Raw genomic sequence first — 55,551 nt, 5'->3', positions numbered from 1 at the left:
TCCCCCCGTGCGGCGGCGGTGCGCTCGAGTCCGTCGAGCGCCGCCGTGACGGCGACGACCTGCGCCTGGGTCGCCGCGGCGTCGCCCCGTGCGGCCTCGACGTCGGCCCAGCTGGGGGCGTCGGCCGCCGACGCGGGGCCCGCCCCGGCCAGGGTCGACAGCACGAGGGCGAGGGAGGCGGTGGTCGCGACCACGAGGCTCGCCCGGCGGGCGGCGCGGCCGGGTCGGCGGGAGGGAGCGGTCGGGGTCACGCGTCGACCTTAGCCGCGGAGCCCGCCCGCCTCCCGGCCCGCGGAGGCCCCGGTGCTAGGATCGCGCACGGAGCAGGCCGGTCTCGGCTGCTGGTCACCGGTGGTGACAGGCGGATCCCGCCCCGGTCCCGGCGCTCGTCAGCGTCGGTCGGGCAGGGGGCTCCGACCGTTCCCACTGTTGGCCAGACGAGCGACCGGCGCACCGCGCCGTCGTCCGTGCACGTCCTTCGTGCCCGCCGCCCCGTCCGCTCCGGATGCACATCGATGCCCACACGGGGCGTCGATGCAAAACAAAGAGGAGTAGCCCCCACATGGAGGGTCCAGAGATCAAGTTCGGCGAAGCCGTCCTCGACAACGGCAAGTTCGGCAAGCGCACCATCCGATTCGAGACCGGTCGTCTCGCCCAGCAGGCCCAGGGAGCCGTCGCCGCCTACCTCGACGACGACACCATGCTGCTGTCCGCCACGAGCGCCAGCAAGAAGCCGAAGGACAACTTCGACTTCTTCCCCCTCACCATCGACGTCGAGGAGCGCTCGTACGCCGCGGGCAAGATCCCCGGCTCGTTCTTCCGTCGCGAGGGCCGCCCCTCCACCGAGGCCATCCTCGTCTGCCGTCTCATCGACCGGCCCCTGCGCCCCTCCTTCGTCGAGGGCCTGCGCAACGAGGTCCAGGTCGTCATCACCGTCCTGAGCATCGCGCCCGACGAGTTCTACGACGCCCTGGCCATCAACGCGGCCAGCGCCTCCACCCAGATCTCGGGCCTGCCCTTCTCCGGCCCGATCGCCGGTGTCCGCCTCGCCCTCATCGGCGACCAGTGGGTGGCCTTCCCCAAGGCCTCGCAGCTGGCCGAGGCCGTCTTCGACCTGACCGTCGCGGGCCGCGTCGTCACCGACGCCGCCGGCAACGAGGACGTCGCGATCATGATGGTCGAGGCCGAGGCCACCGAGCACGCCTGGGGCCTCATCCAGGGCGGCGCCACCAAGCCCGACGAGGCCGTCGTGGCCCAGGGCCTCGAGGCCGCCAAGCCCTTCCTGAAGCAGCTGGTCGACGCGCAGTCCGCGATGGCCGCGCAGGCCTTCAAGGAGATCGCCGACTACCCGGTCTTCCTGCCCTACACCGACGAGGTCCTCGCCGCGGTCACCGAGGCCGCCGGCTCCGAGCTCTCCGAGGTCTACAAGATCGCCGGCAAGATCGAGCGCCAGGACGCCGACGACGTGCTCAAGGGCAAGGTCAAGGACGCCGTCGCGGCGAAGGTCGAGTCGGGCGCGCTGCCCGAGTCCGCCCTCGGCCAGGTCTCCGCCGCCTACAAGACGGCCACCAAGAAGGTCGTCCGCGACCGCATCCTCACCGAGCAGGTCCGCATGGACGGCCGCGGCCTGGCCGACATCCGTCCGCTCGACGCCGAGGTCCAGGTCATCCCGCGCGTGCACGGCTCCGCCATCTTCCAGCGCGGCGAGACCCAGATCCTGGGCGTCACCACGCTGAACATGCTCAAGATGGAGCAGCAGATCGACTCGCTGAGCCCGGTCACGAAGAAGCGCTACCTGCACCACTACAACTTCCCGCCCTACTCGACCGGTGAGACCGGCCGCGTCGGGTCGCCGAAGCGTCGCGAGATCGGGCACGGCTTCCTCGCCGAGCGCGCCCTCGTGCCGGTGCTGCCCAGCCGCGAGGAGTTCCCCTACGCGATCCGTCAGGTGTCCGAGGCCCTCGGCTCCAACGGCTCGACGTCGATGGGCTCCGTCTGCGCCTCGACCCTGTCGCTCCTCAACGCCGGCGTCCCGCTGCGCGCGCCCGTCGCGGGCATCGCCATGGGCCTCGTCTCCGACGAGGTCGACGGCCAGACCCGCTACGCGGCTCTCACCGACATCCTCGGTGCGGAGGACGCCCTCGGTGACATGGACTTCAAGGTCGCCGGCACGAGCGAGTTCGTCACGGCCATCCAGCTCGACACGAAGCTCGACGGTCTGCCGACCGCCGTGCTGGACGCCGCGCTGAAGCAGGCCAAGGAGGCGCGCACCGCCATCCTCAGCGTGCTCACCTCGGCCATCGACGCGCCCGACGAGATGGCCCCGACCGCGCCCCGCGTGATCTCGGTCCAGATCCCGCAGGACAAGATCGGCGAGCTGATCGGCCCGAAGGGCAAGACGATCAACGCGATCCAGGACGAGACCGGCGCCGACATCTCCATCGAGGAGGACGGCACCGTCTACATCGGCGCCGTCGACGGCCCCTCGGCCGAGGCCGCTCGCGCCCAGGTCAACGCCATCGCGAACCCGACCAACCCCGAGGTGGGCGAGCAGTTCCTCGGCACGGTCGTCAAGATCGCGTCGTTCGGCGCCTTCGTCTCGCTCCTCCCCGGCAAGGACGGCCTGCTGCACATCAGCGAGGTCCGCAAGCTGGCCGGCGGCAAGCGCGTCGAGAACGTCGAGGACGTGCTCGGGGTCGGCCAGAAGATCCTCGTCGAGATCACGAAGATCGACGACCGCGGCAAGCTGTCGCTCGCCCCGGTCGTGGCCGACGAGGCCGACACCGACTCGAGCGGCGCCGCCGGCGAGAGCGACGACGCGTCGGTCGACCTCGGCTAGTCGCTGACCGTCAGACACGGCCCGCCCCCGACCTCGGTCGGGGGCGGGCTTCGTCCTCTCCGAGGGCGTCGGGACGGCCCCCGGGAGGTGTGACGGACGGTACTGCCGTGCCTCCTGAGGCCCTGAGGAGGCGCCCTCCGAGAATCTGAGGGATGTTCTCGTAACGATCGGGTGCGGCGGCGTGCCGAGCACCGCTCGGGCCCGTAGTCTCGACGTGAGGGCCCGATCCAGCTCGCCGTGACCGATGGTCGCCACGGTCGGCGGGGTCCTGTCGTCGGTGCCCGACGAGAGCCGCCAGACCAGCCTCGGAGGGGTGACGCGAGTGAGCGAGACCACGGCGCGCGCCACCGGTGCCGAGGCTCCCCGTGCCGCCCCCGTCCGCCCGCCGCGGCGCTCGTCCGTCACGGACGCGACCGTCCCCGTCGACCTCGGCGTCATCCAGCCGCGACGTCGCCTCGGCACGTCCGACCTGCGCGTCTTCCCGATGGCGATCGGCGGCAACGTCTTCGGCTGGACGGCCGACCAGACCGAGACCGAGGCCGTGCTCGACGCGTACTACGACCTGGGCGGCAACTTCGTCGACACGGCGGACTCGTACGCGGGCGGGCGCAGCGAGATCATGATCGGCTCGTGGATGAAGCGCCGCCGCTCCCGCGACGACGTCGTGCTGTCGACGAAGATCGGCAAGAGCGCCGACCACCCCGGGCTCACCCCGCGGGCGGTCGAGCGGGCCGTCGAGGCGTCGCTCGAACGGCTCGGCACCGACCACGTCGACCTCCTCTACCTGCACGTCGACGACACCGAGGTGGCGTTCGAGCGCACGCTGCTCGCCGTCGACCACCTCATCCGGGCCGGCAAGGTCCGGTGGTTCGGCGGTGCCCACCACTCGGGCAACCGTCTGTACGAGGCGCGCATCGCCGCGGGCATGCTCGGGGTGGCCCCGATGGTGGCGCTGCAGAACCAGTACAACCTCATGAACCGCACGGAGTACGAGGGCGGCCTCTCGAAGGTCGCCGCCCAGCTCGGGCTGGCCGTCATGCCGCGCTTCGCGCTGGCGAGCGGGTTCCTGACCGGCAAGTACCGCACGCGGGCCGACGTCTCGCGCACCCGCCGCGGCAAGGACGTCTCGCGCCACCTGACGAAGAAGGGCCTGCGGGTCCTCGCCGAGCTCGACCGGGTCGCAGCGGTGCACGACGTGTCGCCGGCCGCGATCTCCCTGGCGTGGTTGCTCGCGAAGCCGAACGTGGTGGCGCCCGTGGCGAGCGCCACGAGCGCGGCTCAGGTCGCCGAGCTCGCCCAGGCGGCTCAGGTCCGGCTCACGCGCACGCAGGTGCTGGAGCTCGACCGAGCCTCGGCCTGAGGCTTCAGGCCGGCAGGCCGGCAGGCCGGCAGCCGGGAGGCAGGGGTCAGGCGCTGAGGAGGCGCTCGACGGTGCGGCGCAGGGAGGCCGCGGCCGCGATGGCGTCGCCGGCGTAGGCACCGATCTGCGCGCCGTCCCAGGCGAGCAGGAGGTCGTCCGCGGCGTCGCCGGGCATCGGGTGAGCGGCGTCCTTGAAGAGGTCGACGAGGGCGTCCGTCTGCCACTCGCGGTGCTCGGCGATGCTGGCGCGGACGGCGTGGGTCGGGTCGCTGAACTCGGACGCGGCGTTGGCCCAGGGGGAGCCCCGGTAGCCGGGGGCCTGCAGCTGCGCGACCACCGACTCCAGCAGGGCCCGGATGCGCTCGACGCCGTCGGGGTGCTCCTCGACGAGGGCGGCAAGGGCCTCGACGTCGCGGTCGTGGCGGCCGGCGAGGTACTCGAGCACGAGGGTGTCCTTCGCGCCGAAGTGCTTGTAGAACGTGGCCTTGGTGACGCTCGACTCGGCGATCAGGCGATCGACGCCCACGACGCGGATCCCCTCGTCGGAGAAGAGGCGGTCGGCCGTCGTCAGCACGCGGGCGCGGGCGCCGGGCGTGGTCTGGTCGGCGCGGGGACGCCCAGGGAGACGCTGGACGGCCGGTTGGGGGGAATCGACCGTCACAGCGTGGCTCCTTGGGACTCGGTGGCTCGAGCCGCGTCGGGGGAACGCGTGCTCGGGACCTCCAGGACGTCCACAGCCGCCGACGACGACTGATCAGGGGGGTGGTGCCGCCGTCGGTGAGATCACTGTAGCACCGATGAGGACAGACGGACTCGTCTGTTTGTCCACACCCACGTCCCCCAGTTCGGGTGACGACGCCGGAGGGCATCCCGTAGGCTCGCTCTGATGACCGGTCCTGTCTCCCTGCCCCTCGACGCGGTCGAGCTCTCCTTCGTCGCGACGGGCGACGCCCTCGTCCGCCGCAGCGTCCTGCCGACGGGGGTGCGCATCCTCAGCGAGCGCATGCCGGGCGCGCGCAGCGCCACGGTGGGCTTCTGGGTCGCGGTGGGCTCGCGCGACGAGCAGGAGGGCGAGCGGGGCTCGACCCACTTCCTCGAGCACCTGCTCTTCAAGGGCACGACGACGAGGTCCGCCCTCGACATCGCGGTGGCCTTCGAGTCGGTCGGCGGCGAGCACAACGCCGCGACCGCCAAGGAGTACACCTGCTACTACGCCCGCGTGCGCGACGTCGACCTCGACGACGCCGTCGACGTGCTGGCCGACATGCTGACGTCGGCCTCGCTCGACCCCGTCGAGTTCGAGACCGAGCGCGGGGTCATCCTCGAGGAGCTGGCGATGGCCGACGACGACCCGGCCGACGTCGCGGGCGAGCGCCTCTTCGAGTCGGTCTTCGGCGACCACCCCCTGGGCCGCCCCATCGGCGGCACCCCCGAGAGCATCCGCGCCGCGTCGCGCGACGACGTGCACCGCCACTGGCGCGAGAACTACCGGCCCCGCGACCTCGTCGTCACCGTCGCCGGCGCCGTCGAGCACGACCACCTCGTCGAGCGCCTCACGGCCGCCCTCGACCGGTCCGACTGGTCGACGGAGGCCGCGTCGCCCGTCGCCCGGCGGTCGACGGCCGCGGTCGTGCCCACGCCGGCCGAGCCCGTCACGATCGTGCGGCGCCCGCTCGAGCAGGCCACCGTCCTGCTCGGCCTGCCCGGCATCTCCGCGGCCGACGAGCGTCGCTCCTCGCTGGCCGTCCTCAACTCCGTGCTGGGCGGGGGCATGTCGTCGCGCCTCTTCCAGGAGGTCCGTGAGCGTCGCGGCCTCGCGTACTCGGTCTACTCGTTCGCGTCGAGCTACTCCGACGCCGGCGTGTTCGGCCTCTACGCCGGCTGCACGCCGTCGAACGCCGGTCGGGTGTCGCGCCTGATGCTCGACGAGCTCGACCGCCTCGCCGACGACGGCATCACCGACGACGAGCACCGCCGTGCGCTCGGCCAGCTGGGCGGCGCCGCCGCCCTCGCGCTGGAGGACAGCGACACGCGCATGAACCGGCTCGGCCGGGCAGAGCTCTCGCTCGGCGAGTTCGTCGACCTCGACGCCTCGCTCGACCGCATCGCCCGCGTCACCACCGACGACGTCCGCGAGCTCGCCGGGGCCCTGCGCGGCGGAGCCCTCTCGACGGTCGTCGTCGGCGACCTCGACGCCGCCGACCTCGCCGTGCCGAGCGCGCCCGACGTGCCCGGCCCGGCAGCCACCACCCCATGAACCAGGAGACGACGGTGTCCCACTACCTCTACCTCGTCCGGCACGGCGAACAGCAGGACGCCGAGCACGGGCTGCCCGACGGCCCGCTCTCCGAGCGGGGCAAGCGCCAGGCGCGCCTCATCGCCGAGCGCCTCGGCGGCGTCCCGTTCGACGCCGCGTGGCACTCCCCGCTCGAGCGGGCCGCCGAGACCGCCCGCATCATGACCGAGCGGCTGCCGGCCCTCGAGTCGCAGCCCTCGACGCTGCTCTTCGACTGCGTGCCGTCCGGCCCGACGCCCGACATGCCCGCGGCCTACAAGCCGTTCTTCGGCGGGGTGACCGACGAGGAGGTCGAGGCGGGGCAGGCGCAGATGGCCGACGCCGTCTCCGAGTGGCTGACCCCGGCCCGCGAGGACCGCCACGACCTCCTCATCACGCACAACTTCGTGATCGGGTGGTTCGTCCGCGAGGTCTTCGGGGCTCCGGACTGGCGCTGGATGGGCGTCAACCAGGCCAACGCCGGCCTGACGATCATCCGCGTCCGCTCGGCGAAGCCGCCGGAGCTCGTCACCCACAACGACCTCGGGCACCTGCCGGTCGAGCTCCGCACCGGCCTCCCGGTGGAGCAGCCGATCTAGCTCGGGGGAGCCGTGCGGCCCAGTGCCTTCCGGTACCAGGCCGTCGCGTTCGGGTTGGCGTTGTAGGGCTCGATCCGCTCGTAGCCCGACGAGCGGTAGAGGCTGTCGGCGGCCGCGAGGCTGTCGTTCGTGTCGAGCACGAGCTCGTCCGCACCGAGGTCGCGCGCCCGGCGCTCCAGCTCGTCGAGGAGCGCCCGACCGAGCCCCCGGCCCCGCCCGGCGGGGGAGACGAAGAGGTGCTTGACCTCGAATCGCACCTCGCCGCCGGGCCCCGGAGCCACGGCGCGGACGCCGCCGCAGCCGAGCGACGCAGACTCGTCGGGGCCCGGCGCCGCGCCGGCGTCCTCCTCGGCGACGACGAAGACGCCGGCGGGCGGCGTGAACGCGGCCGGGTCGGGGAGCGTGGTCACGTAGGCAGCCGGCCCGCCGGGGAAGGTGCGGGCCCGCTCGGCGAAGTAGGCGGTCAGCAGCTCGGCGGCGACGGGCGCCGTGACGTCGACGGGGCGGAACCTGCTCATGGGCACCATGCTAGGTCGCCCCGGGAGCCCCGGCCGGTAGGTTGGTCCCCATGACTTCCCGCATCGCCGTGGTCGGGGCCACGGGCACGCTCGGCTCGTTCATCGTCGACCTCGTCGAGCGCACCGACGGCCTCGAGCTGCACGCCGGCCTGTCGTCGCGCGACGACCTCGACGGCGTCCTCGGCGCCGACCTCGTGGTCGACGTGACGCACCCCGCCGTGAGCCCCGGCATCGTCGAGCACGTCGTGCGGGCCGGCCTCCCCGTGCTCGTCGGCACCTCGGGCTGGAGCGCCGAGCGCATCGCGAAGCTGTCGACGATCGTCGCCGACGTCGCGGGCCCCGGCGTCCTCGTCGTGCCGAACTTCAGCCTGGGGTCGGTGCTGGCCACGCGGTTCGCGACCATGGCGGCCCGGTTCTACGACTCGATCGAGATCGTCGAGTCGCACCACGACGGCAAGGTCGACTCGCCCTCCGGCACGGCCGTCCGCACCGCGGAGCTCATCGCGGAGGCGCGGCGAGACCTCGGGCCCGTGGCCGCCCCGTTCTCCGACCAGCGCGCCCGCGGCCAGCAGGTCGCCAGCGTGCCGGTGCACAGCCTGCGGATGCGCGGCGTGGTCGCCCAGCAGTCGGTGATCCTGGGAGGCGCGGGCGAGACCCTGACGCTGACCCACGACACGCTGTCGCAGGGCGCGTACGAGAAGGGCCTCCTGGTCGCGATCGAGGCGGCTCCCACCGTCAGCGGCGTCGTGGTCGGCCTCGACCGCGTGCTGCCCCTCGACTGATGAAGGGCCGCGTCGCCGCGCTCGTCATGGCGCTGCTGCTGCTGCTCTACGTCGTGCTCGTCGCGCAGCGCGCGTACCTCTTCCTCCGGACGGGCGAGCCGATCGCGGTCGTCCTCGGCGCCGCCCTCGTGGTGCTGCCGCTGCTCGGCGCCTGGGCGCTCGTCGTCGAGCTCCGCTTCGGCGCCCGGACCCAGCAGATGGTCCGTGAACTGGCCGCCTCGGGAGAGCTCCCCGTCGACGACGTGCCGCGCCGCGCCTCCGGCCGGTACGACCGCGAGGCCGCCGACGCCGCCTTCCCGCGGTGGGCGGCGGAGGCGGCGGAGTCGCCCGACGACTGGCGCTCCTGGTTCCGGCTCGGGCTGGCCTACGACGCGTGCGGCGACCGCCGGCGGGCCCGGAAGGCCCTGCGCTGGTCGATCAAGCTCCGAGGGGAGGCGGCGGCCGCCTCGCGCTGACCGCCCGCCCCCTCAGAGGGTCGAGACCAGGGCGTCGACGGCCTCGTCGACGGTGCGGTGACGGAAGGCGAAGCCGTCGGCGAGGAGCTTCGCGGGCACGACCTGCTGGCTCGGCAGCAGCATCTCGCGCCCCGCCTCCTGCATGGCGCCGGAGATGACGAACTCGGGCACGGTGAGGGCGTAGGGCTTCCCGAGGTCACCGGCCAGCCGGCGGGTCAGCTCGTCGCTCGTGGCCGGCGTCGGGCCGGCGAGGTTCACGGGCCCCTCGAGGGTCGAGGTGAGCAGGTGCACGATCGCGGCGGCCTCGTCGTGCAGGCTGATCCAGGGCCAGAACTGGTCGCCGGTGCCGAGGCGCGAGCCGAGTCCGAGGCGGGTCAGGGGGAGGAGGGGCTTCAGGGCGCCACCGGGGCCCACGACCACGCCGGTGCGCAGGTGGGCGACGCGCGTGCCCGAGGGCGCCTCGGCGGTCGAGGCCTCCCACTCGGCGACGACGTCGCTGAGGAAGCCGGTGCCGCGGGGGCTCTCCTCGGTCAGGCGCTCCCCGGGGCGGTCGCCGTAGATCCCGACGGCCGATCCGCTCAGGAAGACCGTCGGCGGCGTCTCGGCCCGGGCCATGCCCCGCGCGAGGGTCTGGGTCGCCGACACGCGCGACGCCACGATCTCCTTCTTGTAGCCCGGGGTCCAGGGCAGGCGGCCGAGGTTCGCGCCGCTCAGGTTCACGACGGCGTCGGCCCGGTCGAGCACGGTGTAGTCGACGATGCCGGCGGCGGGGACCCAGGTGACCTGGTCGTCGTCACGGGCCTCGCCGCGGACGAGCGCGACCACGCGGTGGCCGGCCTCCCGCAGCTGCCGGGTGAGCTCGGTGCCGACCAGGCCGGAGGCGCCGGAGACGAGGACGGTGAGGGGTGCGTCGGTCATGGGGCCCTGGCTTTCACGGTGCGGGGGAGCGGGGAGGGAGGTGCTCCCCGAGAGCGTAGGCGTGCCTCCTGGTGGTCGTCCCGAGGCGCACGGGCGAGGCGGCCGGGAGGGCGCCCGGGGAGACGCTCTGCGGGAGGGGCTGCGGAGGTAGAGTCGTCGCCGTGTCTGATGCCGCTGCCGTTGACCCCGTGATCCAGTCCGCCGAGAACCACCCCGTCGAGCACGACGTCGAGTTCCGCTCCGACGTGACCGTCGAGCTCGTCCGCTCCAGCGCCCACGACAGCGACGTGCTGTTCGCCGCGCGCGTGTCGACGATGGGCGAGCTCACCCTCGAGGGCGCGCAGGCCTCCGCCGAGGGCGAGCAGGCGACCAAGGGCGCCGGCCTCATCAACTACCTGATGCGCGACCGCCACGGCTCGCCGTTCGAGCACAACTCGATGACCTTCTACGTCCAGGCGCCGATCTTCGTCTTCCGCGAGTTCATGCGGCACCGCATGGCGAGCTACAACGAGGAGAGCGGTCGCTACCGCGAGCTCAACCCGGTCTTCTACGTGCCCGCCGAGACGCGCAACCTGCAGCAGGTCGGCAAGCCCGGCGCCTACGACTTCCTGCCCGGCACGCCCGAGCAGTCGGCCCTCGTGCGGTCGGAGACCGAGCGCACCTCGCGGGAGGCCTACGCCGCCTACAAGCGCATGCTCGACGAGGGCATCGCCCGCGAGGTCGCCCGCATCGTCCTGCCGCTCAACATCTACTCGTCGATGTACGTCACGGTGAACGCCCGCTCGCTGATGAACTTCCTCAGCCTGCGCACCAAGCGCGAGGGCACGCACTTCCCGTCGTTCCCGCAGCGGGAGATCGAGATGTGCGCGGAGAAGATGGAGGACCTCTGGGCCGAGCTGATGCCCCTCACCTACGCGGCGTTCGGCAAGAACGGTCGCGTCGCGCCGTAGGGCCGGCCGCCCCGGGGAGGCGCGGCGACGTCGTCGACGCCGGTCGCGCCTCCTGCACGCCCGCCCCGACGGAGCGAGCCAGTACGCTGGTCGACGTGTCTGACATCAGCAACCCCTTCGGGCAGGTCCTCGTCGCTCTCGTCACCCCGTTCACCGCTGACGGCGAGGTCGACTGGGCCGCGACCGAGAAGCACATCGACGACTGCATCACCGCGGGTGCCGACGGCATCGTCGTCACCGGCACCACCGGCGAGACGAGCACGCTGACCGACCCGGAGAAGCTCCGGCTCGTCGAGGTCGGCAAGTCGGTGTCGGCCGGCCGGGCGAAGATCATCACGGGCGGCGGCTCGAACGAGACCGCCCACGCCATCCAGCTCTACAAGGCGAGCGAGGCGGCGGGCGCCGACGGCGTCATGATCGTCACGCCGTACTACAACAAGCCCACGCAGGCGGGCGTCCTCACGCACTTCCGCATGATCGCCGACGCGACCGACCTGCCGGTCATCCTGTACGACATCCCCGGCCGCACGGGCATCCCGATCAAGTACGAGACGCTGCTGCGGGCCGCGAAGCACCCGAACATCGTCGCCGTGAAGGACGCCAAGGGCGACTTCGCCGAGGTGAGCCGGGTCATCAACCAGACCGACCTCCTGTACTTCTCGGGCGACGACGCCAACGTCCTGCCGCACCTCTCGATCGGCGCCTCCGGCCTGATCGGGGTGACGGCGAACATCGCCGCCGCGCCGTACCGCACGATCGTCGACGCCGTGAACGCGGGCGACCTGCACACCGCCACCGCGGCGCACCAGATGCTCGAGCCGCTCGTGCGCGCCGTCATGACGCACGTGCCCGGCACGGTCGCGGCGAAGTACATCCTGCACGGCCTCGGCCGCATCTCCAGCCCGCGCGTGCGCCTGCCGCTCGTCGGCCCGGAGGACAGCGAGGCCGCGCTGATCGAGGACGAGCTGTCGCACGTCGGCGAGATCCCCGGCCTCGACCTCAGCCGCTTCCGCCCCGACCGCAACGCGGCGGCCGGCGGCGCCCTGCCCAAGGTGCACGGCACCACGCGATGACCACGACGATCCAGGACCCTCCCGCGCTCGAGCCCGGCACGCTGCGCGTCGTGCCGGTGGGCGGCCTCGGTGAGATCGGCCGCAACATGACGATCTACGAGATCGACGGCAAGCTGCTCGTGGTCGACTGCGGCGTGCTCTTCCCGGAGGAGCACCAGCCCGGCGTCGACCTGATCCTGCCCGACTTCTCGCCGCTGCGGGACCGCCTCGACGACGTCCTCGCCATCGTGCTGACGCACGGCCACGAGGACCACATCGGCGCCGTGCCGTACCTGCTCCGCCTCCGCGCCGACATCCCGCTGATCGGGTCGCAGCTGACCCTTGCGCTGATCGAGGCGAAGCTCAAGGAGCACCGGATCACGCCGTACTCGCTGACCGTCCGCGAGGGGGGCCGCGAGACCCTCGGGCCGTTCGAGCTCGAGTTCGTCGCGGTGAACCACTCCATCCCCGACGCCCTCGCCGTGGCCATCCGCACCTCGGCGGGCCTCGTGCTCCACACGGGCGACTTCAAGATGGACCAGCTGCCGCTCGACGACCGCATCACCGACCTCCGGGCGTTCGCCCGGCTGGGCGAGGAGGGCGTCGACCTCTTCCTGCCCGACTCGACCAACGCCGACGTCCCCGGGTTCACGGCGCTCGAGCGCGACATCGGCCCCGTCCTCGACGACGTCATCCGCCGCGCGCCGCGCCGGGTCGTCGTCGCGAGCTTCTCGAGCCACGTCCACCGCGTCCAGCAGGTGCTCGACGCCGCGCACGCGAACGGCCGCCGCGTCGCCTTCATGGGGCGCTCGATGGTCCGCAACATGGGCATCGCCGCCGACCTCGGCTACCTGAGGGTGCCCGACGGCGTGCTGATCGACGCGAAGAAGGCGAAGGACCTCCCCGACGACCGCATCGTCTACATGAGCACGGGCTCGCAGGGCGAACCCATGGCCGTCCTGGCGCGCATGGCGAACAGGGAGCACCAGATCGAGATCGGCCGCGACGACACGGTCATCCTCGCCTCGAGCCTGATCCCCGGCAACGAGAACGCCGTCTACCGGGTGATCGACGGGCTCACGAAGCTCGGGGCGAAGGTCGTGCACAAGGGCAACGCGAAGGTCCACGTCTCCGGCCACGCCTCGGCCGGCGAGCTCCTGTACTGCTACAACGTGCTCCGGCCCCGCAACGTCATGCCGGTCCACGGCGAGCACCGGCACCTGTACGCCAACGCCGCCCTGGCGGTCCGCACCGGCGTCCCCGAGCAGAACACCGTGCTCGGCGAGGACGGCGTCGTCGTCGACCTGAAGGACGGCGTGGCCACCGTCGTCGGCCAGCTCGACCTCGGCTACGTCTACGTCGACGGCTCGACCGTCGGCGAGATCACCGACGCCGACCTGAAGGACCGGCGGATCCTCAGCGAGGAGGGCTTCATCTCGATCTTCGTCGCCCTCGACGCGCAGACCGGCCGTGTCGTCGTCGGGCCCGAGATCCAGTCGCGCGGCTTCGCGGAGGACGACTCGGTGTTCGACGCAGTGCTGCCGAAGATCATCGCGGCCCTGGCCGAGGCCGCCGAGGGCGGCACGCGAGACACGCACCAGTTCAGCCAGGTCGTCCGCCGCACGGTCGGTCGCTGGGTCAACACGCAGCACCGCCGGCGCCCGATGATCGTGCCGGTCGTCATCAGCGCNCCTCCGTCGTCCCCCCGCTCCTAGGGTGAGCACGTTCCGTCCGTTGCTCCGAAGGGGGAGTCGCCCGTGCGCGTGGCCAAGACCTGGATCTTCCCGATCCTCCGCATCCTGATCTTCACCGCGATCGCCGTCGCCCTCGTCAAGCTCGCGTTCTTCGCCGCGCCGGACGCCGCGTCCGGCTCGGTCGCCGTCCCGACCGGCGAGGCGGTCGAGCCCCAGGTCGCCGTGGCGGTCGGCACCGTCACGAACGACGTCACCGTCGACGCCACGGTCGAGGCCGACGCCGCGTCCGTCGCTCCGGCCACCCTCGCCGGCACCGTCGTGACGGTCGTCGTCGAGAAGGGCCAGGTCGTCGCGGCGGGCGACAAGATCGCCACGCTCCGCTCGGAGACCCCGCAGGAGGCGCTCGTCGCGGCGGACGGGACGGTCACCGAGCGTGCCCCCGTCGTCAAGACCGCCGTGGTGGCGGCCCCGGTGGCCGGCACCGTCACGGAGCTCCCCGTGATCAAGGACCAGATCGTGGCCGTGGGCGACCCGGTGGCGAAGGTGGCGCCTCCCACCTTCCACGTCACGGGCTCGCTGGCCGCCGACCAGCTGTACCGCCTGGTCAGCCGCCCCACGGAGGGCACGGCGTCGATCCCGGGAGGGCCGGCGCCGTTCGCGTGCACGGCGCTCGTCGTGGGCGGCGTCGGCGCCGCGGCGCCGTCGACGTCGGGCGACGGCGGCGACCCCGCCGCGACCGGCACCTCCGGTCAGTCGGTGAGCTGCGCCGTGCCGGCCGACGTCACGGTGTTCGCCGGGCTCGCGACGACGTTGACCATCCCCGCCGGCGTGGCGACCGACGTGCTGACCGTCCCGCTCACCGCCGTCGAGGGCGCGGCCGGCAAGGGCGTCGTGACCGTGGTCGGCGCCGACGGCACGCAGGAGGAGCGCGAGATCACGCTCGGCATCAACGACGGCACGGCCGTCGAGGTGACGGGCGGCCTCGTCGAGGGCGACACGGTGCTCGAGTTCGTGCCGGGCGCCGTCGCCCCGCAGGAGGGCTGCGTCGACCCGATGACCGGAGAGGTCCTCTGCTGATGCCGCTGATCCGGCTCGAGGGCGTGACCAAGACGGTGCCCCTGGCCGACGGGGCGGCCCTCGACATCCTCCGCGGCGTCGACCTCGTCGTCGCCGCCGGGGAGCACGTGAGCATCGTGGGCCGCTCCGGCTCGGGCAAGTCGACCCTGCTCAACATCCTCGGCCTCATCGACGCGCCGACCACGGGCACGCACTCGTTCGACGACGTCGACGTGAGCGGGCTCCGGTCGGGGGCGCGCGACCGCCTGCGGGGCGAGCAGGTCGGCTTCATCTTCCAGCAGTTCAACCTGCTCCAGGGGCGGACGGCGCTCGAGAACGTCATGACGCCGCTGCTCTACGCGCGCGGCCGGCGGTTCTGGCGGCGACGGTCGATCGCCGCGGAGATGCTCGAGAAGGTCGGGCTCGGCGACCGGGTCGACTCGATGCCGCACCGTCTCTCCGGGGGCGAGCAGCAGCGCGTCGCCATCGCTCGCTCGCTGGTGCGCGACCCCCGCGTCATCCTCGCCGACGAGCCGACGGGGGCGCTCGACATCGAGACGGGCGCGACGGTCATGCGCCTCCTCGACGACATCTCGTCCGACACCGGCGCGGCCCTCGTCACCATCACGCACGACCTCGCGGTCGCGGGCCTCGCGGCCCGGCACTACGCGCTCGACGCCGGCGTGCTGTCGGCGGCACGGCTGGGCGGCGAGCTCGCCGGCCCGTCGGCGCTCGTGCCCGCGACCCCGGGGGCCGCGGCGTGAGCGGGCTGCTGTCGGGCGTCGTGGGGGCGTTCGTCGAGGCCTGGTCGGAGCTGCGGGTCAACAAGCTGCGCGTGCTGCTCAGCCTCGTCGGGGTCGCGGTCGCCGTGGCGGCGCTGACGGCCGTGGTCGGCCTCGGCAGCCTGGCCGAGCAGTCGACGCGGGAGTCGTCGGAGAAGTCCGGGGGCCGGCCGGCCACGTACACGGTCTCGGCCTACACGACGGGCGCCGGCGTGCTCGACCCCGCCCTCGTCGACCGGGAGTTCCGCTCGACGATGTCGCGGTACGACGTCACCTGGGCGTCGGAGGCCCTCTACACGACGCGCTCCGTGCAGCTGCCGGGCGGGCTCACCGACGTGTCGGCGCAGATCGTCGACCCCGAGTACGGCGAGATGCACCGCGTCGCCCTGGCCGAGGGGTCGTGGTTCGTCGACGGCGACGAGCGTCGCATGGCGCCCGCGGTCGTTGTGAACGAGGCCCTGTGGGAGCAGCTCGGCCGTCCGCCCGTCTCGTCGCACCCCACCCTGCAGCTCCGCGGCGCCGACTCGGCGACGGGGGTGGTCGTCGGCGTGACCGCCGCGCTCTACGAGGGGGAGGGGCCCGCGATCTTCCTCCTCCCCTCCGACGAGCTCGACCTCGTGCCGGTCTCGCAGGGGGGCTACCCGGAGTCACCGCAGTACGAGATGTGGCTGCCGCCGGGGTCGGGCGACGAGCTCAGCGCGATGGTGCAGGGCAACCTGGCCGCCGCCCTCGGCGACGACGTCCAGGTCGACGTGAGCCGGACGGACTACGCCGCATACGCCGGTGACACCGATCCCTTCCTGCCGATCAAGCTGACGATCACCGGGGTCGGGGTGCTCGTGCTGCTGCTCGGCGGTCTCGGGCTCGTCAACATCGCCCTGGTGACGGTCCGCCAGCGCATCCGCGAGATCGGGGTGCGGAGGTCGTTCGGGGCGACGGCTCCGCGGGTCTTCTTCTCGGTGATGCTGGAGAGCGTCGCGGGCACCGTCGTGGCCGGCGTGGTGGGCGTCATGGTGGCCGTCCTGGTCGTGCAGAACGGCACCGTGCAGGGGTTCATCGCGCAGGGGGCGGTCGACGACCTTCCCCCCTTCCCGATCACGGCGGCCCTCGTGGGCCTCGGCTCCGCGACGCTCATCGGCGCGGTCGCCGGGCTCCTGCCGGCCCTCGTCGCGGTGCGCGTCAAGGTCATCGACGCCATCCGCTACTGACCCCGCCCGCCGCTGACGCGCCGCCCGCCTCCGACCCGCGTCGGGGGCGGGCGGTACCCTCGAGCCCATGGCCACGCCCACCAAGCAGACCCCGCGATCGCGCTCCGGCTCCCGCGCGTCCGGCGCCCGCGGCGCGACGGCTGCCACCAAGAAGCTCCCGACGCCCCCGCCCGCGGCGGTCGACCCGGGCCCCGGCGTCGTCTCCCGGGCATGGATGGGCCTCGCGCACGCCACCGGCGGCGCCTTCCGCCTGCTCGGCCGCGAGGCGCTCGACGCCAGCGAACGCCGCGACGGGGTGCCGTTCCTGCTCGTCCTGCTCGCCGTCGCGGGCGCCGCGGTCGAGTGGCTGAACCCGACGAGCCCCGTCGCGCAGGCGCTCGACGCCTACACGTTCGGGGCGCTGGTCGGCCGGGTCGCCTACGCCCTGCCGGTGATCATGGTCCTCTTCGCGGGCTGGCTCTTCCGGCACCCGGCCTCCGTGCACGACAACACGCGGATGGGCATCGGCCTCGGCCTGATGATCGTGTCGATCAGCGCGCTCTGCCACATCTTCGGCGGGCAGCCCCAGGCCGCGGAGGGCCTGCCCGCCCTCGCCGGCGGCGGCGGCGTGCTCGGCTGGCTCGTCGCCTCCTGGATGGTCGCCCTGGCCACCGAGTGGGTGGCCGTCCCGGTGGTCGTCGTGCTCCTCGTCTTCTCCGTCCTCATCACGACCAAGACCCCGCCGAACCACATCGGTCGACGCCTCGGCGAGCTCTACGCCTGGCTGTTCGGCGCGACCGCCGCCGAGCCAGGCACCGCCGAGGCCGCCGACGGGTCGACCGACGACGCCGAGAGCCTCCCGTGGTGGCGACGCACCAAGAGCGGTCGGGAGGACGACCCCGCCTACGACACCCCCGTCCTCGCCGAGGCGCCGCCGGAGCGCCCCGCCCGCCCGTCCCGGCGCGACCGCCGGGCCTCGGGGCCGGCGGCGGTCGAGGCCGCGCCGACGACCCCCCGCTTCGTCGACGAGGGCGCCACCGACGTCTTCGACATCAGCCTCCTCGAGGAGCTCGACCGGGCCGAGGAGGCCGTCCGTGCCCGGGGCGTCGAGGTGCCCCCTGCCCCGACCCCGGCGCCGGCCCCGGCGGCGGTCCGTGACGACTCCGCGGCCGCGGCGACGACCGTGCTGCCGAGCGTCCCCGCGTCGCTGCCGCCCGCCGACCTCGCCGAGAGCGACGTCGCCGCGGCGGTCCTCGCGCCCGACGACGACGAGCTGCCGCCCGCGTCGCTCGACGTCGACGACGACTCGCCGCAGGCTCCCTACCGGCTGCCCGCCGCCTCCACCCTGGCCGTGGGCCCGCCCGCCAAGGCCCGCAGCGAGGCGAACGACGAGATCGTGCGCTCGATCACGGAGGTGCTCCGGCAGTTCTCGGTCGACGCCAAGGTCGTCGGCTTCAGCCGTGGCCCGACGGTCACCCGCTACGAGATCGAGCTCGGCCCGGGCGTGAAGGTCGAGAAGGTCACCGCGCTCAGCAAGAACCTCTCGTACGCGGTCGCGTCGAACGAGGTGCGGATCCTCTCGCCCATCCCCGGCAAGAGCGCGATCGGCGTCGAGATCCCCAACACCGACCGCGAGACGGTGTCGCTGGGCGACGTGCTGCGCTCCGGAGCCGCCGCGAAGAGCGTGCACCCGATGACGATCGGCGTCGGCAAGGACGTCGAGGGCGGCTACGTCGTCGCCAACCTCGCCAAGATGCCGCACCTGCTCGTGGCCGGCGCCACGGGCTCGGGCAAGTCGAGCTTCGTCAACTCGATGATCACGTCGCTGCTGATGCGGGCCAAGCCGACCGACGTGCGGATGGTCCTGATCGACCCGAAGCGCGTCGAGCTCTCGATCTACGCGGGCGTGCCGCACCTCATCACCCCCATCATCACGAACCCCAAGAAGGCCGCCGAGGCGCTCCAGTGGGTCGTGAAGGAGATGGACATGAGGTACGACGACCTCGCCAGCTTCGGCTTCCGGCACATCGACGACTTCAACCGCGCCGTCGTGGCGGGCGAGCTCGTCCTGCCCGCGGGCAGCGCGCGCACGCTCAAGCCCTACCCGTACCTGCTCGTGGTCGTCGACGAGCTCGCCGACCTCATGATGGTGGCCCCCCGCGACGTGGAGGACAGCATCGTGCGCATCACGCAGCTGGCCCGCGCCTCCGGCATCCACCTCGTGCTCGCCACGCAGCGCCCCTCGGTCGACGTCGTGACCGGCCTCATCAAGGCCAACGTGCCGTCCCGCTTCGCCTTCGCGGTGTCGAGCGTCACCGACTCGCGCGTCATCCTCGACCAGCCGGGCGCCGACAAGCTGATCGGCCAGGGCGACGGGCTCTTCCTGCCGATGGGCGCCTCCAAGGCGATGCGCGTGCAGGGCGCCTGGGTGCAGGAGGACGAGATCGCCCAGGTCGTGGCGCACGTCACGCGTCAGGCGCGCCCCGACTACCGGCCCGACGTGGCCGCGGTGGTCGAGAAGAAGGAGATCGACGGCGACATCGGCGACGACCTCGAGCTCCTGCTCGCGGCCGCCGAGCTCGTCGTCAGCACGCAGTTCGGCTCGACGTCGATGCTGCAGCGCAAGCTCCGGGTCGGCTTCGCCAAGGCGGGTCGCCTGATGGACCTGATGGAGTCGCGCGACATCGTCGGTCCCTCCGAGGGCTCGAAGGCGCGTGACGTGCTCGTTACTCCCGAGCAGCTCCCGGGGGTGCTGGCGAAGCTGCGCGGCGGCGACGACGAGCACGGGGCGGGCGCGCCCGCCGGCCTGTCCTCCGGGTCGAGCCCGCGACCGGGCTACGACGACGACCCCGTCGCCGAGATGACGCGGGGCTACGACGAGGTCGACGGCGACGAGGGGTCGGAAGACGCCTGGGGCCTGACCGGGAGGGACTGACCCATGACCGACGACCGCAGCGGAGGCGCGTCCCCCGCACCGGCGACGTTCCCCTTCCGAGGGCGCTTCGCGAGCAAGGGCCCGGGGCCCGCGAGCACGGCCAACATCGCGAACGTCGTGACGGTGGTGCGGATCCTCATGGCCCCGCTGTTCATCGCGTGGCTGCTCGTCGACGACGGTGCCGACGGGCCGCTGCGCATCGCGGCGGCGGTGCTCTTCGTCGTGGCGATCCTCACCGACAGCCTCGACGGCGCCCTCGCTCGCGGGCTGGAGCTCGTCACCGACTTCGGCAAGATCGTTGATCCGATCGCCGACAAGGTCCTCATCGGCGGAGCGCTCGTCTCCCTGACGATCCTCGGCGAGCTGCCGTGGTGGGTGACGGCCCTCATCCTGCTCCGCGAGGTCGGGATCACCGTCTACCGGTTCATCGTCATCCGGGACCGCGTCGTGCCGGCGTCCCGCGGGGGCAAGCTCAAGACGGTCCTCCAGGCCGTGGCCGTCACGCTCGCCCTCTTCCCGCTCTGGAACGTGTTCGGCGAGGGGATGCACTGGGTGAACGGCGTCCTCATGACGGCCGCCCTCGTGGCGACCCTCGTCTCCGGAGCCGACTACCTGCGCGTCGCCGCGAAGCACGGGCGCGGAGCGTGATCGCCGACGCGTCGTCGGTCGTCTCCGAGCTGGCGCGTCGCGGCCAGACCGTCGCCGTCGCGGAGTCGCTGACCGGCGGCCTCGTCGTGGCGGAGCTGGTCTCGGTGCCCGGGGCGTCCGCCGTCGTGCACGGGGGAGTGGTGGCCTACGCGACCGAGCTCAAGCACACCGTCCTCGGCGTCGACGCTGCACGGCTCGCCGCGACGGGGCCCGTGGACCCCGACGTCGCGGCGGCCATGGCCGCCGGCGTGCGCGAGCGCCTCGCCGTCGCCGGGGCGCCGGCCACCCTCGGCCTCGCGACGACCGGCGTGGCCGGGCCGGGCCCCCAGGGAGACCTGCCCGCGGGCACGGTCTACATCGCGCTGGCCACCGCCGACGACAGCCGGGTACGGCGTCTCGACCTCCGGGGCGACCGCGGAGCCATCCGATCGGGCACCGTCTCCGAACTCCTGTCACTGCTGGCTGAGTGGCTCGACGACACGCGGGAATGATCCGCGTTTCGGTCTCGTTACAACTGCCGGGTTCACAAGCGTCGTACAGATCGTGGTGGTTACAGTGACAACGATCGTCGCGCAGATACACCCGCCCACCACTGACGTCCGTCTGGTGGGTCGTCCATCCGGAGGAGGGTCCCATGGTTCTGGTTCGTCAAGAAATCGGTGACGTCCTTCGCGACTTCCGCCTGCAGAAGGGCCGGACGCTCCGACAGGTCGCCAGCAAGGCGAGCGTCGCGCTCGGGTACCTCAGCGAGGTCGAGCGTGGTCAGAAAGAGGCCAGCTCCGAGATCCTCGCGTCGGTGGCTGACGCGCTCGAGACGCCCATCTCGGTGATCATGCGCGAGGTTGGTGACCGCATGGCGGTCATCGAGGGCCTCAACCCGATCCCCGACACGCTGCCCGACGACCTCGTCGCCGAGTTCGACACCGACCTCGCGGTGCGCTGAGCTCCCGCTCACCACGTCGCCCGAACGCCCCCGGCCCAGGCCGGGGGCGTTCGTCGTGTGCGGGGCGAGGGGCGTCGCGGGTACCCTCGAGCGATGCGCAAGAGCGAGTTCAGTCGTGCCGTCGCCGACGAGTTCGGGGAGGCCTACGGCCGCGTCGTGACCCGCGACCTGGTCATCGCCGAGCTCGGCGACCGCACCGCCGACGAGGCCGTGGCCCAGGGCGTGCCCCCGCGCGACGTCTGGCTGGCGCTCTGCGCCGCCGAGGGCGTCCCCGTCGCCCGGAGGCACGGCGTCGGGCTGCCCGAGCCCCGACGCTGAGTCGCGCTGCCGGTCGTCGGAGCGTTCGACACGCCGCGTGCCCCTGTCGAACATCCGTTCGGATCGGTGTAGCGTCCTCCCCAGGGCGTCGAGGCCTCGTGTTCTCCACCGGCCACCATGCCGGCACCACCGGTGTCGGTGGTGGCTCGTAGCGTTCACTGCATCGACGTTCCACCGGTCCCGACCCTCGTCGGGGCCACCAGCCTTGTCGTCACGCTGAGCTCCTTGCCCCACCGGTGCCCAGCGACGCGACAGCCTACAGGCGCACGGACATCACCCCGAAGGAGAACAGCATGCCCTCAGCAGAGAACCGCGAGAAGGCCCTCGAGACCGCTCTCGCGCAGATCGACCGTCAGTTCGGCAAGGGTGCTGTCATGCGCCTCGGCAGCGACGAGCGCGCTCCCGTCGCCGTCATCCCCACCGGCTCGATCGCGCTGGACGTCGCGCTCGGCATCGGGGGCATCCCCCGTGGCCGCATCGTCGAGATCTACGGCCCCGAGTCGTCCGGCAAGACGACGCTGACCCTGCACGCGATCGCCAACGCCCAGCGCAACGGCGGCATCGCGGCCTTCATCGACGCCGAGCACGCGCTCGACCCGGAGTACGCCAAGAAGCTCGGCGTCGACATCGACGCCCTCCTCGTGTCGCAGCCCGACACCGGTGAGCAGGCCCTCGAGATCGCCGACATGCTCGTGCGGTCGGGCTCCATCGACCTCATCGTCATCGACTCCGTCGCCGCTCTCGTGCCCCGTGCCGAGATCGAGGGCGAGATGGGCGACTCTCACGTCGGCCTCCAGGCCCGCCTGATGTCGCAGGCCCTCCGCAAGCTGACCGGTGGCCTGAGCCAGACCGGCACGACGATGATCTTCATCAACCAGCTGCGCGAGAAGATCGGCGTGTTCTTCGGCAGCCCCGAGACGACCGCCGGCGGCAAGGCGCTCAAGTTCTACGCGTCGGTCCGTCTCGACATCCGTCGCATCGAGACCCTGAAAGACGGCACCGACGCGGTCGGCAACCGGACGCGGGTCAAGGTCGTCAAGAACAAGATGGCGCCGCCCTTCAAGCAGGCCGAGTTCGACATCCTCTACGGCGTCGGCATCTCGCGCGAGGGCAGCCTGATCGACTTCGGCGTCGAGCACGGAATCGTCCGCAAGTCCGGTGCCTGGTACACCTACGAGGGCGACCAGCTCGGTCAGGGCAAGGAGAACTCGCGCAACTTCCTGATCAAGAACGCGCCCGTCGCCGACGAGATCGAGCAGAAGATCCTCGCGAAGCTCGGCGTCGGCGCTGCTGCGGCCCCGGCGGCCCCGGTCGAGTCGATCGAGGCGAAGATCGCCGCTCGCAAGGGCGCATGACGCACGACGACGGGCAGGGCGACGGCTCGGCCCTCGCCCCCGTGACACCGCTCTTCGGTGTCCGGGGTGCGGGGCCGGGCCGTCGGCCCGTGTCCAGCGACGCGCCTCCCGCGCCGCTCGCCGACGACACCACGGCCCCGCGACGTCGTCTCGACGTCGTGCCCTCCGTCGAGCCGGTCACCACGGAGTCCCTCGACGCTGACGACGGCGACGCGGCCCTCGACCCCGACGGCGACGTGCAGCTCGACCCCGTGACGGGCTGGGCGGTCTCCGGCCCGCTGGGCTCGGGGTCCGGCCGACCCGACGCTGTCGACGGCGCTCCCGCCGTCGGCGAGGCGAGCCTCGGGGAGGGCGACACGGCGTCGACTCCCGGTGATCCCGTCGCCGAGACCGCCGAACGGCTGGCTGCGATCAGCGCCCACTGGTCGGCCCCGACGTCGCCGGAGCCGACCGCGGAGGAGCCGCCGGCGTCCAGCTCGCCCCGCAGCCGGTCACGGCTCCGCGCCGTCGAGCCCACGATCGTTCCCGACGCGGACGCGACCGAGCAGGAGCCGGAGCCCGAGCCCGAGGACCTCGACGCCCAGCGGCGACGTGCCGAGAACGTCAGCCTCCACGCCCTGTCGCGCCGCGGCGTGTCCTCCGCCGAGATGACGACGCTGCTCCGCAGCCGTGACCTCGACGAGGAGGTCGTGCTGGGCGAGGTGGCTCGCCTGGAGGGCGTCGGGCTGCTCAACGACCGCGAGCTCGCCGAGAACCTCGTCCGCTCCAAGCAGGAGCGCAAGGGGCTCGGTCGGGGAGCCGTGACGTCGGAGCTCCGGCAGCGCGGGCTCGACGCCTCGGTCGTCGAGGAGGCCCTGGCCGACATCGACGACGACGACGAGCAGTCCCGGGCCGACGAGTGGGCCCGCAAGCGCGTCGGGTCCCTCCGCGGGCTCGACCACGCCACCGCCGAGCGACGCCTGAACGGGTACCTGATGAGGCGCGGCTACCGCTCCGACGTCGTGCGGCGTGCGATCGAGAAGGTGCTGCCGCGCGGTGGCAGCCCTCGGGGCGGCGGCGTCCGCTTCGAGTGACCGAGGGGGCGGGGGCGCCGATCTACACTGGGTCACCATGACGACGGTCACCTCCGCCCCGCTCCCGGCCGCTCCGGCGGAGGTCCGTCCGCGCACCTACGAGGTGCGCACCTACGGCTGCCAGATGAACGTCCACGACTCTGAGCGGCTGAGCGGCTCGCTCGAGGCGTCCGGCCTCGTCGCCGCCCCGGAGGGGGCGGAGGCCGACGTCGTCGTCATCAACACCTGTGCGGTTCGCGAGAACGCCGAGAAGAAGCTCTACGGCACGCTCGGGCAGCTGGCCGGGGTCAAGCGGAAGCACGCCGGCATGCAGATCGCCGTCGGCGGCTGCCTCGCCCAGAAGGACCGCGCGGCCGTCCTCGAGGCCGCGCCCTGGGTCGACGTGGTCTTCGGGACCCACAACACGGGCTCCCTCCCGGCCTTGCTCGAGCGCGCGCGGCACAGGGACGAGGCGCAGGTCGAGATCCTGGAGTCCCTCGAGGTCTTCCCGTCGACCCTGCCGACCAAGCGCGAGTCCACGCACAGCGGCTGGGTGAGCATCTCGGTCGGCTGCAACAACACCTGCACCTTCTGCATCGTCCCGTCCCTGCGGGGCAAGGAGCGTGACCGGCGGCCCGGCGACGTCCTCGCCGAGGTCCGGTCGCTCGTCGACGACGGCGTGATCGAGGTGACCCTCCTCGGCCAGAACGTCAACAGCTACGGCGTCGAGTTCGGTGACCGGCTCGCCTTCTCGAAGCTGCTGCGGGCGGTGGGCCAGGTCGAGGGCCTCGAGCGAGTGAGGTTCACGAGCCCGCACCCGGCGTCGTTCACCGACGACGTCATCGAGGCGATGGCCGAGACGCCCACCGTCATGCCGCAGCTCCACATGCCCCTCCAGTCCGGCTCCGACCGGGTGCTGCGCGCCATGCGACGGAGCTACCGCAGCGAGAAGTTCCTGGGCATCCTCGACCGCGTCCGTGCCGCGATGCCGCACGCGGCGATCAGCACCGACATCATCGTGGGCTTCCCCGGCGAGACCGAGGCCGACTTCGCCGAGACCCTCCGGGTCGTCGAGGAGGCGCGGTTCGCGTCCGCCTTCACCTTCCAGTACTCGGTGCGGCCCGGCACCCCGGCCGGCGAGATGCCCGACCAGCTGCCGAAGGCCGTCGTGCAGGAGCGCTACGAGCGTCTCGTCGCCCTCCAGGACTCCATCTCCGCCGCGGAGAACCGTGCCCAGGTCGGGCGGCTCGTCCAGGTCATGGTCGCCGCCGGCGAGGGCCGGAAGGACGCGGCGACGCACCGGCTCTCCGGCCGCGCCGAAGACAGCCGCCTCGTGCACGTCGAGGTGCCGCGAGGCGCCGAGGTCCCGCGTCCCGGCGACGTCGTCTCGGTGCAGGTCACCGACGCCGCGCCGTTCTACCTGATCGCCGACGCGGGCCCCGGCCGCCCCTGGAGCCTCCGCCGCACGCGGGCGGGCGACGCGTGGGACCGCGCCCAGGCGGCGTCCTGCGGTGTCCCCGCGACCGTGGGGGGCGCCTCCGGCACGACCGCCGCGCCGCGCGTGTCGCTGGGCCTCCCGACGCTCCGGGTCGCGACGACGCCGATCTACAGCGCGACCGACGACCTCCGCTGACGTGCTGGTCGCGATCGTCGGCTCGACCGGCACGGGCAAGTCCGCGTTCTCCCTCGACCTCGCCGAGGCCCTCGCCGCCCGCGGGGCGGCGGCGGAGGTCGTCAACGCCGACGCGATGCAGCTGTACCGCGGCATGGACGTCGGCACGGCGAAGCTGCCCCCGGCCGAGCGCCGGGGAGTGCCGCACCACCTCCTCGACGTCCTCGACGTGACGGACGAGGCGAGCGTCGAGTGGTACCAGAAGGAGGCGCGCGCGGCCGTCGACGCCGTCCTGGCCCGCGGCGCCGTGCCCCTCCTGGTGGGCGGCTCCGGGCTGTACGTCTCGAGCGTGCTCTACGACTACCGCTTCCCCGGCACCGACCCGGTCGTGCGGGCGCGCTTCGAGGCGCTGGGCGAGAGCGGGGGGCCGCGGGCGCTCCACGCGCTGCTCCGCGAGACCGACCCCCGCGCGGCCGAGTCCATCGGCCCGCACAACGCCCGACGGCTCGTGCGGGCGCTCGAGGTGGGGGAGATCACGGGGGAGCCGTTCTCCGCCTCCCTGCCCGACGAGGCGCCCCGGTGGCGCGACTCCCACGTGGTCGGCCTCCGCGAGGAGCGCTCCGTCCTCGTGCAGCGGCTCGACGAGCGCGTCGACGCCATGTGGGCGGGCGGGCTCCTCGACGAGGTCGCGCACCTCACGACGCTCGGCCTCGACCGGGGCGTCACCGCCCGCCGGGCGATCGGCTACGCGCAGGCTGCGGCGCAGCTGCGGGGCGAGGTCGACCAGCAGGAGGCGGTGGAGACCACGCAGGCCCTCACGCGTCGCTACGCCCGCCGCCAGGTCAGCTGGTTCCGCCGCCTGCCCGACGTCGACTGGTCGGAGACGGGGGAGGCCCGGGCCGTCGAGCGGGCCGTCGCTAGACTCCTCGGGTGACCACCACCCTGCAGTTCACCAAGGGCCAGGGCACCGGCAACGACTTCGTGTTGTTCACCGATGCCGACGCCGAGGTCGACCTCGACCCCGTGACGATCCGGGCGCTGACCGACCGCCACTTCGGCGTGGGCGGCGACGGCGTCATCCGGGCCGTGAAGACGGCGTCGCTGCCCGGCGGCGCCGCGGCCTTCGTCGACGACGGCGCCGGTTCCCCCGAGTGGTTCATGGACTACCACAACGCCGACGGCAGCGTCGCCGAGATGTGCGGCAACGGCATCCGCGTCTACGTGCGCTACCTGCTCGAGCGCGGCCTCGTCGAGCTCGCCGAGGGCGAGCGCCTCGCGATCGGCACCCGCGCCGGGGTCCGCTGGGTCGAGCGGTCCGTCGACGGCTTCCGCGTCGACCTCGGGGCCTGGCGCCTCGACGACGCCGAGCCGACCGTGCGCGCCCGCGAGCTGCACGCCGCGCGCCCCGGCCTCTCGCTCTCCGTGGGTAACCCCCACGTCGTCGTCGCGCTGGCCGGCGACGCCGAGCTCGACGCGGTCGACCTCGGCTACGCGCCGATGCTCGACCCCGTGCCGAGCGACGGCGCCAACGTCGAGTTCGTCGTCCCCTCCGACCCCCTGGTCGTCGACGGCGTCGGCCGCATCCGCATGCGCGTCCACGAGCGCGGCAGCGGCGAGACGCTCTCCTGCGGCACCGGCGCGGCGGCCGCGGCCCTCGCGACCCGCCACTGGGCGGGCACGGGCGCCCCGGCGTCCTGGCTCGTCACGGTGCCGGGCGGCGTGGTCGGCGTCCGCGTCACGGAGCACCCCGACGGCGAGCACGTCTCGCTGAGCGGGCCGGCCGAGCTGGTCTACAGCGGCGCCCTGACCCTCTGAGGCGCGGCGCTCCCTCGCGGTGGCCGACCCGCGCCTCCCCGGGGTCAGCTGCGGGTGGCGCGGAGGATGCGGTACCCCTTGCTGGTGGAGGCGCGGTGCACGTCGACGACGTCGCCCATGGTCTCGCCGATCCAGCGCTGCAGGGAGTCCGCGCCGAGGTTCTTCTGCACGACGAGCCAGGCGTCGGCCCCCTCCTCGAGCCGGGGGAGCCAGCGCTCGAGGATGCCGTGCAGGTCGGCCTTGCCGACGCGGATGGGCGGGTTCGACCAGATGGTCGCGAAGCGGACGTCGTCGGGAACATCGTCCGGGGTGACGGCGTTGACGTTGTGGAGGCCGGCGGCCCGGGCGTTCTCGCGCACGAGCTGCAGGACCCTCTCGTTCACGTCGACGGCCCACACCGTCGCGTCGGGTGACATCAGCGCGAGGCTCAGGGTGACGGGCCCCCATCCGCACCCGACGTCGAGGAGGTCGCCCGCCGGGGGCGGCGCCGGGGTGCCGGCCAGCAGCACCGACGTGCCGGGGTCGACCCGGCCGGGGCTGAAGACGCCCGCGGCCGTCGTGATCGAGAGCTCACGGCCCGCGAGGGTCGCCGTGATCGTGCGACGACGCAGCTCGCTCTCGGGGTTCGGGGAGAAGTAGTGCTCGCTCGACATGACCCACAACCTACCGAAGATGCAGGGCCCGCCCGTCCGGGCGCCCTGCGACCTGCCTGACGAAAGGGCTACGATCACACCGATGACAGACACTCCCTCCACCCCGCTCGACGCCGAGCAGGGCGACCAGCTGCCCGACGACGTCGTCGCCCGGGTGCTGGAGCGCGCGGCGGCCCGCTCCTCCGCGTACACCGTCTTCTCGCCCGCGCAGGCGATCCAGACCCGCTCCCTGGCCGACGCCGGCTCCGACGGCGAGCAGCTCGACCGTGACGACCGCGCCGCGCTCCGGCGCGTGGGCGGCCTGTCGACCGAGCTCGAGGACGTCACCGAGGTCGAGTACCGCCAACTGCGGCTCGAGAACGTCGTGCTGATCGGCGTCTGGTCGCAGGGGTCGCTCGGCGACGCCGAGAACTCCCTGCGCGAGCTCGCCGCCCTGGCCGAGACCGCCGGCGCGGTCGTGCTTGACGGCCTCCTGCAGCGGCGTCCGAACCCCGACCCCAGCACGTACCTCGGCAAGGGCAAGGCGGAGGAGCTCCGGCAGACCGTCGCCGCCCTCGGCGCCGACACGGTCATCGCCGACACCGAGCTCGCGCCCAGCCAGCGACGCGCCCTCGAGGACGTCGTTAAGGTCAAGGTCATCGACCGAACCGCGGTGATCCTCGACATCTTCAGCCAGCACGCCAAGAGCCGTGAGGGCAAGGCGCAGGTCGAGCTCGCGCAGCTCGAGTACCTGCTGCCCCGCCTCCGTGGCTGGGGCGAGTCGATGTCGCGCCAGGCCGGTGGCCAGGTCGGCGGCGCCGGTGCCGGCATGGGCAGCCGTGGCCCCGGTGAGACGAAGATCGAGCTCGACCGGCGCCGCATCCACACCCGCATGGCGCGCCTCCGTCGCCAGATCAAGGAGATGAAGCCGGCGCGCGACGCCAAGCGCGCGAACCGCGACCGCAACGAGGTGCCCTCCGTCGCGATCGCGGGCTACACGAACGCCGGCAAGAGCAGCCTGCTGAACCGCCTGACGAGCGCGGGCGTCCTGGTCGAGAACGCCCTGTTCGCGACCCTCGACGCGACCGTGCGCAAGAGCACGACGCCCGACGGCCGCCCGTTCACGTACGTCGACACGGTCGGCTTCGTGCGCAACCTGCCGCACCAGCTCGTCGAGGCGTTCCGGTCGACCCTCGAGGAGGTCGCCGCGAGCGACGTCATCGTGCACGTGGTCGACGGCTCGCACCCCGACCCGGCCGCGCAGCTGGCGACCGTGCGCCAGGTGATCTCCGAGGTCGACGGCCACGACATCGCCGAGGTCGTCGTCTTCAACAAGGCCGACCTCGTCGACGCCGACCAGCGGCTCGTGCTGCAGGGCCTCGAGCCCTCGGCGGTCTTCGTCTCCGCTCGGACGGGCGAGGGCGTCGACGAGCTGCTCGACCGCGTCGCCGGCCTCCTGCCGGAGCCCGAGGTCGAGGTCGACCTGCTCGTGCCGTACGACCGCGGAGAGGTCGTGGCGCACCTGCACGACGCGGGCCGCGTCGTCTCGACCGACTACGAGGAGGCCGGCACGCGCCTCCACGCCCGGGTGTACCCGAGCGACGTGGCCGCCCTGGCACCGTTCGTGCAGCCGGCGGTCGCCCGGCGCTGAGCGCCGGCCCTCCGCCACAGCACGAAGGCCCCCTGCCGTCTCGGCGGGGGGCCTTCGTCGTCACGATCGACGGTGGTGCAGGAGTCGCGGGTCGTGCCGTCGAGGCCGCCGCGACCCAGCCCGCTACACCGAGCGCAGCACCGCCACGACCTTGCCGACGATCTGGGCGTGGTCGCCCAGGATCGGCTCGAAGGCGCTGTTGCGGGGGAGCAGCCAGGTGTGGCCGTCGCGCTGGCGGAAGACCTTGACGGTCGCCTCGTCGTCGAGCATCGCGGCGACGATGTCGCCGTTCTCCGCGCTCTGCTGCTGGCGGACGACGACCCAGTCGCCGTCGCAGATGGCGGCGTCGACCATGGAGTCGCCGACGACGCGCAGCATGAAGAGGTCGCCCTTGCCCACGAGCTGGCGGGGCAGGGGCATGACGTCCTCCACCTGCTGCTCGGCGGTGATGGGCACGCCGGCGGCGATCCGGCCGACCATGGGCACGTGGGCGGTGTCGCCGTCGTCGCTGCTGGTGAGGATGGTGGTGACGGGAGCGGAGGGGGCCGACTCGTCGGCGAGCACCTCGAGGGCGCGGGGCCGGTTCGGGTCGCGGCGGATGCGGCCGGCGAGCTCGAGCTGGTTGAGCTGGTGCGTGACGCTCGACAGCGAGCGGAGGCCGACCGCGTCGCCGATCTCGCGCATGCTCGGCGGGTAGCCGCTCTGGGCGATGCTCGCCTGGATGGCCGCCAGGATCGACTCCTGCTTCGCCGTCAGTGCCTTGCGGGAGGGGGCCGTCACGGCCGCGCTCGCGCGCTGCGGGTCGCTCATCTGTCTCCTGACGTCGGATGTCGGTGGTCGCTGTTTGACTCCCACCATCGATCGAAACCGTATCCGATGACGACGCCCCAGCCACACACCTGTTCGAGTGTGTCGCAGATCCAGAGGGCGTCGGAGGGGAATGAGGGGTTGAATCGACCACGGATCGAATGTATGTTCGGAACACGTCTTCGTGTCCGGCATTCCCGGCCGAGTGCCGGGCACGAATTCGCAGTCTTCTCTCGCGGTGAAAGGACCCACCCCATGAGCGCCATCATCAGCAGCATCAGCATCGCCCCCAGCATCGACGGCACCCCCGCCGCCGCCCCCGTCCGCACCCGTCTCCGCATCACGCGCCGCGGGCGTCGCGTCGTGGCCGCCACCGTCGCGCTGGGCGTGGCGGGCATCGTCGGCGGCGTCCTGCTCGCCGGCCCCGGGGCGCAGGCCTCCGACAGCTCGGCCGCCGTGGCGTTCGAGCACGTCACGGTCGAGGGCGGCGAGACGCTCTGGCAGGTCGCCCACGAGATCGCCCCCACGAAAGACCCGCGCGACGTCGTCAGCGACATCGTCCGGCTGAACGCCCTCGGCAGCGCCGAGGTCAGCGCGGGGCAGACCCTCGCCGTCCCGACGAAGTACTCCGACTGACCCGTCGGCAGCGGCCGTCGTTCCGGTGACGGTCGGGGCGCGCCTCGCGCCTACCATGGAGGGGTGTCCTTCAGTCTCGACGACCTGCCCCTCCGCGACGACCTCCGCGGCCTGACCCCGTACGGCGCCCCCCAGAAGAAGGTGCCCGTCGCCCTCAACGTCAACGAGAACACGCATCCCGTGCCCGCCGACGTGGCCCGCGACATCGTCGCGTCGATCGCCGAGGCGCTGCACGAGGTCAACCGCTACCCCGACCGTGAGTTCACGACCCTGCGCGAGGCGCTGGCGGCCTATCTCGGGCACGGTGTCACCCCCGAGCAGATCTGGGCGGCGAACGGCTCGAATGAGGTCATCCAGCAGCTGCTCCAGGCGTTCGGCGGCCCCGGTCGTTCCGTCCTCGGGTTCCCGCCCACGTACTCGATGCACTCGATCATCACGGTCGGCACCGGCAGCACCTGGGTCGAGGGTCGCCGCGACGAGGGCTTCGGCATCTCGCCCGAGACTGCCGTCGCCGAGATCGAGCGCGTCCGCCCCGACATCGTCTTCTTCTGCGGCCCCAACAACCCCACCGGCACGCCCCTCGACCTCGCCACGGTCGAGGCGGCCTACGACGCGACCGACGGCATCGTCTTCGTCGACGAGGCCTACGCCGAGTTCATGCCGCCGGGTCAGCCGACGGCCCTGACCCTCCTCGAGGGGCGTCCGCGCCTCGTCGTCTCGCGCACGATGAGCAAGGCCTTCGCCTTCGCCGGGGCCCGCGTCGGCTACCTCGCCGCGCACCCGGCCGTGGCCGACGCGCTCCGTCTCGTCCGCCTCCCGTACCACCTCTCCTCGTTGACGCAGGCCGCCGCCGTCGCGGCCCTCCGTCACGCCGACGAGATGCTCGCCATGGTCGACGACATCCGGGGCCAGCGCGACCGCATCGTCCGCGAGCTGGCCGCGATGGGCTACGAGCCGTGGCCGACCTGGTCGAACTTCGTCCTGTTCGGCGGCGTCGACGACCCGTCCGACGTCTTCGAGCGGCTCCTCGAGCGCGGCATCATCGTGCGCGACCTGGGCATCCCCGGCCACCTCCGCGTGAGCGCCGGCACCGAGGCCGAGACCACCGCGTTCCTCGACGCCCTCCGCGACATTAGGCTCTCCTCGTGACCGATCAGCGCGCCTCCCGCACCGCCTCCCTGACCCGATCGACGAGCGAGTCGAGTGTCGCCCTCTCGCTCGACCTCGACGGCACGGGGCGGTCGACCATCTCGTCGTCGGTGCCGTTCTTCGACCACATGCTCACCGCGCTCTCGAAGCACTCGCTGATCGACCTCGACGTGACCGCCACGGGTGACACGCACATCGACGCGCACCACACGGTGGAGGACATCGGCATCACGTTCGGCACCGCGCTGCGCGAGGCCCTCGGCGACAAGTCGGGCATCTCGCGCTACGGCGACGCGCTCGTGCCGCTCGACGAGGCCCTCGTCCAGGCGGTCGTCGACGTGTCGGGTCGCCCCTACCTCGTCCACACCGGCGAACCCGCGGGCTTCGAGCACCACCTCATCGGCGGGCACTTCACCGGTTCGCTCGTGCGGCACGTCTTCGAGGCCATCACGGTGCACGCCGGCATCACCGTGCACGTCCGCGTGCTGGGCGGGCGCGACCCGCACCACATCGCCGAGGCCGAGTTCAAGGCCTTCGCACGGGCGCTCCGCCAGGCCGTCGAGCCCGACCCCCGGGTCTCGGGCGTGCCCTCGACGAAGGGATCGCTGTGACGGCGCGGCCGACCGTCGCCGTGCTCGACTACGGCAGCGGCAACGTGCACTCGGCCGTCAAGGCGCTCGAGCTCGCGGGCGCCGACGTCGAGCTGACCCGCGACCGCGGTCGCGTGCAGTCGGCCGACGGCCTCTTCGTGCCCGGCGTCGGGGCCTTCGGGGCCGTCATGAGCCAGCTCGAGTCAGTGGGCGGCGGCGAGCTGATCGACCGACGCCTCGCCGGCGGTCGCCCCGTGATGGGCATCTGCGTCGGCATGCAGGTCTTCTTCGAGGGCGGCGTCGAGCGCGGCACGACCACGGGCGGGCTCGGCGAGTGGCCGGGCGTCGTCGACGAGCTCAAGGCCGACGTGCTCCCGCACATGGGGTGGAACACCGTCGACGCCCCCGAGGGCAGCGTCCTCTTCGACGGGGTCCGCGACGAGCGCTTCTACTTCGTGCACTCGTTCGCCGCGCAGGAGTGGACGCTCGACGTGATCCGCCCGTTCCCCGAGCCGCACGTCACGTGGGCCGACCACGGCGGCCGGTTCGTCGCGGCCGTCGAGAACGGCCCGCTCTGGGCGACCCAGTTCCACCCCGAGAAGTCGGGGCAGCCCGGCATCCGCCTCCTGTCGAACTGGCTCGGCACCCTCTGACCCGGCGCGACGGCCGGCCGGGCCCGACCGCCCGGCCGGCCGCCGCCTCCACCCCGACCCCGCCCCGAGAGGCGCGTCGTCCAGACGCGACGGGGGCACGATCCCGCGGCCACGCCGCGAGGGAGACAGCATGAGCGAGTTCTGCACCACCCCTGGCCTGACCCTCTTCCCGGCCGTCGACGTCGCCGGTGGCCAGGCCGTCCGCCTGACCCAGGGCGAGGCCGGCACCGAGACCGGCTACGGCGACCCGGTGGCCGCGGCGGACGACTGGAAGGAACAGGGCGCCGAGTGGCTGCACCTCGTCGACCTCGACGCGGCGTTCGGGCGCGGCGACAACCGGTCGATCATCAAGAAGGTCATCCGCCAGGTGAAGGGCATCAACGTCGAGCTCAGCGGCGGCATCCGTGACGACCGCTCGCTCGACGACGCGCTGAGCACCGGCGTCAAGCGCATCAACCTCGGCACCGCGGCGCTCGAGAACCCCGAGTGGGCCGCGCACGTCATCGCGGAGTACGGCGAGGCCGTCGCCGTGGGCCTCGACGTCCGCGGCACGACGCTGGCCGCGCGGGGCTGGACGCAGGAGGGCGGCGACCTCTGGACCGTCCTCGCCCGCCTCGAGGACGCCGGCTGTGCGCGCTACGTCGTCACCGACGTCACGAAGGACGGCACGCTCCAGGGCCCGAACGTCGAGCTGCTGAAGCAGGTGACGGAGCGCACCGAGAAGCCCGTCATCGCCAGCGGCGGCATCTCGAGCCTCGACGACATCGCGGCCCTCCGCGAGCTCGTGCCCCGGGGGGTCGAGGGCGCCATCGTCGGCAAGGCCCTGTACTCGGGTGCGTTCACGCTCGGCGCCGCGCTCGACGTCGCCTCGGCGTGACGTCGGAGGCCTCCGGCCCCGGTGCGGCGCACGAGGGCCCCGGCGCTCACGACGGGCACCCCGGGCCCCCGGTCGACAGCGCCGCCCGCCCGTGGGCGGGCCGCACCTTCCAGCACCACGACACGGCCTACGCGGGTGACGACGGCTCGGCCGACCCGCGCCTCCTCGAGGCCCTGACGCGGTTCCACGCGGGGGAGGCCGACGAGGTGGCGGTGGTGGACGCCCTCCGCCCCGCCCGGCTGCTGATCCCGCTCGTCGCGGTCGCCGGCGAGGAAGGGCTGAACGAGCACGGCGTCGTCGTCGACAAGACGCAGGAGCTCTCGATCGTCACGGTCGCGGGCCCCGACGGCCGCGACGTGCTGCCGGCGTTCACGTCGGTGGACACGCTGCGGGCCTGGGACGCGAGGGCGCGCCCCGTTCCCGCCGACGCGCGGCGCATCGCCCTGGCGGCGGCGGCCGAGTCCACCGACCGGCTCGTGCTCGACCCCGGCTCGGCGACGGAGTTCGGCCTGCGGCGGCCGGCCCTGTGGGCCGTCGCGCAGGACGAGCGCTGGCTGCCCAGCCACCAGGACCCGGACGTGCTCCGGGCGTTCCTGGCGGCGTCGGCCTCCGAGGAGGCGCTGGTCACGGTGGCGGTCGCGCCCGGCTACCGGTCGGCGCGGCTCGGCCCGCCCGAGCTCGTCGTGCAGCTCGGGGTGCGGCCGGGCCTCGACCAGGAGCAGCTCGGTGCCCTCCTCGGGCGCCTGCAGGTGGCCTGGTCGGCCGACGCCGTCATCGCGGAGCGGGTCGACGGCATGGCCGTGAAGGTCGTCCCCGCCGCCGCCGGGGGGCCGGCCCAGCCCGGCGGCCCGGCCCGGCCCGACGGGCTCGCCCGGCCCTAGTTGACCGGGCCGGTGAGCTTCTCGCCGGGGCCGGCGCCCACCGCGTCGGGGATGGCGCTCGCCTCGCGGAAGGCGAGCTGCAGCGACCGGAGCCCGTCCCGGAGGGCCCGGGCGTGCTGGTCGCCGATCTCGGGCGCGCTGGCCGTGACGAGCCCCGCGAGCGAGGTGATCAGCTTGCGGGCCTCGTCGAGGTCGGTCTGCGCCTGCGGGTCGTCGGCCAGGCCGACCTTGACGGCGGCGGCGCTCATCAGGTGGACGGCGACGGTGTTGATGACCTCGACGGCGTTGACCTCGGCGATGTCGCGCACGGCGTCGTCGGCGCCGCCCGTCGCCGACGGGGCGGTGTCGTCGGCGAAGCGGTGGGTGTGCGCGTCGTCGGAGGCGGCGGCGGTGTCTCGGGGGGAGTGGCTCACGAACTGATCCTCTGCTAAAGTCGTCAAGGCTCGGAGCGTCTGCTCCGTGCGAAAGTGGAGATTCTCCCACCCGCGCTCGACCGTTACACGAGGTTACCGGGTTGTTGGCACCCCGTCGGTGTCCGTCCGAAGCTCACCTGCCCTGCAGGTGGCTCAGGTCGGAGACAGGCAGCCAGGGTGCAGTGGTCCTCTCGCGCCGTGAGGCGTGTGGGCCACGAACCTCCTCTTTCCCCGCCGTGTCACCGACGCGGTGGTGTCGGAAGCATCAACAGAGGAGTTCCGCATCAGCGATCCCCGTACGAACGACCGCATCCGCGTCCCGGAGGTCCGCCTCGTCGGCCCCGCCGGAGAACAGATCGGTGTCGTCCCCATCGCCATGGCCCTGCGGCTCGCCGCCGAGGCCGAGCTCGACCTCGTCGAGGTGGCCCCCAACTCGAAGCCTCCCGTGGCCAAGATCATGGATCACGGGAAGTTCAAGTACGAGGCTGCGCAGAAGGCGAAGGAGGCGCGTCGGAACCAGGCGAACACGATCCTCAAAGAGGTCCGTTTCCGCCTGAAGATCGACAAGCACGACTACGAGACCAAGCGCAAGCGCGCCGAGGGCTTCCTCCAGGGCGGCGACAAGGTCAAGGCCATGATCCTGTTCCGGGGTCGCGAGCAGTCGCGTCCCGACCAGGGCGTCCGCCTCCTGCAGCGCTTCGCGGAGGACGTCGCCGAGCTCGGCAGCGTCGAGTCGACGCCCACCATCGACGGCCGCAACATGGTGATGGTGATCGGTCCGCACAAGAACAAGTCCGAGGCCAAGGCCGAGGCGGAGGCCCGCAAGGTCGCCGCCAAGGGCCCGAAGCACCCGACGTCCGACGAGGCGCCGGCCGACGCACCGGCCGCGCCCACAGAAGAGAGCAAGTAGAGATGCCCAAGCAGAAGACCCACTCCGGCGCCAAGAAGCGCTTCAAGGTCACCGGTTCCGGCAAGATCATGAAGCAGCAGGCCGGCATGCGCCACAACCTCGAGGTGAAGAGCGCCAAGCGCAAGGCTCGCCTGAACAAGGACCAGGTGCTCGCCCCCGCCGACGCCAAGGTCGCCAAGAAGCTTCTCGGTCACTGACCGCTGACACGAACGTAGAGGAACAAGAAAATGGCAAGAGTCAAGAGAGCGGTCAACGCCGCCAAGAAGCGTCGCGTCGTCCTCGAACGCGCCGAGGGCTACCGCGGTCAGCGTTCGCGCCTGTACCGCAAGGCCAAGGAGCAGGTCACCCACTCGCTCGTCTACTCGTACCGTGACCGTCGTGCTCGCAAGGGCGAGTTCCGTCGCCTGTGGATCCAGCGCATCAACGCCGCGTCGCGCGCGAACGGCCTGACCTACAACCGCCTCATCCAGGGCCTCGCCCTGGCCGGCATCGAGGTCGACCGCCGCATCCTCGCCGAGCTGGCCGTCAACGAGCCCGCCACCTTCGCGTCGATCGTCGCCACGGCCAAGGCCGCGCTGCCCGCCGACACGTCGGCCCCCAAGGCCGCCGCCTGATCCACCGCGTCACCTGCACCGCCCGAGAGGCCCCGACAGCACCGCTGTCGGGGCCTCTCCCGCGTCCGCGGCGCGACGGCGCCGCCGCCGTCACCGGCCGGGTCGTGTGGCACAGTGGTGGCGTGCGCAGCCCCCTCCTCGACAACCCCCGTTCGCCCCGAGTCCGAGCGGTGGCGAAGCTCGCCAAGCGCGACGCCCGCACCGACACCGGCCTCTTCCTGCTCGAGGGCCCCCAGGCGGTCTCCGAAGCCCTGGCGTGGCGACCCGAGCTGCTCGTGGAGCTGTTCGTCACGCCCACCGCGCTCGAGCGTCACCCCGCCCTGGGCGAGGCCGCGGAGGCGGCGGGCCTGGAGGCGGAGTTCGTCACGGAGGCCGTCCTCGACGTCATGGCCGACACCGTGACGCCGCAGGGCGTCGTCGCGGTGTGCAAGCAGTTCCCGGTCAGCGTCAAGGACGTCTTCGCCGACACGGGGGAGGGCGGGCCCCGTCTGATCGCCATCCTCGAGGAGGTGCGCGACCCGGGCAACGCCGGCACGATCATCCGGGCCGCCGACTCGGCTGGCGCCGACGCCGTCGTGATGACGGGCCGCAGCGTCGACCTCTACAACCCCAAGGTCGTCCGGGCGACGACCGGGTCGCTCTTCCACGTGCCCGTGGCGCTGGGCGGCGATCTCGCGTCCGTCGTCGCGCGCTGCGCCGAGGCCGGCGTCCAGGTGCTCGCCGCCGACGTCAAGGGCGACGACCTGCTCGAGGCCCGGCAGGAGGGCCTGCTCGGCGCCCCGACCGCCTGGCTCTTCGGCAACGAGGCCCGGGGCCTCACCGACGCCGACCTCGCCCTCGCCGACCGGGCCGTGGTCGTGCCCATCTACGGGCAGGCGGAGTCCATGAACCTCAGCACCGCCGCCTCCGTCTGCCTGTACGAGAGCGCCTTCGCCCAGCGCAGCTGAGCCGCCGTACGACGCATTTCGGTTCTGTTACGAATCCGCCGTGAATTTGACCCCCCTCCGGGTGTCTGTTTGTGTGGCTCCATGGATCCCCTCGTCGTGGTCGACCACGTCAACAAGCACTTCGGAGAGCTTCACGTCCTGAAGGACGTCACGACGACCGTGGGCCGGGGCGAGGTCGTCGTCGTCATCGGGCCGAGCGGCTCCGGCAAGTCGACGCTCTGCCGGGCGATCAACCGCCTCGAGACGATCGACGACGGCGTCATCAGCATCGACGGCACCCGGCTGCCCGAGGAGGGCGCCGCGCTGGCCAAGCTGCGGGCCGACGTGGGCATGGTGTTCCAGAGCTTCAACCTGTTCGCCCACAAGACCGTCGTCGAGAACGTCATGCTCGGCCAGGTCAAGGTCCGCCGTCGGTCGAAGGCCGAGGCGCGGAAGCGCGCGATGGAGCTCCTCGACCGGGTCGGCGTGGCCGACCAGGCCGAGAAGATGCCCTCGCAGCTCTCCGGCGGCCAGCAGCAGCGCGTGGCCATCGCCCGTGCCCTCGCCATGGACCCGAAGGTGATGCTGCTGGACGAACCGACGAGCGCCCTCGACCCCGAGATGATCACCGAGGTGCTCGACGTCATGGTGCAGCTCGCGGCCGACGGCATGACGATGATCGTCGTCACCCACGAGATGGGCTTCGCCCGAAAGGCCGCCGACCGCGTCGTGTTCATGGCCGAGGGCCAGATCGTCGAGGAGGCCACGCCGGAGGAGTTCTTCACCGCGCCGAAGTCCGAGCGCGCCCGCGACTTCCTCTCGAAGATCCTCACGCACTGACGGCCCGCTCGCGGAGCCGGGGCCCACGAGGCCGACCGGCACCGCGACTCCGGCCCGCCCCCGCACCGCGGGGGAGCACCCCCTCGAGACTTCCGGGCGACGACCGTCGACCGGGTCCCCCAGCAAGGAGAACAGAATGCGACTCAGCAAGGGAATCGTCACCGCTGCCGCAGCCGCCGCGATGGTGCTCGGCCTGACGGCCTGCACCGACTCGTCGGCCCCGGCCGTCGACGTCGAGACGCCCGCCGACTTCGCGGAGGGCAGCACGATGGCGAAGCTGGCCGACGCCGGCGAGATCACCATCGGCACGAAGTTCGACCAGCCCCTCTTCGGCCTCGCCGACCCCGACGGCGTGCCCCAGGGCTTCGACGCGGAGATGGGCAAGCTCATCGCCGCGAAGCTCGGCATCCAGCCCGAGAAGATCAACTGGGTCGAGACGGTCTCCGCGAACCGCGAGCCGTTCATCCAGAACGGCCAGGTCGACCTCGTCATCGCGACCTACACGATCAACGACGCCCGCAAGGAGGTCGTCTCGTTCGCCGGGCCGTACTACCAGGCCGGCCAGGACCTCCTCGTGCTCGAGGGCAACCCCGAGGGCATCAGCTCGGTCGACGACCTCATGGGCAAGAAGGTCTGCACCGTGAGCGGCTCGACCAGCGAGAAGAACATCGCCCCCTACGTCGCGGCCGCGACCGACGTCATCGCGACCGACACCTACTCGAACTGCCTCGAGCCGCTGCGCTCGGGCGCGGTCGCCGCCGTGACCACCGACAACGTCATCCTGGCCGGCCTCGCCGACCAGAACGAGGGCGAGTTCGAGGTCGTCAACGAGCCCTTCACCGAGGAGCCCTACGGCATCGGCCTCGCGCTCGACGACACCGACTTCCGCGAGTTCGTCAACGACACGCTCCAGGACGCCGAGGACGACGGCACCTGGGACGAGCTGTGGGAGAAGACGGCCGGCAAGGTCCTGCCCACGCCGACCCCGCCGTCGATCGACCGCTACTGACGGCCCGGCGGGCACCGCGACGCTCGTCGCCCGCGGTGCCCGCCCGCGCCTCCCCGGCGCCCCTGCACGACCGCTCGACCCGCGCGGTCGCCCCTGACCTGGAGACACCCCCGTGAACCCCTTGGACGTCATCCCCGGCTTCGACGCCGTGACCGACAACTGGCCCCGCTTCTGGGGCGGCTTCGTCACGACGCTGCAGCTGCTCGTGCTCTCCGGGGTGGGGGCGCTGGTGATCGGCTTCGTCGTCGCCGCCATGCGCATCTCCCCGGTCTCGTCGTTCCGCGTCTTCGCGACGGCGTACACCGAGGCGCTGCGGAACACGCCTCTCACGCTGGTGCTCTTCTTCTGCGCGTTCGTGCTGCCGTACCTCGGCGTCGACTTCGGCACGTACTTCCCGCTCGCCGTCATCGGCCTCACGGCCTACACCTCGCCCTTCGTGGCCGAGGCGATCCGCTCCGGCGTCAACGGCGTCCCGGTCGGCCAGGCGGAGGCGGCCCGCAGCATCGGCCTGGGGTTCGGCCAGACGCTCGGCCACGTCATCCTGCCGCAGGCGGTCCGCATGGTGCTGCCGCCGCTGATCAACGTCTTCATCGCCCTCACGAAGAACACCTCCGTCGCCGGGGCCTTCTTCGTCAGCGAGCTCTTCGCCGCCGGCCGCTACATCGCCAACGACCGCGGTGACGCCGTCGTCACCGTGCTGCTGGCCGTCGCCGTGTTCTACCTCGTCATCACCGTCACGCTCGGCCGCGTCGCCGCCGTCGTCGAGCAGAAGGTCGCAGTCCTCCGATGAGCACCACCGTCCTCTACGACGCGCCCGGCCCGAAGGCCCGCCGCACCTCGCGCATCATCTCCGTCGTCGGTGTGGTGCTCGTGCTCGCTCTCGTCGCGTGGCTCGTCTACCTCCTGGGCCGCCCCCGCGTCAGCGCCAACGGCGCCGTGACGCCGGGGGTGCTCGACCCGTCGCGGTGGGACATCCTCTCCGACCTCGCGCTGTGGCGGGCCATCTTCCGGGGCTGGCTCGCGACGATCCAGGCCGCGGCGGTCGCCTCGGTGCTCGCGGTGGTCGTCGGCGTCGTCTTCTCGTTCCTCCGCACGGCGCGCTCCCGCTTCGTCCGGGTCCCGACGACGGTCGTGCTCGAGTTCTTCCGCGGCATGCCCGTGCTGCTGATGATGCTGTTCATCCTGCTGGTCTTCTCGACCGGGGCCTTCTGGGCCGTGGTGGCGGCGCTGGCCGTCTACAACGGCGCCCTCATCGGCGAGGCCCTCCGCGCCGGCATCGCGTCGCTGCCCAGGGGCCAGAAGGAGGCGGGCCTCGCCCTGGGCCTGACGCCCACCGCCACGAGGTTCCTGATCGAGTTCCCGCAGGCGTTCCGCCAGATGCTGCCGATCATCCTGGCCCAGCTGGTCGTCCTCCTGAAGGACACGTCCCTCGGGTACATCGTCGGGTACGTCGAGCTGACCCGTGGGGGCCTCACCCGTCTCGGCACCTACTACGGCAGCACCTACACGTTCACGCTCTTCGCGGTGGTGCTCGTGGTGTACCTGGCCACGAACCTCCTGTTCTCGTGGGTCGTCCGCATCGTGGACCGCCGCACGGGCCGCGACGGCGTGCTCCGCCGCGCCGGTCGGGCCGGCAGGGGCGGCGGGCTCGGGGGGCCGGGCATCCTGGCCCGACCCGGGCGCGTCGAGACGGACGCCACCACCGGGGCCTCCGTCTGACCCGGTCGCCCGCCCCTCCCCAGGCCGTCGACCCGCGCCTCCTCGCCCCCACGGCACGAGGAGGCGCGGTCCGGCTCCCCGACGATCGCTAAGCTTGGTTCTCGTGTCAGACACCGTCCCCATCTCCGAAGACGCCGTCGCGTCCGCGGTCGACGCGGCGCTCGCCGCCGTCGCCACGGCCGCGTCGGTCGCCGAGCTGAAGACCGCTCGCTCCCAGCACGTGGGCGAGGCCTCCGTGCTGGCGCGCATGAACGCCGGTCTGCGTGACCTGCCCGCCGACCAGAGGGCGGCCGCCGGCAAGCTCGTCGGCGGAGCGCGCGGCCGCGTGGCCCAGGCCGTCGCCGCCCGCGAGGCCGGCCTCGCCGAGGAGGAGGAGGCCCGGCGCCTCGCCGACGAGTCCGTCGACGTCACGGCCCTGCCGACCCGCCGTCGGGCCGGCGCCCGTCACCCGCTCGCCCTGCTGCAGGAGCAGATGGTCGACCTCTTCGTCGGCATGGGCTGGGAGGTCAGCGAGGGCCCCGAGCTCGAGCACGAGTGGTTCAACTTCGACGCCCTGGCCTTCGACGCCGACCACCCCGCGCGGGCCATGCAAGACACCTTCTTCGTCGACCCGGTCGACGAGCACCTCGTGCTGCGCACGCACACCTCGCCGGTGCAGATCCGCACGCTGCTCTCGAAGCAGCTGCCGGTCTACAACGTCGCGACCGGGCGGGTCTTCCGCACCGACGAGCTCGACGCGACCCACACGCCCGTCTTCACGCAGATCGAGGGCATCGCGATCGACCGCGGGCTCACGATGGCGCACCTCCGGGGCACCCTCGAGCACCTCGCACGCTCGATGTTCGGCGCGGAGGCGCAGATCCGCCTGCGCCCCAACTACTTCCCCTTCACCGAGCCCAGCGCCGAGATGGACGTCTGGCAGCCGCACGCCAAGGGCGGCGCGCGGTGGGTCGAGTGGGGCGGCTGCGGCATGGTCAACCCGAACGTGCTGCGGGCCGCGGGCATCGACCCGGACGACTACCAGGGCTTCGCGTTCGGCATGGGCATCGAGCGCACCCTCCAGTTCCGCAACGACCTCAACGACATGCGCGACATGGTCGAGGGCGACGTCAGGTTCAGCGAGCAGTTCGGGATGGTGGTCTGATGCGGGTTCCGCTGAGCTGGCTCGGTGAGCACGTCGAGCTGCCGAGCGACGTCACGCTCGAGAGCGTCCACGCGGCGCTCGTCTCCGTCGGCTTCGAGGAGGAGGCCGTCCACGTCGGCGACGTCACCGGCCCCCTCGTCGTCGGCCAGGTGCTCGAGGTCACGCCCGAGCCCCAGAAGAACGGCAAGACCATCAACTGGTGCCGTGTCGCGGTCGGCCCCGACCACGCGACGCGCGACGACGACGTGCGCGGCATCGTCTGCGGCGCCCACAACTTCGTGGTCGGCGACAAGGTCGTCGTGTCGCTGCCCGGGGCCGTCCTGCCCGGGCCCTTCCCGATCGCCGCCCGCAAGACCTACGGCCACGTGTCCGACGGCATGATCGCCTCGAGCCGCGAGCTCGGGCTCGGCGACGAGCACGACGGCATCCTGCTGCTCAGCTCGCTGGGGCTCGACCCGGTCGTCGGCACCGACGCGATCCCCCTCCTCGGGCTCGATGACGCGGCGGTCGAGATCAACGTGACGCCTGACCGCGGCTACGCGTTCAGCATCCGGGGCGTGGCCCGCGAGTACTCGCACGCCACCGGCGCCACGTTCACCGACCCCGCGACGACCGTGTCGCCCGTCGAGGCGAGCGGCTTCCCCGTCTCCGTCGTCGACGAGGCACCCGTGCGCGACCGCGCCGCGGTCGCCACGTTCGTCACCCGCGTGGTGCGCGGCGTGGACGCCGGGCGTCCGACGCCGACCTGGATGTCGTCGCGGCTGCGGCTGGCCGGCGTCCGGTCGATCTCGCTGCTGGTCGACGTGACGAACTACGTCATGCTCGAGCTCGGCCAGCCGATCCACGGCTACGACCTCTCCGCGGTCACCGGCGGCCTGACCGTCCGACGCGCCGCCCCGGGCGAGACGCTCGAGACCCTCGACGGCCAGGTGCGCACGCTGCACCGCGAAGACCTGGTGATCGCCGACGAGACGGGGCCGGTCGGCCTCGCCGGCGTCATGGGCGGAGCGCGCACCGAGATGGGCGCGTCGACGACCGACGTCCTCGTCGAGGCCGCCACCTTCGACCCGGTGTCGATCGCCCGCACGGCCCGCCGGCACAAGCTGCCCAGCGAGGCGTCCCGTCGGTTCGAGCGCGGAGTCGACCCGGCGGTCTCCGCCCCGGCGGCCCAGCGCGTCGTCGACCTGCTCGTCGAGCTCGCCGGCGGCACGGCCGACGAGCTGGGCTCCGTCCTCGACGAGTCGGTCGCGCCGGCCGCGGTCGAGCTCGCCGTCGACCGGCCCGCCCGCCTGATGGGCGTGGCCTACGACCGCGCCGAGGTGGTCGACTCCCTGACGGCCGTCGGCGCCTCGGTGGTCGAGCAGGGCGACGTGCTCGTCGTGACCCCGCCCACGTGGCGTCCCGACCTCGTCGACCCGGCGTCGCTCGTCGAGGAGGTCGCGCGCATCACCGGCTACGACCGCATCCCGTCGGTGCTGCCCGTCGCGCCTCCCGGCCGCGGGCTCACCCGTGAGCAGCGGCTGCGCCGGCAGGTCTCCTCCTCCCTGGCCGCGGCCGGGCTGGTGGAGGTCGCCGCCTACCCGTTCGTCACCCCGGCGCAGAACTCCGCGTTCGGCTCCGCCGACGGGCAGGCCGTGCCCGCTGTGACGCTGGCCAACCCCCTCGACACCGCAGCGCCCCAGCTGCGGCGCTCGCTGCTGCCGGGCCTGCTCGACGTGGCGCGCCGCAACGCGTCGCGCGGCCTCGTCGACCTCGCGCTCTTCGAGACCGGCACCGTCTTCCTGCCCGAGGCCGGGGTCCGCTACGGCACGGCCGAGGTGCCGGCCGGTGCGGCGCGTCCGACCGACGACGTGCTGGCCGAGCTGGCCGCGAGCCTGCCTCCCCAGCCGCGGCACCTCGGCGTCCTCGCGCTCGGCGCGGCCGTGGACCGTCAGCCCGGCCAGGCCGCCGTCGCGGCCTCCCTCGCCGACGTCCTCGACGCGCTCCGGGTCGCCGTCCGCGCCGCGGGCGTCGAGCTGACCGTGCGGCAGGGCAGCCACCCGTCGCTCCACCCCGGCCGCGCCGCCGAGCTCCTCGTCGGCGACGAGCGGGTCGGCGTGGCGGGCGAGCTCCTGCCCACGGTCGCCGCCGAGCTCGACCTCCCGCGCGTCGTCGCGGTCGGCGAGGTCGACCTCGACCGCGTGCTCGCCCTGGGCGTCGACGTCGCGCCGCGTCCGATCTCGGCCTACCCTGCGGCCACGCAGGACGTGTCGCTCGTCGTCGACCTCGACGTCTCCGCCGGCGACCTGCTCGCGGCCGTCCGCGAGGGGGCGGGCTCGCTCCTGGAGTCGGCGCGCCTCGTCGACGACTACCGCGGCGCCGGGCTCCCCGACGGCACCAAGTCGCTGACCTTCGCCCTGCGCTTCCGCGCCGACGACCGCACCCTGACGGCGGCCGAGGCCACCGAGGCCAAGCAGGGCGCCGTCCGGCTCGCGTCCGAGCGATCGGGGGCGGCGCTCCGCGACTGACACTCGCCCGGCGTCGCCGCCCTCGATCCTCGACCGACTCGAACAGTAGGGTTCATCCATGCCACACACCGTTGCCGTCGCCGGAGCGAGCGGCTACGCCGGGGGCGAGCTGCTGAGGCTCCTCGCCGCCCACCCCGAGTTCGAGGTGACCACCGTCACCGCGAACCAGAACGCCGGGCAGCCCCTCATCGCCCTCCAGCCGCAGCTGCGCTCCCTCGCGCACCTCACGCTCGTCGAGACGACCCCCGAGGCCCTCGCGGGCCACGACGTCGTCTTCACGGCCCTCCCGCACGGCAAGTCCGGCGCGCTCACCGCCCAGCTGCCCGACGACGTCCTCGTCGTCGACTGCGGCGCCGACCACCGCCTCACCGACGAGGCGGCGTGGGAGCGCTTCTACGGCTCCGAGTTCTACGGCGCCTGGGCCTACGGCCTGCCCGAGCTCCTCCTCGCCGAGACCGGCGGCCGTCAGCGCGACCGTCTCGTCGGTGCCCGCCGCATCGCCGCGCCGGGCTGCAACGTCACCGCCGTGACCCTGGCCCTGGCGCCCGCGGTCCGGGCCGGCCTCGTCGACGCGACCGACCTGGTGTCGGTGCTCGCCGTCGGCCCGTCGGGGGCCGGCAAGGCCCTGGCGACCCACCTGCTGGCCAGCGAGCTGATGGGCTCGGCCTCGGCGTACGGGGTCGGCGGCACGCACCGCCACGTCCCCGAGATCCAGCAGAACCTCGTGGTGGCGGGCGCCGAGCGCGTCAGCATCTCGTTCACGCCGGTGCTCGTGCCGATGTCGCGCGGCATCCTCGCGACGTCGACGGCCACGCTGTCGCCCGGCGTCTCCGAGCACGACGTGCGCTCGGCCTACGAGCAGGCCTACGCAGCTGAGCCGTTCGTGCACGTGCTGCCGGCCGGGCAGTTCCCGCGCACCGCCGACACCGTCGGGGCCAACACCGCCCTGATCGGGATCGCCGTCGACGTCGACGCCGACCGCCTCGTGGTGGTCAGCGCCATCGACAACCTCGCCAAGGGCACCGCCGGAGCTGCCGTCCAGTCCGCCAACATCGCGCTCGGCATCCCCGAGACGACCGGCCTCACCGTGAACGGAGTGGCACCGTGAGCGTCACCGCAGCCCAGGGATTCGTCGCGTCCGGCGTCGTCGCGCACCTCAAGAGCACCGGGGCGCCCGACGTCGCGCTCGTCGTCAACAGGGGCCGCCGCAAGTCGGCGGCCGCCGTGTTCACGAGCAACCGCGCCAAGGCGAACCCCGTCCTCTGGTCGCAGCAGGTCATGGCCGACGGCCTGGCGGAGGCGGTCGTCCTGAACTCGGGAGGCGCGAACTGCTTCACCGGGTCGTTCGGCTTCCAGACGACCCACGCCACCGCCGAGGCCGTGGCCGAGGCCCTCGAGGTCTCCGCGACCGACGTCGTCGTCTGCTCCACGGGCCTGATCGGCGTCGGAGACCAGGTCTTCCGCGACAAGGTCCTGTCCGGCTCCCGTGACGCGGCGGCCGCCCTGCACGCCGACGGCGGCCTCGAGGCGGCGACCGCCATCATGACGACCGACACGGTGCCCAAGCAGGCCGTCGTCCGGGGCGACGGCTGGGTCGTCGGCGGCATGGCCAAGGGAGCGGGCATGCTCGCGCCGGGCCTGGCGACGATGCTCGTCGTGCTGACGACCGACGCCGACCTGGAGGCCGACCGCCTCGACGCGGCCCTCCGCGCCGCCACCCGCGTGACCTTCGACCGGCTCGACTCCGACGGCTGCATGTCGACCAACGACACGGTCGTCCTCCTCGCCAGCGGCGAGTCCGGAGCGACTCCCGGCGACGACGAGTTCACCGCCGCCGTGACGGCTCTCTGCGCCGACCTGGCCGAGCAGCTCCAGGCCGACGCCGAGGGCGCCTCGCACGACATCCGCATCGAGGTGGTCGGCGCGATCGACGACGACGACGCGGTCGAGGTCGGCCGGTCGATCGCCCGCAACGCCCTGTTCAAGGCCGCCGTCTTCGGCAACGACCCCAACTGGGGCCGTGTGCTCGCCGCGATCGGCACCACGAGCGCCGAGTTCGACCCCTACGCCGTCGACGTCAGCATCAACGGCGTGCGGGTCTGCCACGCCGGGGCGCCCGACCAGCCGAGCGACGGCGTCGACCTGACCCCGCGCGCGGTCCACGTGCTCGTCGACCTGCAGGTCGGCGACGCCGAGGCGACGATCCTGACGAACGACCTCACGCACGACTACGTGCACGAGAACAGCGCGTACTCCAGCTGATGGCCTCCACCGCGATCGTCCTCGGCGACGAACAGGAGCTCGCCGCCGTCAAGGCGGCCACGCTGATCGAGTCGCTCCCGTGGCTCAAGCGCTTCAGCGGCAAGGTCGTCGTCGTCAAGTTCGGCGGCAACGCCATGGTCGACGACGCGCTCAAGCGCGCCTTCGCCGAAGACATGGTGTACCTCCGCTACGCCGGCCTGCACCCCGTCGTGGTGCACGGCGGCGGCCCGCAGATCTCCGCCGCCCTCCAGGCCGCCGGCATCCCGAGCGACTTCCGCGGGGGCTACCGCTACACGAGCACCGAGGCGATCTCGGTCGTCCGCGACGTGCTCGCCGGTGAGGTGAACCGAGAGATCGTCGACCTCATCAACGAGCACGGCGACCTCGCGCGCGGGGTCTCCGGCGAGGGGTCCACGCTCTTCGAGGGCCGACGCCGGGGGGTCGTCGTCGACGGCGAGACCTTCGACCTCGGCCACGTGGGCGACGTCACCGAGGTCGACCCGTCGTCGGTGCTCGCCGAGATCGCCGCCGGTCGCATCCCGGTCGTGTCGTCGATCGCCACGAACGAGGCCGACCCCGCGCTCGCCCTCAACGTGAACGCCGACGCGGCCGCGGGGGCCCTGGCCATCGCCCTCCGCGCGACGAAGCTCGTCGTGCTCACCGACGTCGCTGGCCTCTACAGCGACTGGCCCGACCGGGAGTCCCTGGTCGAGGCGATCACCGTCTCGGCGCTCCGCGACATGCTGCCGACGCTCGAGTCGGGCATGATCCCCAAGATGACGGCCTGCCTCGACTCCGTCGTGGGCGGCGTCGGGGGAGCGACCATCATCGACGGCCGCATCCCCCACTCGATCCTCCTCGAGGTCTTCACCCAGCGCGGGTCGGGCACCGAGGTCGTCCCCGACGACCGGGCCGCCGACCACGGCGCGACCGTCGTCACCAGCTACCCCGTCGTCGACGAGGACGCCGTCGCGTCCGTCGACGCCGGCACCGAGAAGGAAGGACAGTCATGACCATCATCCAGACCCCGGGCGGTACCTGGCAGCGCCGCTTCGGCGACGCGCTCATGGGCTCCCTGTCCACCCCGAAGGTGATGCTCGAACGCGGCGAGGGCTGCCAGGTCTGGGACGTCGAGGGCAAGCGCTACCTCGACTTCCTCGCCGGCATCGCCGTCAACGCCCTGGGCCACGCGCACCCCGCGCTGGTCTCGGCCATCGCCGACCAGGCGGCCAAGCTCGTGCACGTGTCGAACTACTTCGCGACCGAGCCCCAGCTCGCCCTCGCCGAGCGCCTCAAGCGGATCACGGGCGCCGGAGAGCGTGGTCGCGTGTACTTCGGCAACAGCGGCGCCGAGGCGAACGAGGCGGCCTTCAAGCTCGCTCGGCTGAACGGCGACGGGGGCCGCCGCACCCGCATCCTCGCGCTCACCAACTCGTTCCACGGCCGCACCATGGGCTCCCTGGCGCTCACCGGCAAGCCCGCGCTGCGCGAGCCCTTCCTGCCCATGGCCCCCGGCGTCGAGCACATCGACACGTCGATCGAGGCCCTCGAAGACGCGATGGGCGACGACGTGGCCGCGATCTTCGTCGAGCCGATCAAGGGCGAGGCCGGCGTGCTCGACCTGCCCCACGGCTACCTCGAGCTCGCCCGCGAGCTGGCGACCGAGCACGGCGCCCTGCTCATCCTCGACGAGATCCAGACGGGCGTCGGCCGGACGGGGTCGTGGTTCACCTTCCAGCAGTTCGACGTCGTGCCCGACGCCGTCACGGTCGCCAAGGGCATCGCCGGGGGAGTGCCCATCGGTGCCCTCGTCACGTTCGGCGACGCGTCCGACCTGTTCGAGGCGGGCCAGCACGGCAGCACGTTCGGCGGCAACCCGCTGGCGACCGCCGCGGCTGACGCCGTCCTCGCCGAGATCGAGAGGTCGGGGCTCGTCCTCAACGCCCTCGTGCGCGGCGACCAGCTGCGCGCGGCGATCGAGGCGATGGACTCGCCGCTGGTCGACGAGATCCGCGGCCGCGGGCTGCTCATCGGCCTGGGCCTCACCCAGCCCGTCGCCGCCGAGATCGCGGCGCGGTGCCTCGAGGCCGGGCTCATCGTCAACGCCCCGAACGACTCGAGCATCCGTCTCGCCCCGCCGCTGATCGTCGGCGACGCCGAGATCGACGAGTTCACCACCATCTTCGGCACCGTCCTGAAAGGTCTCTCATGACCCGCCACTTCCTCCGCGACGACGACCTCAGCCCCGCCGAGCAGCTCGAGGTCCTCGACCTCGCCGACGCCCTGAAGCGCGACCGCTGGTCGCAGCGGCCCCTCGAGGGGCCGCAGACCGTGGCGGTCATCTTCGACAAGTCGTCGACGCGCACGCGGGTCTCGTTCGCGGTCGGCATCGCCGACCTCGGCGGCAGCCCCCTGATCATCGCCACCGCGAACAGCCAGCTCGGCGGCAAGGAGACCCCCTCCGACACCGCGCGCGTGCTCGAGCGCATGGTGTCGGCCATCGTCTGGCGGACCTACGGCCAGGCCGGCCTGGAGGAGATGGCGGCGGGCACGACGGTCCCGGTCGTCAACGCCCTGAGCGACGACTTCCACCCGTGTCAGCTCCTCGCCGACCTCCAGACCATCCGTGAGGCCAAGGGCCGTCTGGCCGGCCTCACCGTCGCCTTCGTCGGCGACGGGCGGAGCAACATGGGCCAGTCGTACCTGCTGGCCGGCGCCACCGCGGGCATGACCGTGCGCGTCGGCGCGCCCGAGGGCTTCCAGCCCGAGGCCGCCGTCGTGGCCGACGCCGAGGCGATCGCCGCGACCACGGGAGGCGCGGTGCAGGTCACGACCGACGCCCGCGAGGCCGTGGCGGGGGCCGACGTGGTGGTCACCGACACGTGGGTCTCGATGGGCAAGGAAGACGAGAAGGAAGAGCGCGTGGCCGTCTTCGGCGGCTTCAAGGTCGACCAGGCGCTGATGGCGCACGCGGCCGACGCGGCGATCTTCCTGCACTGCCTGCCCGCCGACCGCGGCTACGAGGTCGACGCCGACGTCATCGACGGCCCGACCAGCGTCATCTGGGACGAGGCGGAGAACCGCGTCCACGCCCAGAAGGCCCTGCTCACCTGGCTCCTCGCGCACTGACGCCGGAGCACCTCCCGCACCACCGGGTCACCTGACCCACCGGTCGACCGGGCCCCCGCCCGGTCGGCCGCCGATACACTCTCACCCCACATCACACCCAAGGAGAACCATGGCGGATCGCGTCGTCCTCGCATACTCGGGAGGCCTTGACACCTCCGTCGGCATCGGCTGGCTCGCCGACGCGACCGGCAAGGAGGTCGTCGCCCTCGCCGTCGACGTCGGGCAGGGCGGGGAGGACATGGACGACATCCGTCAGCGTGCCCTCGACTGCGGCGCCGTCGAGTCGGTCGTCGTCGACGCCAAGGAGGAGTTCGGCACCGACTACCTGATGCCGGCCCTCAAGGCCAACGCGATGTACCAGAAGACCTACCCCCTGGTGTCGGCCCTCAGCCGCCCCCTGATCGCGCGCCACCTGGCCCGTGTCGCCAAGGAGCTCGGCGCCGACAGCGTCGCGCACGGCTGCACCGGCAAGGGCAACGACCAGGTCCGCTTCGAGGCCGCCGTCGCGGCTCTCGCCCCCGACCTGACCAGCATCGCGCCCGTCCGCGACCTCGCCCTCACGCGCGACAAGGCCATCGTCTACGCCGAGCAGCACAGCCTGCCGATCCGCCAGAGCGCGGCCAACCCCTACTCGATCGACAAGAACGTCTGGGGCCGTGCGGTCGAGACGGGCTTCCTCGAGGACCCGTGGAACCCACCGATCGAAGATCTGTACGAGTACACGCAGGATCCCTCGGTCATCAAGCCCGCCGACGAGGTCGTCATCACCTTCCAGGCCGGCGTGCCGGTCGCGATCGACGGCGTCTCGTACACCCCGCTCGGCATCGTGCAGAAGATGAACGAGCTGGCCGGGGCGCACGGCGTGGGCCGCATCGACGTCGTCGAGGACCGCCTCGTCGGCATCAAGAGCCGTGAGGTCTACGAGGCGCCCGGCGCCGTCGCCCTGATCCAGGCGCACGAGGCCCTCGAGGCCCTCACGATCGAGCGCGACCTGGGCCGCTACAAGCGCGGCGTCGAGGCCGAGTGGTCGAACCTGGTCTACGACGGCCTCTGGTTCTCGGGCCTCAAGCGGTCGCTCGACGTCTTCATCGACGACACGCAGAAGTACGTCTCCGGCGAGATCCGCCTCAAGCTGCAGGGCGGCCGCGCGGTCGTCACCGGGCAGAAGAGCGAGCAGAGCCTGTACGACTTCGACCTCGCCACCTACGACACCGGCGACACGTTCGACCAGTCGCTGTCGAAGGGCTTCATCGAGATCTGGTCGTTGCCGAGCAAGATCTCGGCGCGCCGCGACCTGGCCCACCAGTAGTGGCCGACGCGACGCCAGCCCCGAACCAGAGGGCGGGGGAGGCGGGGGCCCTGTGGGGAGGCCGGTTCGCCTCCGGTCCGTCCCCCGAGCTGACGGCGCTGAGCCGGTCGACGCACTTCGACTGGCAGCTGGCGCCGTACGACATCGCCGGGTCCCGGGCGCACGCCCGGGCCCTGGCGGCGGCCGGGTACCTCGACGAGGCGGAGCTGACGAGCATGATCGAGGCCCTCGACCGCCTCGAGGACGACGTCGCGACCGGTGCCTTCGCGGCGCAGGAGACCGACGAGGACGTCCACTCGGCCCTGGAGCGCGGCCTCATCGGCATCGCCGGCGTCGAGCTCGGCGGAAAGCTGCGCGCCGGCCGCAGCCGGAACGACCAGATCGCCACGCTGGTGCGACTGTACCTCCGTGACCACGGCGCGTCCGTGGCCCGTCTCGTGGTCGGGCTCGTCGACGCGATCGCCGCCCAGGCGGCGGCGCACCCGACGGCGGTCATGCCCGGTCGGACCCACCTCCAGCACGCCCAGCCCGTGCTCCTCGCCCACCACCTGCTGGCGCACGCGTGGCCCCTGGTGCGCGACCTCGAGCGCCTCCGCGACTGGTCGCGACGTGCTGCGGCCTCGCCCTACGGCGCGGGGGCCCTCGCGGGCAGCTCGCTCGGCCTCGACCCGTTGCTCGTGGCGACCGAGCTCGGCTTCGACCGCACGACGGAGAACTCGATCGACGCGACGGCGAGCCGCGACGTGGTCGCCGAGTTCGCCTTCGTCGCGGCCTCGATCGGCATCGACGTCTCCCGGCTCGCCGAGGAGGTCATCCTCTGGTCGACGCGCGAGTTCGGCTTCGTCAAGCTGCACGACGCTTTCTCCACCGGGTCGTCGATCATGCCGCAGAAGAAGAACCCCGACGTCGCCGAGCTGGCGCGCGGCAAGTCGGGTCGGCTGATCGGCAACCTCACGGGCCTGCTGGCGACGTTGAAGGGCCTGCCGCTCGCGTACAACCGCGACCTGCAGGAGGACAAGGAGCCGGTCTTCGACTCCGTCACCCAGCTCGAGGTCCTGCTGCCCGCCTTCACGGGCATGATCGCGACGCTCGAGTTCGACGTCGGGCGCATGGCCGAGCTCGCCCCGCAGGGCTTCTCCCTCGCGACGGACGTCGCGGAGTGGCTCGTGCGGCAGGGCGTCAGCTTCCGTGACGCCCACGAGATCAGCGGCGAGCTGGTCCGGTTCTGCGAGCAGTCGGGGCTCGACCTCGACCAGCCGACCGACGAGCAGTACGCCGCGGTCTCTCCGCACCTCACCCCGGAGATCCGCGCCGTCCTCACCGTGGAGGGCTCCGTCGCGAGCCGCCGCGGCGCCGGGGGCACGGCTCCCGAGCGGGTCGCGGAGCAGACGGCGGCCCTCACCGAGCAGGTCGCGCGCCTGGTGCGCGAGCTCGACCCGGTGTCGGCGTGACCCGAGGTCGTCCGACCGGGCCGCGGCCGTGGGTGCTCCCCACGGTCGTGGCCGTCTGCGTCGTCGTCCTCGTGGCCGTCGTCGTCATCGTCGTGGCGAGCGGGCAGAGCTTCTTCTGAGCGGGCAGCAGGGCCCCGGGGGAGGCGCGGGGCCGGGTGACGAGGTGACCCGCCTGCTCTCCGGGCCGGCCCGCGAGGTCGGCCCGCGACTCCTCGGCTCCGTCTTCCGGGTCGGCGACGTGGCCGTCCGCCTCACCGAGGTGGAGGCCTACCACGGGCAGGGCGACGACCCCGGGTCGCACGCCCACCGCGGGCCGACGGAGCGGAACGCGAGCATGTTCGCCGAGGCGGGCACGCTCTACGTGTACCTGTCGTACGGGATCCACCGGTGCGTCAACATCGTGTGCGGTCCCGAGGGCTACGGGTCCGGGCTGCTGCTCCGTGCCGGGGAGGTCGTCGAGGGCCACGAGGTCGCCCGGCGCCGACGCCCGACGGCGCGGCGGGACGTCGAGCTCGCCCAGGGGCCGGGGAGGCTCGGGTCGGCCCTCGCGATCGAGCTGAGGGACGACGGGTCGCGTCTGGGCTCCGGCCGGTTCTCGCTCGAGCTGCCGACCGGGCCCGTCGGACCGGTGGTCGCCGGGCCCCGGGTGGGAGTCTCCGGCCCGGCGGGCACGGACGCCTGGCCGTGGCGATTCAGCCTCGAGGGCGACCCGACGGTGTCGGCCTGGCGGCCCGCGGTCCGGCGCGCCCGCCCTGCTCGCTGACGCTGGTACCGTTCTCGGGTGAGCACTGGAACCACCGCGGACGTCCTGGCCGGGCAGAGCAACGACCCGACGTTCGACGACGTGTGGGAGGAGCTGCAGTGGCGCGGCCTCGTCCACGTCTCGACCGACGCCGAGGCCCTCAAGGCCCTCCTCGCTGGGCCCCCGATCACGTACTACTGCGGCTTCGACCCGACCGCGCCGAGCCTGCACCTCGGCAACCTCGTGCAGCTGCTGCTCATGCGTCGCCTCCAGCTGGCCGGCCACCGGCCCCTCGGCCTCGTCGGCGGCTCGACGGGCCTGATCGGCGACCCGCGCCCCACAGCCGAGCGCACGTTGAAGACGCCCGAGCAGACGGCCGAGTGGGTCGAGCGCATCCGGGTGCACGTCGAGAAGTTCCTGTCGCCGGAGGGGGTGAACGGCCTGCGGGTCGTCAACAACCTCGACTGGACGGCGCCGCTCTCGGCGATCGAGTTCCTCCGCGACATCGGCAAGAACTTCCGCGTCGGGACGATGCTCAAGAAGGACGCCGTCAGCGCACGCCTCAACTCCGACGCCGGCATCAGCTACACGGAGTTCAGCTACCAGATCCTCCAGGGCCTCGACTTCCGTGAGCTGTACCGCGCGTACGACTGCGTGCTGCAGACCGGGGGCAGCGACCAGTGGGGCAACCTCACGAGCGGCACGGAGCTGATCCGTCGCTCCGAGGGAGTCGCGGTGCACGCCATCGGGACGCCCCTGATCACCAACACCGACGGCACCAAGTTCGGCAAGAGCGAGGGCAACGCCGTCTGGCTCGACGCCGAGCTGACCAGCCCCTACGCCATGTACCAGTTCTGGCTCAACACCGACGACGGCGACGTGGTCTCGCGGCTGCGGGTGTTCACCTTCCTGGACCGGGCCGAGATCGAGCGTCTCGAGCAGGCCGTCGCGACGGAGCCGTTCCGGCGGGAGGCGCAGCGCACCCTGGCCTGGGAGGTCACGCGCCTGGTCCACGGCGAGGCCGCGACCCAGGCCGCCATCGACGCCGCCGCGGCGCTCTTCGGGCAGGGCGACCTCGACGCCCTCGACGAGTCGACCCTCGCCAGCGCGATCGCCGAGCTGCCGACCGCGGAGGTCGCGGCCGACGCGACGGTCGCGCAGGCGCTCGTCGACACCGGGCTCGTCACGTCCTTGGGCGCTGCCCGTCGCGCGGCGACCGAGGGCGGGGTCTATGTCAACAACGCCCGGGTCGCCGATGCCGACGTCGTCGTGGGGGAGTCGCTCCTGCCCGGTCGGGTCGCGGTGCTCCGCCGGGGCAAGAAGACCCTCGCCGGAGTGCGCGTCAACGCCTAGCCCTCCGACCCGTCCACAGACCCGCCCCCGGCAGACGCCGGTGGGCGGGTCTCGTCGTTCCGGGGACGCGACGACCATGCCGGCCGGGGCCGTTCGGCAGGGGTCCACCCCTCGGCAGACTTGCCCTCGTGCGGCCGTGTGCGGCTCCCTGCCGAACGTTCACGCGTTGGACCCTTGATTTTCCGGGGTTGGTGGTTGCGAC

General features: G+C 72.7%; 54 protein-coding genes and 2 pseudogenes. 49 read left to right on the top strand and 7 right to left on the bottom strand.

What is annotated here, in order from left to right:
* Positions 1-251: pseudogene (locus tag IFT72_RS06720) on the bottom strand (hypothetical protein); the annotation flags it as partial.
* Between the two features lie 311 nt (positions 252-562).
* Here IFT72_RS06720 and IFT72_RS06715 point away from each other — a divergent pair.
* The gene (locus IFT72_RS06715; protein WP_056056250.1) at positions 563-2,839 is read left to right on the top strand and encodes a polyribonucleotide nucleotidyltransferase; all 2,277 of its coding nucleotides are present in this window, start codon (positions 563-565) and stop codon (positions 2,837-2,839) included.
* Between the two features lie 322 nt (positions 2,840-3,161).
* Positions 3,162-4,199, top strand: coding sequence for an aldo/keto reductase (locus IFT72_RS06710; RefSeq protein ID WP_371741205.1), 1,038 nt, complete (start codon positions 3,162-3,164; stop codon positions 4,197-4,199).
* A 46-nt stretch (positions 4,200-4,245) separates the two neighbouring features.
* Here the strand turns inward: IFT72_RS06710 and IFT72_RS06705 are convergent, their stop codons facing one another.
* Positions 4,246-4,860 (bottom strand): TetR/AcrR family transcriptional regulator, encoded by a 615-nt coding sequence (locus tag IFT72_RS06705; protein ID WP_185232978.1) that lies wholly within the window; start codon positions 4,858-4,860, stop codon positions 4,246-4,248.
* A gap of 225 nt (positions 4,861-5,085) precedes the next feature.
* On the opposite strand from IFT72_RS06705, the gene IFT72_RS06700 reads away from it, so the two are divergent.
* A complete protein-coding gene (locus IFT72_RS06700; protein ID WP_056056244.1) occupies positions 5,086-6,456 on the top strand; it encodes a pitrilysin family protein in 1,371 nt (456 codons plus the stop codon).
* Between the two features lie 14 nt (positions 6,457-6,470).
* On the top strand, positions 6,471-7,073 hold the full coding sequence (locus IFT72_RS06695; RefSeq protein WP_056058759.1) for a histidine phosphatase family protein: 603 nt from the start codon (positions 6,471-6,473) through the stop codon (positions 7,071-7,073).
* Here IFT72_RS06695 and IFT72_RS06690 read toward each other — a convergent pair.
* Complete coding sequence (locus IFT72_RS06690) at positions 7,070-7,591, bottom strand: GNAT family N-acetyltransferase (protein WP_192045957.1); 522 nt, start codon at positions 7,589-7,591, stop codon at positions 7,070-7,072. The two genes, IFT72_RS06695 and IFT72_RS06690, sit on opposite strands and share 4 nt — an antisense overlap.
* A gap of 50 nt (positions 7,592-7,641) precedes the next feature.
* Between IFT72_RS06690 and dapB the strand changes: the two genes are divergently transcribed.
* The gene (dapB, locus tag IFT72_RS06685; RefSeq protein WP_056056240.1) at positions 7,642-8,373 is read left to right on the top strand and encodes a 4-hydroxy-tetrahydrodipicolinate reductase; all 732 of its coding nucleotides are present in this window, start codon (positions 7,642-7,644) and stop codon (positions 8,371-8,373) included.
* Positions 8,373-8,828 carry a hypothetical protein gene (locus tag IFT72_RS06680; RefSeq protein WP_192045956.1) on the top strand — a complete coding sequence of 152 codons (456 nt, stop codon included), beginning with the start codon at positions 8,373-8,375 and terminating at the stop codon, positions 8,826-8,828. Before dapB ends, IFT72_RS06680 begins: the two co-directional genes overlap by 1 nt.
* Positions 8,829-8,840: 12 nt before the next feature.
* Here the strand turns inward: IFT72_RS06680 and IFT72_RS06675 are convergent, their stop codons facing one another.
* Entirely contained in the window at positions 8,841-9,746 is a 906-nt protein-coding gene (locus IFT72_RS06675) for a TIGR01777 family oxidoreductase (RefSeq protein WP_192045955.1), read from the bottom strand.
* Positions 9,747-9,937: 191 nt separating this feature from the next.
* Here IFT72_RS06675 and thyX point away from each other — a divergent pair, with 191 nt between their 5' ends.
* The 16 genes and pseudogenes from thyX to dapF all read left to right on the top strand — a co-directional run bounded on the left by thyX (position 9,938) and on the right by dapF (position 27,145).
* A complete protein-coding gene (thyX, locus tag IFT72_RS06670; protein WP_056058756.1) occupies positions 9,938-10,696 on the top strand; it encodes an FAD-dependent thymidylate synthase in 759 nt (252 codons plus the stop codon).
* Positions 10,697-10,791: 95 nt separating this feature from the next.
* Complete coding sequence (gene dapA / locus IFT72_RS06665; protein WP_056056233.1) at positions 10,792-11,769, top strand: 4-hydroxy-tetrahydrodipicolinate synthase; 978 nt, start codon at positions 10,792-10,794, stop codon at positions 11,767-11,769.
* Positions 11,766-13,438 (top strand): annotated as a pseudogene (locus IFT72_RS06660) (ribonuclease J); the annotation flags it as partial. The gene dapA and the pseudogene IFT72_RS06660, both read left to right, overlap by 4 nt.
* Positions 13,439-13,505: 67 nt before the next feature.
* Positions 13,506-14,519, top strand: coding sequence for an efflux RND transporter periplasmic adaptor subunit (locus tag IFT72_RS06655; RefSeq protein ID WP_056056229.1), 1,014 nt, complete (start codon positions 13,506-13,508; stop codon positions 14,517-14,519).
* A complete protein-coding gene (locus IFT72_RS06650) occupies positions 14,519-15,262 on the top strand; it encodes an ABC transporter ATP-binding protein (RefSeq protein WP_056056227.1) in 744 nt (247 codons plus the stop codon). Before IFT72_RS06655 ends, IFT72_RS06650 begins: the two co-directional genes overlap by 1 nt.
* A complete protein-coding gene (locus IFT72_RS06645) occupies positions 15,259-16,488 on the top strand; it encodes an ABC transporter permease (RefSeq protein ID WP_192045954.1) in 1,230 nt (409 codons plus the stop codon). The genes IFT72_RS06650 and IFT72_RS06645 overlap by 4 nt, the downstream gene beginning before the upstream one ends.
* 67 nt (positions 16,489-16,555) lie before the next feature.
* Positions 16,556-19,402, top strand: coding sequence for a DNA translocase FtsK (locus IFT72_RS06640; RefSeq protein ID WP_192045953.1), 2,847 nt, complete (start codon positions 16,556-16,558; stop codon positions 19,400-19,402).
* A 3-nt stretch (positions 19,403-19,405) separates the two neighbouring features.
* The gene (gene pgsA / locus IFT72_RS06635) at positions 19,406-20,050 is read left to right on the top strand and encodes a CDP-diacylglycerol--glycerol-3-phosphate 3-phosphatidyltransferase (protein ID WP_192045952.1); all 645 of its coding nucleotides are present in this window, start codon (positions 19,406-19,408) and stop codon (positions 20,048-20,050) included.
* The gene (locus IFT72_RS06630) at positions 20,050-20,541 is read left to right on the top strand and encodes a CinA family protein (protein WP_056058753.1); all 492 of its coding nucleotides are present in this window, start codon (positions 20,050-20,052) and stop codon (positions 20,539-20,541) included. The genes pgsA and IFT72_RS06630 overlap by 1 nt, the downstream gene beginning before the upstream one ends.
* A 143-nt stretch (positions 20,542-20,684) precedes the next feature.
* Complete coding sequence (locus tag IFT72_RS06625; protein ID WP_055794896.1) at positions 20,685-20,993, top strand: helix-turn-helix domain-containing protein; 309 nt, start codon at positions 20,685-20,687, stop codon at positions 20,991-20,993.
* A gap of 93 nt (positions 20,994-21,086) precedes the next feature.
* On the top strand, positions 21,087-21,311 hold the full coding sequence (locus IFT72_RS06620) for a DUF3046 domain-containing protein (protein WP_056056219.1): 225 nt from the start codon (positions 21,087-21,089) through the stop codon (positions 21,309-21,311).
* Positions 21,312-21,604: 293 nt separating this feature from the next.
* Entirely contained in the window at positions 21,605-22,666 is a 1,062-nt protein-coding gene (gene recA, locus IFT72_RS06615) for a recombinase RecA (protein WP_056058750.1), read from the top strand.
* Positions 22,663-23,739 (top strand): regulatory protein RecX, encoded by a 1,077-nt coding sequence (locus IFT72_RS06610; RefSeq protein WP_192045951.1) that lies wholly within the window; start codon positions 22,663-22,665, stop codon positions 23,737-23,739. The genes recA and IFT72_RS06610 overlap by 4 nt, the downstream gene beginning before the upstream one ends.
* Before the next feature lie 37 nt (positions 23,740-23,776).
* Entirely contained in the window at positions 23,777-25,351 is a 1,575-nt protein-coding gene (gene miaB, locus IFT72_RS06605; RefSeq protein WP_192045950.1) for a tRNA (N6-isopentenyl adenosine(37)-C2)-methylthiotransferase MiaB, read from the top strand.
* Position 25,352: 1 nt separating this feature from the next.
* On the top strand, positions 25,353-26,264 hold the full coding sequence (gene miaA / locus IFT72_RS06600) for a tRNA (adenosine(37)-N6)-dimethylallyltransferase MiaA (RefSeq protein WP_192045949.1): 912 nt from the start codon (positions 25,353-25,355) through the stop codon (positions 26,262-26,264).
* The gene (gene dapF, locus IFT72_RS06595) at positions 26,261-27,145 is read left to right on the top strand and encodes a diaminopimelate epimerase (protein ID WP_192045948.1); all 885 of its coding nucleotides are present in this window, start codon (positions 26,261-26,263) and stop codon (positions 27,143-27,145) included. The genes miaA and dapF overlap by 4 nt, the downstream gene beginning before the upstream one ends.
* A 44-nt stretch (positions 27,146-27,189) precedes the next feature.
* Here dapF and IFT72_RS06590 read toward each other — a convergent pair whose 3' ends face one another.
* Positions 27,190-27,798 carry a class I SAM-dependent methyltransferase gene (locus tag IFT72_RS06590; protein ID WP_192045947.1) on the bottom strand — a complete coding sequence of 203 codons (609 nt, stop codon included), beginning with the start codon at positions 27,796-27,798 and terminating at the stop codon, positions 27,190-27,192.
* An 82-nt stretch (positions 27,799-27,880) separates the two neighbouring features.
* On the opposite strand from IFT72_RS06590, the gene hflX reads away from it, so the two are divergent.
* A complete protein-coding gene (gene hflX, locus IFT72_RS06585) occupies positions 27,881-29,428 on the top strand; it encodes a GTPase HflX (RefSeq protein ID WP_056056207.1) in 1,548 nt (515 codons plus the stop codon).
* 123 nt (positions 29,429-29,551) lie between these two features.
* Here hflX and lexA read toward each other — a convergent pair whose 3' ends face one another.
* Positions 29,552-30,238 carry a transcriptional repressor LexA gene (lexA, locus tag IFT72_RS06580; RefSeq protein WP_056056206.1) on the bottom strand — a complete coding sequence of 229 codons (687 nt, stop codon included), beginning with the start codon at positions 30,236-30,238 and terminating at the stop codon, positions 29,552-29,554.
* A gap of 252 nt (positions 30,239-30,490) precedes the next feature.
* On the opposite strand from lexA, the gene IFT72_RS06575 reads away from it, so the two are divergent.
* The 6 genes from IFT72_RS06575 to IFT72_RS06550 all read left to right on the top strand — a co-directional run bounded on the left by IFT72_RS06575 (position 30,491) and on the right by IFT72_RS06550 (position 35,021).
* A complete protein-coding gene (locus tag IFT72_RS06575) occupies positions 30,491-30,871 on the top strand; it encodes a hypothetical protein (RefSeq protein ID WP_192045946.1) in 381 nt (126 codons plus the stop codon).
* A gap of 63 nt (positions 30,872-30,934) precedes the next feature.
* A complete protein-coding gene (locus tag IFT72_RS06570) occupies positions 30,935-32,020 on the top strand; it encodes a histidinol-phosphate transaminase (protein ID WP_192045945.1) in 1,086 nt (361 codons plus the stop codon).
* Positions 32,017-32,631 (top strand): imidazoleglycerol-phosphate dehydratase HisB, encoded by a 615-nt coding sequence (gene hisB / locus IFT72_RS06565; RefSeq protein WP_185232950.1) that lies wholly within the window; start codon positions 32,017-32,019, stop codon positions 32,629-32,631. The genes IFT72_RS06570 and hisB overlap by 4 nt, the downstream gene beginning before the upstream one ends.
* A complete protein-coding gene (hisH, locus tag IFT72_RS06560; RefSeq protein ID WP_056056200.1) occupies positions 32,628-33,263 on the top strand; it encodes an imidazole glycerol phosphate synthase subunit HisH in 636 nt (211 codons plus the stop codon). The genes hisB and hisH overlap by 4 nt, the downstream gene beginning before the upstream one ends.
* 130 nt (positions 33,264-33,393) lie before the next feature.
* Positions 33,394-34,140 (top strand): bifunctional 1-(5-phosphoribosyl)-5-((5-phosphoribosylamino)methylideneamino)imidazole-4-carboxamide isomerase/phosphoribosylanthranilate isomerase PriA, encoded by a 747-nt coding sequence (priA, locus tag IFT72_RS06555; protein ID WP_056056198.1) that lies wholly within the window; start codon positions 33,394-33,396, stop codon positions 34,138-34,140.
* Positions 34,137-35,021, top strand: a complete 885-nt coding sequence (locus tag IFT72_RS06550; protein WP_192045944.1) for an SseB family protein — start codon at positions 34,137-34,139, stop codon at positions 35,019-35,021. The genes priA and IFT72_RS06550 overlap by 4 nt, the downstream gene beginning before the upstream one ends.
* Here IFT72_RS06550 and IFT72_RS06545 read toward each other — a convergent pair.
* Positions 35,018-35,434 carry a DUF1844 domain-containing protein gene (locus IFT72_RS06545; protein ID WP_370543615.1) on the bottom strand — a complete coding sequence of 139 codons (417 nt, stop codon included), beginning with the start codon at positions 35,432-35,434 and terminating at the stop codon, positions 35,018-35,020. The genes IFT72_RS06550 and IFT72_RS06545 overlap by 4 nt on opposite strands.
* A gap of 283 nt (positions 35,435-35,717) precedes the next feature.
* On the opposite strand from IFT72_RS06545, the gene infC reads away from it, so the two are divergent.
* The 20 genes from infC (at position 35,718) to tyrS (ending at position 55,349) form a co-directional block, all read left to right on the top strand.
* Positions 35,718-36,344, top strand: a complete 627-nt coding sequence (infC, locus tag IFT72_RS06540) for a translation initiation factor IF-3 (RefSeq protein ID WP_156370197.1) — start codon at positions 35,718-35,720, stop codon at positions 36,342-36,344.
* Between the two features lie 2 nt (positions 36,345-36,346).
* Entirely contained in the window at positions 36,347-36,541 is a 195-nt protein-coding gene (gene rpmI, locus IFT72_RS06535) for a 50S ribosomal protein L35 (protein ID WP_056056193.1), read from the top strand.
* Between the two features lie 30 nt (positions 36,542-36,571).
* The gene (gene rplT / locus IFT72_RS06530) at positions 36,572-36,958 is read left to right on the top strand and encodes a 50S ribosomal protein L20 (protein WP_056056191.1); all 387 of its coding nucleotides are present in this window, start codon (positions 36,572-36,574) and stop codon (positions 36,956-36,958) included.
* Positions 36,959-37,080: 122 nt separating this feature from the next.
* Positions 37,081-37,905, top strand: a complete 825-nt coding sequence (locus IFT72_RS06525; RefSeq protein WP_056056188.1) for an RNA methyltransferase — start codon at positions 37,081-37,083, stop codon at positions 37,903-37,905.
* 81 nt (positions 37,906-37,986) lie between these two features.
* Positions 37,987-38,724 carry an amino acid ABC transporter ATP-binding protein gene (locus IFT72_RS06520; protein WP_167259532.1) on the top strand — a complete coding sequence of 246 codons (738 nt, stop codon included), beginning with the start codon at positions 37,987-37,989 and terminating at the stop codon, positions 38,722-38,724.
* Between the two features lie 136 nt (positions 38,725-38,860).
* The gene (locus IFT72_RS06515) at positions 38,861-39,733 is read left to right on the top strand and encodes a glutamate ABC transporter substrate-binding protein (protein WP_167259531.1); all 873 of its coding nucleotides are present in this window, start codon (positions 38,861-38,863) and stop codon (positions 39,731-39,733) included.
* Between the two features lie 121 nt (positions 39,734-39,854).
* Entirely contained in the window at positions 39,855-40,523 is a 669-nt protein-coding gene (locus tag IFT72_RS06510) for an amino acid ABC transporter permease (protein ID WP_167261200.1), read from the top strand.
* On the top strand, positions 40,520-41,452 hold the full coding sequence (locus IFT72_RS06505) for an amino acid ABC transporter permease (protein WP_192045943.1): 933 nt from the start codon (positions 40,520-40,522) through the stop codon (positions 41,450-41,452). The genes IFT72_RS06510 and IFT72_RS06505 overlap by 4 nt, the downstream gene beginning before the upstream one ends.
* Positions 41,453-41,555: 103 nt before the next feature.
* The gene (gene pheS / locus IFT72_RS06500; RefSeq protein WP_056056184.1) at positions 41,556-42,596 is read left to right on the top strand and encodes a phenylalanine--tRNA ligase subunit alpha; all 1,041 of its coding nucleotides are present in this window, start codon (positions 41,556-41,558) and stop codon (positions 42,594-42,596) included.
* Complete coding sequence (gene pheT / locus IFT72_RS06495; RefSeq protein ID WP_192045942.1) at positions 42,596-45,103, top strand: phenylalanine--tRNA ligase subunit beta; 2,508 nt, start codon at positions 42,596-42,598, stop codon at positions 45,101-45,103. Before pheS ends, pheT begins: the two co-directional genes overlap by 1 nt.
* Positions 45,104-45,161: 58 nt before the next feature.
* Positions 45,162-46,211: an N-acetyl-gamma-glutamyl-phosphate reductase gene (argC, locus tag IFT72_RS06490; RefSeq protein ID WP_192045941.1), complete on the top strand. Its 1,050-nt coding sequence runs from the start codon at positions 45,162-45,164 to the stop codon at positions 46,209-46,211.
* Complete coding sequence (gene argJ, locus IFT72_RS06485; RefSeq protein WP_192045940.1) at positions 46,208-47,365, top strand: bifunctional glutamate N-acetyltransferase/amino-acid acetyltransferase ArgJ; 1,158 nt, start codon at positions 46,208-46,210, stop codon at positions 47,363-47,365. Before argC ends, argJ begins: the two co-directional genes overlap by 4 nt.
* Positions 47,365-48,378 (top strand): acetylglutamate kinase, encoded by a 1,014-nt coding sequence (argB, locus tag IFT72_RS06480; RefSeq protein WP_192045939.1) that lies wholly within the window; start codon positions 47,365-47,367, stop codon positions 48,376-48,378. Before argJ ends, argB begins: the two co-directional genes overlap by 1 nt.
* Positions 48,375-49,577 (top strand): acetylornithine transaminase, encoded by a 1,203-nt coding sequence (locus tag IFT72_RS06475; RefSeq protein WP_167259525.1) that lies wholly within the window; start codon positions 48,375-48,377, stop codon positions 49,575-49,577. The genes argB and IFT72_RS06475 overlap by 4 nt, the downstream gene beginning before the upstream one ends.
* Entirely contained in the window at positions 49,574-50,494 is a 921-nt protein-coding gene (gene argF / locus IFT72_RS06470) for an ornithine carbamoyltransferase (RefSeq protein ID WP_192045938.1), read from the top strand. The genes IFT72_RS06475 and argF overlap by 4 nt, the downstream gene beginning before the upstream one ends.
* Before the next feature lie 109 nt (positions 50,495-50,603).
* Positions 50,604-51,803: an argininosuccinate synthase gene (locus IFT72_RS06465; RefSeq protein ID WP_192045937.1), complete on the top strand. Its 1,200-nt coding sequence runs from the start codon at positions 50,604-50,606 to the stop codon at positions 51,801-51,803.
* Positions 51,803-53,254, top strand: coding sequence for an argininosuccinate lyase (gene argH, locus IFT72_RS06460; RefSeq protein WP_192045936.1), 1,452 nt, complete (start codon positions 51,803-51,805; stop codon positions 53,252-53,254). Before IFT72_RS06465 ends, argH begins: the two co-directional genes overlap by 1 nt.
* The gene (locus IFT72_RS16360) at positions 53,251-53,373 is read left to right on the top strand and encodes a hypothetical protein (RefSeq protein WP_255465466.1); all 123 of its coding nucleotides are present in this window, start codon (positions 53,251-53,253) and stop codon (positions 53,371-53,373) included. Before argH ends, IFT72_RS16360 begins: the two co-directional genes overlap by 4 nt.
* Positions 53,374-53,417: 44 nt before the next feature.
* On the top strand, positions 53,418-54,017 hold the full coding sequence (locus IFT72_RS06455; RefSeq protein ID WP_192045935.1) for a DNA-3-methyladenine glycosylase: 600 nt from the start codon (positions 53,418-53,420) through the stop codon (positions 54,015-54,017).
* An 18-nt stretch (positions 54,018-54,035) separates the two neighbouring features.
* Positions 54,036-55,349, top strand: a complete 1,314-nt coding sequence (gene tyrS / locus IFT72_RS06450; RefSeq protein ID WP_192045934.1) for a tyrosine--tRNA ligase — start codon at positions 54,036-54,038, stop codon at positions 55,347-55,349.
* The last annotated feature ends 202 nt before the right edge of the window (positions 55,350-55,551 follow it).

This window comes from Frigoribacterium sp. CFBP 8754, assembly GCF_014841815.1.
GTDB lineage: Bacteria > Actinomycetota > Actinomycetes > Actinomycetales > Microbacteriaceae > Frigoribacterium > Frigoribacterium endophyticum.
Note: the sequence above shows the minus strand (reverse complement) of the source record. Positions and strands in the feature narration are given on the sequence as shown.

What these genes read in the sequence shown, in the direction of transcription:
- IFT72_RS06715 (WP_056056250.1), top strand. Translation starts at nt 563, where the DNA reads ATGGAGGGTCCAGAGATCAAGTTCGGCGAAGCCGTCCTCGACAACGGC.
- IFT72_RS06700 (WP_056056244.1), top strand. Translation starts at nt 5,086, where the DNA reads ATGACCGGTCCTGTCTCCCTGCCCCTCGACGCGGTCGAGCTCTCCTTC.
- IFT72_RS06690 (WP_192045957.1), bottom strand. Translation starts at nt 7,591, where the DNA reads ATGAGCAGGTTCCGCCCCGTCGACGTCACGGCGCCCGTCGCCGCCGAG.
- dapB (WP_056056240.1), top strand. Translation starts at nt 7,642, where the DNA reads ATGACTTCCCGCATCGCCGTGGTCGGGGCCACGGGCACGCTCGGCTCG.
- IFT72_RS06680 (WP_192045956.1), top strand. Translation starts at nt 8,373, where the DNA reads ATGAAGGGCCGCGTCGCCGCGCTCGTCATGGCGCTGCTGCTGCTGCTC.
- IFT72_RS06675 (WP_192045955.1), bottom strand. Translation starts at nt 9,746, where the DNA reads ATGACCGACGCACCCCTCACCGTCCTCGTCTCCGGCGCCTCCGGCCTG.
- IFT72_RS06650 (WP_056056227.1), top strand. Translation starts at nt 14,519, where the DNA reads ATGCCGCTGATCCGGCTCGAGGGCGTGACCAAGACGGTGCCCCTGGCC.
- IFT72_RS06640 (WP_192045953.1), top strand. Translation starts at nt 16,556, where the DNA reads ATGGCCACGCCCACCAAGCAGACCCCGCGATCGCGCTCCGGCTCCCGC.
- pgsA (WP_192045952.1), top strand. Translation starts at nt 19,406, where the DNA reads ATGACCGACGACCGCAGCGGAGGCGCGTCCCCCGCACCGGCGACGTTC.
- IFT72_RS06625 (WP_055794896.1), top strand. Translation starts at nt 20,685, where the DNA reads ATGGTTCTGGTTCGTCAAGAAATCGGTGACGTCCTTCGCGACTTCCGC.
- IFT72_RS06620 (WP_056056219.1), top strand. Translation starts at nt 21,087, where the DNA reads ATGCGCAAGAGCGAGTTCAGTCGTGCCGTCGCCGACGAGTTCGGGGAG.
- recA (WP_056058750.1), top strand. Translation starts at nt 21,605, where the DNA reads ATGCCCTCAGCAGAGAACCGCGAGAAGGCCCTCGAGACCGCTCTCGCG.
- IFT72_RS06610 (WP_192045951.1), top strand. Translation starts at nt 22,663, where the DNA reads ATGACGCACGACGACGGGCAGGGCGACGGCTCGGCCCTCGCCCCCGTG.
- miaB (WP_192045950.1), top strand. Translation starts at nt 23,777, where the DNA reads ATGACGACGGTCACCTCCGCCCCGCTCCCGGCCGCTCCGGCGGAGGTC.
- IFT72_RS06590 (WP_192045947.1), bottom strand. Translation starts at nt 27,798, where the DNA reads ATGTCGAGCGAGCACTACTTCTCCCCGAACCCCGAGAGCGAGCTGCGT.
- hflX (WP_056056207.1), top strand. Translation starts at nt 27,881, where the DNA reads ATGACAGACACTCCCTCCACCCCGCTCGACGCCGAGCAGGGCGACCAG.
- lexA (WP_056056206.1), bottom strand. Translation starts at nt 30,238, where the DNA reads ATGAGCGACCCGCAGCGCGCGAGCGCGGCCGTGACGGCCCCCTCCCGC.
- IFT72_RS06575 (WP_192045946.1), top strand. Translation starts at nt 30,491, where the DNA reads ATGAGCGCCATCATCAGCAGCATCAGCATCGCCCCCAGCATCGACGGC.
- priA (WP_056056198.1), top strand. Translation starts at nt 33,394, where the DNA reads ATGAGCGAGTTCTGCACCACCCCTGGCCTGACCCTCTTCCCGGCCGTC.
- rpmI (WP_056056193.1), top strand. Translation starts at nt 36,347, where the DNA reads ATGCCCAAGCAGAAGACCCACTCCGGCGCCAAGAAGCGCTTCAAGGTC.
- rplT (WP_056056191.1), top strand. Translation starts at nt 36,572, where the DNA reads ATGGCAAGAGTCAAGAGAGCGGTCAACGCCGCCAAGAAGCGTCGCGTC.
- IFT72_RS06520 (WP_167259532.1), top strand. Translation starts at nt 37,987, where the DNA reads ATGGATCCCCTCGTCGTGGTCGACCACGTCAACAAGCACTTCGGAGAG.
- IFT72_RS06515 (WP_167259531.1), top strand. Translation starts at nt 38,861, where the DNA reads ATGCGACTCAGCAAGGGAATCGTCACCGCTGCCGCAGCCGCCGCGATG.
- IFT72_RS06505 (WP_192045943.1), top strand. Translation starts at nt 40,520, where the DNA reads ATGAGCACCACCGTCCTCTACGACGCGCCCGGCCCGAAGGCCCGCCGC.
- pheT (WP_192045942.1), top strand. Translation starts at nt 42,596, where the DNA reads ATGCGGGTTCCGCTGAGCTGGCTCGGTGAGCACGTCGAGCTGCCGAGC.
- argC (WP_192045941.1), top strand. Translation starts at nt 45,162, where the DNA reads ATGCCACACACCGTTGCCGTCGCCGGAGCGAGCGGCTACGCCGGGGGC.
- argB (WP_192045939.1), top strand. Translation starts at nt 47,365, where the DNA reads ATGGCCTCCACCGCGATCGTCCTCGGCGACGAACAGGAGCTCGCCGCC.
- IFT72_RS06475 (WP_167259525.1), top strand. Translation starts at nt 48,375, where the DNA reads ATGACCATCATCCAGACCCCGGGCGGTACCTGGCAGCGCCGCTTCGGC.
- argF (WP_192045938.1), top strand. Translation starts at nt 49,574, where the DNA reads ATGACCCGCCACTTCCTCCGCGACGACGACCTCAGCCCCGCCGAGCAG.
- IFT72_RS06465 (WP_192045937.1), top strand. Translation starts at nt 50,604, where the DNA reads ATGGCGGATCGCGTCGTCCTCGCATACTCGGGAGGCCTTGACACCTCC.